Here is a 54,225-nt window from a genome sequence, read left to right as displayed (position 1 = left end):
GCCCACCTGGTGGCAGGCCTGGCATTGGCGGAACACGCTTTCCCCGTCCTCGGCGAGGGCCATGTCGATCTCCATCGCGGCGGTCTCTGCCTCCGGTGCGGTCTCGGTCATGTCCCCAGTGTCCTCGGCGACGGCCGCCGTGTCCACTGTTTCTTCACCCGAAGATCCCGTCCCGGTCTGGGCCGCGGCTTCCTCCTGCTCGGGATCCACGGGCGTCACGCCAAGATCCGTGGCCCGCAACGTGATCTCGACCTCGTCCTTGCAGTTTTCCATGCAAGGCTCGGTCCGCCAGATCGTGTATTCCGTCTCCGGCCTGTCATCGATGATGAACCCGTCTGCGTTGGGCATCTCGATCTCGGCGAAGTTCTCGTTCGTGAGCACGAAGTCGTCTTCCACGAGGAAGTTCGAGTAGAGCAGGTAGGCCGTGATCGCGTAGACCTCGTCGGTGCTGAGCGACTGGGCGTTGCCGTAGGGCATGGACCGATGGACGTAGTCCCACACGGTCGAGAGATACGGCCAGTAGCTGCCGATGGTCTTGACCGGATCCTCGCTCGCCAGCGTGCCCTCGCCACCCGAAAGCGGCGGCCAGTTGCCCAGCCCCTCGGCGAAATCGCCGTGGCAGGCCGCGCAATAGGTCAGGTAAGCCTCCTCGCCCTCCATGACCGAGCCGGAGCCCGGCGGAAGGCCCTGGCCGTCGGGACGCACGTCGACGTCCCATGCCGCCAGTTCCTCGGGCGCGGCGGGGCGCCCGATCCCGTACCTGCCGTCATGGGTCGCCTCGTCCGCCTGCGCGGCGGCAACCATGAAGCCAAGATCCGGATTCGACGGCCCGGCCGAAAGACGCGGCGCGTCGGTGGGTATCGGGCTCACGAACCGATCCGCGAAGTTGTGGGCCGCGATGAGCACGACCGCGGTGCCCGCGAGCGCCGTTCCGGTAAGCTTAAGAGACTTCGACATTTTCGGCCTCCCCGTTCGGCTTCACGTGCCAGGTCTGGATACAGTTGTTGTGGTAGATCGAGTTCAGCCCGCGCACCTCGCGCAGCTGCGCCTTGGTCGGCTGGACGTACCCCGTCTCGTCCATTGCGCGGGACTGGAGCAGCATCTCCTCGCCGTCCCAGTTGGTGTCGAGGTAGAAGCGGGTCAGCGCCTTCGGATCGCCCTGCTTGGCGAGCCGCGCGGTCTCCCACGTCTTGCCGCCATCCTTCGAGACGTCGACGCGGGTGATGCGGCCGTGACCCGACCACGCCATCCCGGTGATGACGAGCGGCCCGGCGCCGTGCGTGATCGGCATCTGCGGGCTCGGCGAGGTGATGACCGATTTCGCGTCCATCACCCAGGTCCACTTGCGCGCGGTCCCGTCCTCGAGAACGTCGGTGTATTTCGACGTCTCCTCGCGGCTTTCCACGGGGCCGTCCATGACCTCCACGCGGCGCAGCCACTTCACCCACATGTTGCCTTCCCAGCCCGGCACCACGAGGCGCACGGGGTAGCCGTGCTCCTTGCGCAGAGCCTCGCCGTTGGCCTTGAAGGCCACGAGAACGTCGTCCAGCGCCTTGTCCATCGGGATGGAGCGGCCGTTCGAGGAGGCGTCGGCGCCCTCGACGAAGACCCACTTGTCGGACAGATCGCCCGCGGCGTCGAGACCGGCCTCCTGCAGCAGCGTGCGCAGCGGCACGCCGGTGTATTCCATGTTGTGGATCATGCCGTGGGTGTACTGCGCACCGTTAAGCTGCGCGCCGGCCCACTCCATGCCCGTGTTGGCCGCGCATTCGCAGAAATAGACATGATTCTCGCGCGGGAAGCGCTCGAGATCCTCGTAGGAGAAGACAAGCGGCGTATCCACGAGGCCGTTGATCATCAGCCGGTAATCCGGCTTGGCCAGCTCGATCGCGCCCGAATGGTGCCGCTCGAACGCACAGCCCTGCGGCGTGATCGTCCCCTCGAGCGCGTGGATCGGCGTGAAGTTGATCGAGCTGATCGTGTCGGCGGTCAGCCACTCCACGTTGCGGCGGATCACGTGATCCTCGAACTTGATCGGCATCCCGTAGGGCGTGGCGTCCACCGGATCGCCCCAGCCCGAGGCCCAGGGCTGCACGTCGGTGATGAGCGGGTTGGGGCTGGCGGCATGTCCGGCCTTCGCCGCCACGGCCCCTGCCCCGGCCGCCGCGGCGCCGGTCAGGAACTGCCGGCGCGATGGCTTCGGTCCCTTGAAGCTGGTCGTCATCTCTCCATTGCTCCTCTCAGATCATCGAATTCGCTTTTGTGAATTCGACAGGCAAACTCTTGTACCGTCGACGGGCCGGCACCGTCAGGTGCCGGTCACCGTGACGGAGGTGTTGGGCTCTACCTTCACGGTCCCCTTCTGGCGAACGTGATCTTCCACGACATCCCAGATCGGCGGGCCCTCTGTCCCCTCGTTGACGCTCGCCCAGCCCGCGACGACATAGGACCGCGCCGGATCGATCGGCTCGCCGGTCTTGAGCAGCGTCATCTCGGAGATGCGCTCGCCCTGCGGCTTGGAGACGTCGATGCGGTAGCCGAGGCCGCCGAGGCGCACCATGTCCCCGCCCTGCTGGTAGTAGGGGTCGGGGTTGAAAAGGTTGTCGCCCACGTCCTCCAGCACGACCTTGAGGAATTCGCCGGTCATCTCGGTGCGGTAGGCGTTCGGGTAGGTCATCGAGGTCACGTTCCAGATATCCTCGCGGGTGATATCCTGGCCCGGGATCAGCGACGGCCCCCAGCGCACGCCGGGCGACATGGCGATCTCCGCGTCGCGCTGTTCGAGCAGCGCCTCGCAGATCAGGTCGTCCCAGGTGCCGTTGAAGTTGCCGCGGCGGTAGAGCAGGCTTTCGGTCTGGCCGATCACCTCGGAGAGCTGCGTCTCGAAGGGCGCGCGCTGTTCGTCCACCAGCGCGGTCATCTCCGGGTCGGGCTGGATCACGTCGGAGAAGATGGGAATGAGCTTGTGGCGGAAACCCATCATCTGCCCGTCGCGCACGTCGAGATCGACCCGGCTGACGAACTTCCCGTTGGAGCCGGAGGCGATCAGGATCGTGTCGCCCACGAGCACGGGCTCGGGCAGCGCATCATGCGTGTGGCCGGTCAGGATCACGTCGATGCCTGACACCTGGCCGGCCATCTTCTTGTCCACGTCGAAGCCATTGTGGCTGAGAACCACGACGAGCTCCGCCCCCTGGGCGCGGACCTCGTCCACCATCTCCTGCATGTGCTGGTCGCGGATGCCGAAACTGTAGTCGGGGAACATCCAGCCCGGGTTGGCGATCGGCATGTAGGGGAACGCCTGGCCGATCACCGCGATGTTCACGCCGCCGCGCTCGAACATCTGGTAGGGCGCGAACTCCGCCGCCGGCTCGTCCCACATCGCGTCGAAGATGTTCTGGCCGAGCGCCGCGAAGGGCAGCCCCTCGACCAGGTCGCGCACGCGCTCCTGGCCGAGCGTGAACTCCCAGTGGAAGGTCATCGCGTCGGGCCGCAGCGCGTTCATCACGTTGACCATGTCCTGGCCTTCGGTGTGATAGCAGGTGTAGCTGCCATGCCAGGTGTCGCCGCCGTCGAGCAGAAGCGCCTCCGGCCGGTCGCCCCGGATCGCGTTCACCACCGTGGACACGCGGTCCATGCCGCCCATCCGGCCATAGCTGCGCGCGAGCGAAACGAAATCGTCGTAGGTCAGCGCGTAGTGCGACGGGCTGCCATCCTCGATGCCGTAAAGCCTGCGGAACTCGGCGCCGGTGATGTGCGGCACCTCTCCCTTGTTGGGGCCAACGCCGATGTTGACCTCCGGTTCGCGGAAATAGATCGGCTTGAGCTGGGCGTGGATGTCGGTGACGTGGATCAGCGTCACGTTTCCGAACGTGTCGAAGTCCAGCAACTGGTCCTGCGTCAGCGCCTGCTGCGCGGCGAGCCTGGACCAGTTGCCGAAACCGGACGCGCCGACAAGGGCCGAGGCGGCCATGCTGGCCTGCAGGAAGTCGCGGCGGGAAATCATCTGGGTGGCGCTCCGTTGGTGTTCTCGGGGATAAAGGGTGACATGCCCCCTCCCGCGCACGGGAGGGGATATGCGTTTTTCAAGCCTTGCCGCTTACGCTTAGTTGCGGACCGACGGTCCCTCGACCGAAAGGCCGTTGCCGCGCGAGGCGACGTAGAGCTGCAGTGCGACGAAATCGTCGCTGCCCACGTCGTAGGGCACGCCGCGCGTGTCGCGGATGCAGCCATTGAAACGGTTGTGCTGCGACACGAGGTTGGCCTGCTTCAGCCGGTAGACCGGGAAGCCGTTGGTCTGTCCCTGGCTCAGGTGGTCGGCGCGGATGTAGTTGTCGTAGTTGTCCTCGTGGCAGTTCGCGCAAGCAAGCTCGAGCTGGCCGTAGCGGGTGTAGTAGATCTCCTTGCCACGCTCCCACGTGTCCTCGACGGGCCCGTCGATGGCAACGTCGACCGTCATGCCGCGGGACACCGACGCGATCAGCGCCGTCATGTTCTTCATCGGCTGACTGTCCCAACCCCAGGCCTCAGCGCCCATGCGCTCGGTCCGGCAGTCGTTGATGTACATCTCGGCCGTGTAGACCTTGCCCTTTTCCTCGTTCCATTTCGGCAACGATGCGCGAAGCCCGCGGAGCGATTCCGGCTCTTCGTGGCAGCTGGCGCAGGACTGGCCCGCGTCGCCTTCGACGGCGTTCCACGAGTCACGTCCCTGGTCTACGAAGATCATCCCCGGGTTGTCGAAATCGTCCATCTGGAGCGCCTGGGTCTCTTCCGTCCGGAATGTCCAGCCCGAGCGGATCGAGCGCAGATGACCCTTCAGATGGTCCGGCGCGGCCGTCTCGGTGACCATTTCAATCTCGCCGTTGATGATCAGGTTCGCGTCGGGATCGGCCGCCCCCAGCGTGGGAAACGCGATCGCGAGTGCCGCCGCAGCCGTCAGTGCCTTGTATCTCATCCCTGTTCCTCCCTTGGGTTCCGCCCCGCGCCGCGCGCGGGGCAGCCTTTCGCACTTCGGCTTCAGCTGACCTCGACGGACTGCACGTCCTCGTAGACGGAGCCGTCGTCGTCGTACCATGTGAAGGTGAACTCGCCCGTCTCCGGGATCGTCGCCTCGAACTCGAAATAGGGGTTGGTCGAGATCGCGGGCTCCATGGTGACGTCGATCACGTTCTGGCCGTTGAAGTCGCACGTGAAGCGATTGATGATCGAGCGCGGGATCGTGTTGCCCTCGCTGTCCTTGCGCTGGCCCGACTCCATCTTGTGGCTGATGAGAGTCTTGATGGTGGCCACTTCGCCGGCCGAAGCCGAGCGCGGGACGCGGACACGCGGTTTGACGTTTTCTGCCATCTGTCTTGTCTCCTGATCTCTCAGCCGCCGCAGCCGCCGATGGTGACTTTCACTTCCTTCGAGGTGCGGGCGAAGGAACCGTCAGCCATCTTGGCCACCGCAACGACGTCCTGGGTGCCCGCAAGGCGGATCCGCGTGCTCGCGCGGCTCGCGCCGGCCAGCGGGCCGAAATGGAAGGTGGCGACGGGCGGGGTCGGGTTGCCCGCGGCCAGCACCATGATCGATGCCGCACCGTCGGCCGCGACCTCGATCGGAACCGTGTTGCCGTTCTCGGCGATCTCGGGGGCGTTCAGCGTCACGCCGCCGTCGGCGACATCCGCGCCGCCGGTGAACTCCGCGATGAGCTCGTCCACGGTCGCCGCGAAGGCGCTGGCCGGCAGCACGGTGAGGGCCGCGGCCCCCGCCCCGAGCGCCAGGGTTTCACGTCTGGTGAAGTCCATCCTAATTCTCCTCTGATGGTTCCCGGTCGCCCCGATCACTCGTACTTGAGCGTCGACAGGAATGCGACCACGTCCTCGACTTCCTGCGCGCTCAGGAGCGGCGGAAGCGGTTCCTCGGCGGGCTTCTTGGTGAAGCCCTGGCCCGGACGGGTGAAGCCGGTCGTCTTGTAGTAGCCCGGCATGATCGTGCCCTCGTAGGTCTTCTTCGCATCCACGAGCAGGCCGCGCAGCTCCGCCGGCCCCCAGCGGTCGCCGACGCCGTCGAGCGGCGGGCCCACCTCGCCATGGAAGGGCGCTTCGTTCAGCGCCGTGACCATGTGGCAGGAGATGCAGTTGCCCTGCGACTTGGTGACCATAATCTCGGCACCACGCGCGGGGTCGCCCGGCGTGCCCGTCAGCGAAGTTTCCACCGCGCCGTATTCGCCGAAAGTCACTTCCCCGGGCGCAACGACGTCCGCCGCCGAGGCGGCCCCGGCAAGCGCGGCGAAAGCGACCCCAGCCATCAAGTTCTGCGTAAGTTTCATATTCCCTCCCATGGCTATCCCGTCAGCGTCACGCCGATAGCACTGTATACCGTAGGCCACCGCGACCCCGTGACGCAATATCAAATTCACAGAAGTGAATTATTCGGAACAATGTTCGCGGTCAGTCGGCGCTCCCGTCGTTGCGTTCCTGGATGCGGCGCGCGTGATAGCGTTGAAAATCTTCATCCCCGTCAAGCTCGTAGCGCTTCTCGTTGACCCATGTGAGCATGTCGAGCGTGGTTCCCGCCGCGAAGGCCCCCGGCATGGTGACGACCGCCGCTTCGGGGGCGGTGGCGCCCTCGGGAACCTCCTCGGGCAGGAACATCAGCGTGGGCGTGAAGAGAATCCCCCACTTGCGCGCCATCTCGCGCTCCGTCCGCGTCTCGCCGTCGAAGTCGGTCACCTCGACCGCGCCATGCAGGTTGAGCTGCACGACGAAGAAGTTCTCGTCGATGTACTCGGCGATCTCGGGACGCGGAAAGACGTCCTCGTGCATCTTGGTGCAGTAGATGCAGCCACGCTGCTCGAAGATGATCGCGAAGCGCTTGCCCTCGGCGTTGGCCTCCTCCAGATCCTCGCGCAGGTCCTTGAAGGTGTCGCGCATCCACGCCGTCTTGTGCAGCCCGTCGTCGCCGACATTGGCCGCCGCCGCCGGCAGCGCCAGCAGCACCCCCGCCAGCGCACCCATCGCCCGTGTCGCAAGTCCCGTCATCCGCATCTCCTCCCTGTCATCGTTGACGTCGCTGCGGACCTCACCCGAGGCTCGTGAAGCCGGGAAAGGCCTCGATCATCCAGTTCGCGATCCAGTTTACCGTGTTCGTGGCGATGAGTACCGCGAAAACGATCAGCATGCCGCCCATCGCCTTCTCGACATATTGCATCTTGTTCCTGTGCCGCTGAACCCAGGCGAGAAACGGCCGCGCGAAAAGCGCCGCGACGATGAAGGGCGCGGTCATGGCAAGGCCGTAGACCAGAAGCAGCAGCCCGCCGCGGAAGATGTCGCCCATGCCGCTCGCGATCATCAGGATCGAGGCGAGCGCCGGGCCCACGCAGGGCGTCCAGCCGAAGCCGAAGGCCAGACCCATCAGATAGGCGCCCAGCATGGTCGAGGGCTCCGCGCCACTTTCCAGGCGCGCCTCGCGATAGAGAAACCCGATTCGGATGACGCCGAGGAAATGCAGGCCGAACACCGCCAGGATCGCCGCCGCCACGTAGGAAAGCGGCTGGCGCCACTGCGCGAACGCCTCTCCCACCGCGGTGGCGCCCATGCCCAGCAGCACGAAGATGGTCGTGACGCCCAGCGCGAACATCACGGCGCTGAGGACGAGCCGCCGCTGCGCGCCCGGCGGGATCTCGTCGTTCCCGCGCAGTTCGGTCATGGAGATGCCCGCCATGTAACTCAGGTAGAACGGCACCATGGGCAGGATGCAGGGCGTGAAGAACGAAAGCAGACCGGCGAGCGCAGCGCCTGCAAAGGAAATCTCGAGCATCACCGCTCCTTGATCCATTCACATATTCAGAATACGTTGACTGACAGCTTGGCGTCAATCTACGGTATACATGCGCGTACAGCGATTTCTCATTGCGGCGGCCCTCGCCGGCCTTCCCGGCTTCGACGGCGGCCGCGCGGCAGAGCTTGTCATGGTCGAACAGCCGGGATGCAGCTATTGCGAGGCGTGGCATGACCAGGTCGCGCCGGAATATCCCAAGACCGCCGAGGGCCGTTTTGCGCCCCTGGTGCGCGTGCAATTGCGCGAGGGCGCGCCGGAGGGCGTGACGTTCGACCGGCCCGCCGTCTTCACCCCTACCTTCATCCTGGTGGAAGACGGCGAGGAGCTCGCCCGGATCGAGGGCTATCCGGGAGAGGATTTCTTCTGGGGGCTTCTCGGCCGGATGCTGGAAGATCACACGGATTTCAACGAGGGAGGAGACAGACAATGAAAAGAACGGTATGCGCGCTCGCGCTCGCCGCGGGGACGGGGCTGCCCGCCGCCGCGCAGGATGCATTCGTCGAATTCCGCGCGATCACGCCCGAACTCGCCATGCGCATGGCGACGGCCGCGCTGGAACACTGCCGCGCGGAAGGGTTCCAGGTCGGCGTCACCGTGACCGACCGCTTCGGCGTGCCCCAGGTCTTCGTGCGCGACCGGTTCGCCGGCGCCCACGTGCACGAGACATCCTACCGCAAGGCATGGACGGCGGCGAGTTTCGGGACGCCCACGACGGAGCTGTCCGAAGTGACCCAGCCCGGCGAGGCCACCTTCGGCATCCGCCAGCTGAGCGAGGCGCTCGCCCTCGGGGGCGGGCTGACGGTGGTCGCGGGCGAAGGTGACATGGTGGCCGCCATCGGCGTGTCCGGCGCTCCGACGCCCGCGCTCGACGACGAATGCGCCGAAGCCGGGATTGCGGCCATCGAGATGGACATCGCTTTCTGACAAAGCGCCACGCGCCGACCGCGCCTGCGCTCGAGGAGGTCCCGTTGTCTCTTCCGGTTCTCAAGCCCGACATGTCCGATGCCGAGCTCGACCGCATCGTCGAGAAGGCGGAGACGGCCTCGACGTTTCTCAAGGCGATCAGCCATGAGGGCCGCCTGATGATCCTGTGCCATCTGGTCACCGGCGAGAAGTCGGTGACCGAGCTGGAGGCATTGCTGTCGGCGCGGCAGGCGGCCGTGTCGCAGCAGCTGTCGCGCCTGCGCCTCGAAGGCCTGGTCGTTCCGCGGCGGGAGGGAAAGGCGATCTACTACCGTCTCGCCGACGACCGTCCCCGCAAGATGCTGGAGACGGTCTACGATCTCTTCTGCGCCGACGGCGACTGACCCGGCGCGCCGGGCCGGCCGCCGGACCGTTGCGCGCCGGTCTTCACGCCTGCATACTGCCCCGACGGGAGGATGCGGATGCTTGAGATGATCCCCGAAAGCTGGGCGGTCGCGCTGATCGGCGCGGGCGGCGGGATACTCCTGGGCCTCGCGGCGCGACTTGGACGCTTCTGCACGCTGGGCGCGATCGAGGATCTGCTCTACGGCGGCAGCGCGCGACGCATGCACATGTGGCTTCTCGCCATCGGCGTGGCCGTGACCGGCACTTTCGCGCTGACGGCGGCGGGCATCGTGCGCCCCGAGCTCAGCTTCTACTACGCGATCGAATGGATGCCGCTCGCCTCCATCCTGGGCGGCCTTGCCTTCGGCTATGGCATGGCACTCGCCGGGAATTGCGGCTACGGCGCCATCGCGCGGCTGGGCGGCGGCGACCTTCGCAGCTTCGTCATCGTGCTGGTGATGGGCGTCTCGGCCTATGCGGTGCTGATGGGCCCTCTCGCACCGTTGCGCGACCTGCTCTTCCCGCAACGCGACGTGACAGGCGTCGCGCCCGCGCTCCCCGCGCTTGCCGAGGCATGGACGGGCGTGCCGGCCGTGGCGGTCGGACTTGCCGCGGGGCTCGCGCTTTGCGCCCTGGCGCTTGCCTCGCGGGAGTTGCGCGGCGACGCCTCTTCGGTCTTCTGGGCCGGGATGGTGGGCGTGGCGGTGGTCGCGGGCTGGGCGGGCACGACCTGGGTGGCCACCACGGGCTTCGAGGCGCTGCCGGTCCAGTCGCATTCCTTCTCCGCGCCGGTCGGCGAATCGATCCTCTTCGCCATGACCGGCAGCGCGCGGCCGGTCAGCTTCGCGGTTGGTTCCATCGCCGGGGTGTGGGCCGGCGCCTTCATCGGCTCCCTCGTCAAGGGACATTTCCGCTGGGAAGCCTGCGAGGATCCGCGTGAGCTTCGCCGCCAGATCTTCGGGGCGATGCTGATGGGCGGAGGCGCCGTGGTCGCCATGGGCTGCTCTGTCGGTCAGGGCCTCTCGGCGTTTTCGGTTCTCGCGGTCAGCGCGCCCGTGACGCTGCTTTCGATCCTGGCCGGCGCGGCGCTCGGGCTGCGCCAACTCATCGAGGGCTTCCAGCCGGCCGAGTGAGCCCCCGGCTGCGTCCACAACGCCCCCTGCGACAGAATATCGTATTCCGTTTTTATTATATATCTTTACCGTCGGGACTGGAAACGCGCTTCAACGTCCCGAAAGGACCCTCATGCTCAAGACAGTCTTGAAGGCCGCCACCGCGGCCGCTTTCATCGCCGGCCCCGCAGTGGCCGAGATGGAAGAGAAACTCGTCACCGTCGTCACCTCGGAGAACCCGCAGACCCAGCTGATGAGCATGGTGCTGACCATGCAGGCGCTGCAAAAGGGTGCGGAGGTGCGCATCCTGCTTTGCGGGCCGGGCGGCGACATCGCGCTCGACGAGGCGCCCGAAACCGCGACCGCCGGCCAGCCGCCGAAAGACATGAGCCCGCAGGGCCTGCTGAAGGCCGCGATCTCGAACGGCGCCACCGCAGAGGTGTGCGCGATCTACCTGCCGGGTCGCGGCGAAGGCCCCGAGGTGCTGATGGACGGCGTCGGCGTGGCGCAGCCCCCGGCGATGGCCGATGCGCTTCTGGACGACGGCGCCGCCGTCTGGTCCTTCTGAAGCATCAAGCGGCGGCCGGGCGCGCACGCGCGACCCGGCCCCGCGCCCCGAAGACAAGCCAGAGCGCGAGCGCAAGTTCGGCCACCAGCGGCACCATGTAGGCCGGGGCGAAACCCGCCGAGAGGCCCGGCGCGAGGAAGCGCAGCGCGCTCCCCGACAGATAGACGATCCCCGCCGCGCCGATCCCCCAGCCGAGCGCCGCCGGAAAGGCGGGATGCCGCAGGAGCAGTACGCCCGTCGCAAGGCAACTCCCCCCGAAGAAGACAAGCCCCATGTCGTAGGCATGGGCATGGAGCGAAAGAAGGAAGGGCGCGAGGCCGGCCGCCGCGCCCCCGTCGAGCGCAAGCGCCGCACCATGATGCAGCACGAGCCCCGCGCCCAGAACTGCCGCCTGCACGAGGCGCAGGCTGAACGCCATGAGCGCGAGCGCCTCGCCCGCCGGGCGCAGGATCACGAGAAGAAGCGCGCCCAGCACCACGTCCGAAAGCGCCATCAGCGTGTCGAGGAGAAGCGCGGCGCGCAACGCGGCCACCGCCCCATCCGCGCCGCCCGGCAGCGCCGAGAGGTCGGCGAGCCCGGAGAGCGGTGCACGGAACACGGCCTCGGAGGAGAGGCCCGCCGCGATCAGGACGAGGTAGACGACGCCCGCGATACGGTAGGGCGCGGCAGAAGCTCTGGGCGTCATGGACGGTCTCCGGCATCGACGCGACGCCGCTAGGCTACACCGCCGCGACCCGCGGCGCTACGGCAAGGGCGCCCTACCCCGCCTCGGCCAGTCGCGCGACATAGCGCGCCAGCATGTCGACCTCGAGGTTCACCAGATCGCCCACCCGCACATCGCCCCAGGTGGTGACCTCCTTGGTGTGGGGAATGAAGTTGATGCCGAACTCGGCCCCCTCCACCTCGTTCACGGTCAGCGATGTCCCGTTGAGGGCGACCGATCCCTTCGGCGCGATGAAACGGGCCAGCGTCTCTGGCGCGCGCAGGCGCACCCGGGTGCTGTCGCCTTCGTCGGACACCGCGACCACCTCGGCCACGCCGTCCACATGGCCCGACACGATGTGCCCGCCAAGCTCGTCGCCCACGCAGAGCGCGCGCTCCAGGTTGACGCGGCGCCCCGGCGCCCAGTTCCCCAGACCGGTCTTCGACACGGTTTCGGCGCTCACATCGACCTCGAACCAGTCCTCGCCCAGCGACACGACGGTCAGGCAGACCCCGTCGCAGGCGATCGAGGCGCCGATCTCGATGCCGGAGGCGTCGTATCCCGTGGCGATCCGCGCGCGCAGATCGCCGCGCCGCTCCAGCGCGCGCAGCGTGCCCACATCCGTGACGATCCCCGTAAACATCGCGCATCTCCTTCTGCCGCGACGGACCTTATTTCCGTCCCAAAGCTGGTGTAGCCTGCCATCGATCTAGCGGGCTCGAGGCCGGATGACCACCATCGCGACACCGCCATCCTCGCGCGTGTTCCTCTTCTTGCAGGGACCGCACGGGCCGTTCTTCGACGCGCTCGGCGCGATGCTGCGCCAGGCGGGGGGCATCGTCTGGCGCGTCGGCTTCAACGCGGGCGACCGGGCGTTCTGGCGCGACCGCGCCTCCTACATCCCGTTCCGGTCTCCCGTCGAGGCATGGCCCGCGGCGCTCGAACGTCTCGTGGCCGAAAAGGGGATCAGCGACATCGTGCTCTACGGCGACACGCGACCCGTCCACGCCGTCGCGGTGGCGCAGGCGCGGGAGCGGGGGCTGCGCGTCCATGTCTTCGAGGAGGGCTATCTTCGCCCCTACTGGGTGACCTACGAGCGCGGAGGGTCGAACGGCAACTCGCGGCTGATGGACATGACGGTCGCCCGGATGCGGGCGGCGCTCGCGCATGGCGAGCTGGAGCAACCGCAGGCACCCGCGCGCTGGGGCGACATGCGCCAGCACATCTTCTACGGCGCGCTCTACCATGCCCACGTCATGCTTCGGAACGGCGGCTACCGCCATTTCCGGCCCCACCGCGATCTTCCGGTGACGCGGGAATTCCGTCTCTATCTCCGGCGGCTTCTCTGGATGCCGGCCCACGCGCTGGAACGTGCGCTGGCGACATGGCGGATTCGCCGCGGCGCGTTCCCCTATCACCTCGTGCTGCTTCAGCTCGAGCATGACAGCTCCTTCCGGGCGCATTCGCCCTTCGCCAGCATGACCGAGTTCGTGGAGCTCTGCGTGCGCGATTTCGCGCGGGGCGCCCCGCGCCACCATCACCTGGTGGTCAAGGCGCACCCGCTCGAAGACGGCCGCGCGGCCGTTCGCGCCGCGCTCGCGCGCGCGGCCGCGGCGCATGGCGTGGCCGACCGGGTGCACTATGTCCGCGGCGGCAAGCTTGCCCGGCTCCTGGCCGAGGCGCGCAGCGCCGTCACCGTCAATTCCACCGCCGGACAGCAGGCGCTCTGGCGCGGCGTTCCGGTGAAAGCCTTCGGGCGGGCGGTCTACGCAAAGCCCGAATTCGTGTCGGATCAGCCGCTCGCCGCCTTCTTCGCGTCAGCCCGCCGGCCCGACACGCGCGCCTACCGGGAGTATCGCCGCTACCTTCTGGAAACGAGCCAGGTGCCGGGCGGCTTCTATGCCTCGGCGAGCCGACGGCAGCTCCTGCGGCATGTCGTGGACATGATGCTCGCGGCAGAGGATCCCTACGACGCGCTGGAACGCGGCACCGCGGCCCCGAGGCAACAGTTGCGCGCGGTGATCTGATCCCGCCCGAGGGCAGGCTGGCCGTTTCGCCCGGTTGCCGGTAGCTTCGCGGGACAAGCAGAAGGCAAAAGAACCGGAGACGAGGCAGTGACATCGACATCGTTCCGCTGGGCGCGCGCCATCGCCCTGCTTCTCGTCGTGTCGCTGGCGGCGGGCTGCGGATTGCCGCGCTCCGGCCCCAGCAAGAACGAGATATTCGCCGGCTCCGAACAGCGGCAGGGCGACGCCTTCGTGATCGAAGTGAACGACCGCGTGACGCGCGCGACCTCTGTAATGCCCGCGCTGGCCTTCCAGCAAGGGTTCGTGAACGCGGGCGTCATCGGCTCGGACGTGATCCGGCCCGGCGACACGCTCGGCCTGACCGTCTGGGAGATCGCGGACAACGGCCTGTTGTCCGGCCCGGCCGGAAATTCCACGGTGCTCGAGCAAGTGCAGGTGGATGCCGAAGGATTCATCTTCGTGCCCTATGCCGGGCGGATCCGGGCCGCCGGAAACACGCCCGAGGCCGTGCGCCGGATCATCACCCGCCAGCTGGCCGACCAGACGCCCGACCCGCAGGTGCAGGTGCGCCGCCTTGCTGGTGACGGGGCGACGGTCTCGCTTGCCGGGGCCGTCGGCGCGCAGGGCATCTACCCGATCGAGCGGCCAACGCGCACCCTCTCGGCGATGATCTCGGCGGCGGGCGGGATCGCGATCCCGCCCGAGGTCGCGCTGATCAGCGTGATCCGCGGCGGGCACCGCGGAACCGTCTGGTTCGAGGATCTCTACGATACCCCCGAGTTCGACATCGCCCTGCGCGACGGCGACCGCATCCTCGTGGAACGGGACACGCGGTCCTTCAGCGTGCTCGGAGCCTCCGGCTCGCAGGCGCGCGTGACGTTCGAGAGCGAAACGCTCTCGGCGCTCGAGGCGCTCGCCCGGGTCGGCGGGCTGGCCACCAACTCGGCTGATCCCACGGGCGTCTTCGTGTTCCGAAACGAGCCGGCCGAGATCGCGAACGCCGTGCTGGGCCGCGACGACCTCGTCGGCGCGCAGCGCTTCGTCTACGTCCTCGACCTGGCGGAACCCAACGGCATCTTCGAGGCGCGCGACTTCCTGATCCGCGACGGCGATACGCTCTACGTCACGGAAGCTCCCTTCACCCAGTGGAGCAAGGTGATCTCCGCGATCACCGGATCGCTGGGCGTGGTGAACACGGTGGACACCGCCGCGTCGACCTTCTCCGGAAATTGACGGGCGACATGCCGCAGGCGCACACGCCCGGCGCCGGGGAGACCGCTCCCCGGCGCCTTTTCGTTTATAACGGCGGCTTCCTGCGCCGGCCCGCGCTCCGGCGCATCCTGGCGGCGGCCGGGTACCGCGTCACCACGGGCCTTCCCGGGCCGGACGATCTGGTGGCCGTCTGGGGGCAAAGCCCCACCGCGCGGCGCGGCGAGGCCGTGGCGCGGCGGCGGGGCGCGGGGCTTCTTCGGATCGAGGACGCGTTCCTGCGCTCGCTCCATCCGGGGCGCTCGGGCGGCGAGGCGCCGCTGGGGCTGCTGCTCGACCGTTCGGGCGTGCATTTCGACCCGTCCGTGCCGTCCGACCTCGAGACGCTGCTCGCCACGCATCCGCTGGACGACGCGGCGCTGCTTTCACGAGCCCGCGACATCGTGGCCCGCCTGCGCGGCGCGCATCTCACGAAATATGCCGCCGTCGATCCCGGCATCGCGCCACCCCCGCCAGGCTACGTGCTCGTCGTGGACCAGCTTGCCGGCGACGCGTCCGTGCGGGCAAGCGGGGCCGACCGCAGGCGGTTCCTCGAGATGCTCGCCTTCGCGCAGGAAGAGCACCCAGGCGCGCGGGTGATCGTCAAGACCCATCCCGAAACGCGGGAGGGACGACGGCTGGGCCACTTCTTCGACGAGGATGCGCGCGGGCGCGTGACGCTTCACGACGAACCGATCTCGACCTGGGTCCTTCTGGAGGGCGCGGTCGGGGTCTACACGGTCTCCTCGCAGCTGGGGTTCGAGGCGATCTTCGCCGGCCACCGCCCGCGCGTCTTCGGACAGCCCTTCTACGCGGGCTGGGGCCTGACCGAGGACGACCGTCCGGTGCCCCGCCGGGAGCGCAGGCTCACCCGCGCCCAACTCGCCGCGGCGGCGCTCGTTCTCTACCCGGTCTGGTTCGATCCCTTCCGCGACCGCCGCGCGACGCCCGAAGAGGCGCTCGACGCGTTCGAGGCGGCGGCGCGCGCGTGGCGCGAGGACCGCAGGGGCTGGGTCGCCTCGGGCATCCGCCTTTGGAAACGTCCCGCGGTGAACGCCTTCTTCGGCGGGCCGCGCGGCGTCGTCTTCGAGGACGACCCGGGCCGCGCCGCGCCGCGGGCCCGACAGGACGGCCGCCGCCTCATGGTGTGGGCGAGCCGGGCGGACGTGCTTCCCGAAGATGCGGTACAGGTGGAAGACGGGTTCCTGCGCTCGCGCGGGCTCGGGGCCGAGCTGGTGCCGCCGCTGTCGCTCGTCACCGACGATCTGGGGATCTACTACGATCCCGGCCGCGAAAGCCGGCTCGAACGGCTGATCGCGGCCTCGGCCGATCTTCGCCCCGACGAGCTTGCCCGGGCCGAGCGCTTGCGCAGGCGGCTGGTGGCCGCGGGCCTTTCGAAATACAATCTCGGCGAGGCGCGCCCCGCACTGCCGGACGGCCGGCGCATCCTCGTGCCCGGGCAGGTCGAGGACGACGCCTCCGTCAGGGCCGGGGCCGGAGCGCTGTGCACCAACCTCGAGCTGCTTCGCGCCACGCGGGAGGCGAACCCGGACGCGGTCCTGCTCTACAAGCCGCACCCGGACGTGGAGGCGGGCCTTCGGCCGGGCGAGCTGGCGCCGGAGGCGGCGCACGAGATCGCCGACGCGGTGCTGGAGCACGCCGACCCCGCCGCGCTTCTGGCCGGGGTGGACGAGGTCTGGACGCTCACCTCCGGCCTGGGATTCGAGGCGCTGCTGCGGGGCGTGCCTGTCGTGACGCTGGGCGCGCCGTTCTACGCGGGCTGGGGGCTGACCCGCGATCTCGGCCCCGTGCCGCCGCGGCGGCGTGCGCGCGTGTCCCTCGACGGGCTGGTGCACGCCGCGCTCATCGCCTACCCGCGATACCACGATCCCGTCACCGGACGGCCCTGCCCGCCGGAGGTGGCGCTCGACCGCCTGTCTGGGGGGCCCGGTCCGCGTTCCGGCCCCGCCCTGCGGACCCTCTCGAAGCTGCAGGGGCTCTTCGCGGGGCAGGCCCGCCTCTGGCGCGGTTAGCCAGGCGGGCCGACGGCGGCGGCGGCGTCGGGCTCAGGGTTTCTGCCAGACATGCAGGACATCGGCGCCGAGGGCGCGCGTCTCCATGAGGCGAAAGCGCGGCGCGTCCTCCAGCCGCTCCACGCCCAGTGCGCCGAAGACCGGCTGACCCTCCGCGCCGAGCGCGACGCCCGCTGTCACCCCGGCCAGCACGTCCACCAGATCGGCCGCGAGCAGCGAGGCCGCGAGCGCGCCGCCGCCTTCGCAGAAGACGCGCGTGATCCCCTCGCGCCCCAGGGCCTGCAGCACGGCATGGGGATCGAGCTGCCCGCCCGACACCGCGCAAGGCAGCAGCCGCGCGCCCAACCCGCCCCAGGCGCGCACGAGCTGGGCGTCCGCATCCGCGCCATGACAGACCCAGACCGGCACGTCCCGCGCGGTCTGCGCAAGCTGGCCCATGAGCGGCAGATCGAGCCGGCGCGACACCACGACCCGCACCGGCTCATGGGCGACGCCAAGCCCCCGGACCGTCAGCGCGGGATCGTCGGCCCGCGCCGTGCCCGCCCCCACCATCACCGCGTCGTGGCGGGCGCGCATCCCGTGCACCCAGCGCCGCGCAGCGGCACCGGTGATCCAGCGGCTCTCGCCCGTCGCGGTGGCGATGCGCCCGTCGAAGGACGCGGCGAGTTTCAGCGTGACGAGGGGGCGCCCCTGCTCCACCCGGCGGAAGAAACCCGCATGATCGGCGCCCGCGGCCTCGGCCAGGACACCCGTCGTGACCTCCACGCCGCGGCGGCGCAACGCCTCGAACCCCTGCCCCGCGACGCGCGGATCGGGATCCGTCAGAGGCGCGACCACGCGCGCCACCCCCGCGTCGGCAAGGGCAAGCGCGCAAGGCGGCGTGCGGCCCTCATGGGCGCAAGGCTCCAGCGTGACGTAGGCCGTGGCACCCTGCGCCGCGGCCCCGGCCTCTGCCAGCGCCTCGGTCTCGGCATGGGGGCGGCCGCCGGGCCGGGTCCAGCCGCGCCCCACCACACGGCCGTCCCGGACGATGATGCACCCCACCGCCGGGTTCGGCCACACGTGCCCCTGGCCGCGCCGCCCGAGCGTGAGCGCCACGCGCATCCAGCGGGCGTCGCCCCCGGTCATGACTTGTCTTCGACCTCCGCGCCCATCTTCGGACGCAGCTCGGACATGAAGTCCTCGAAGTCCTCGACCGCCTGGAAGTTCTTGTAGACGGAAGCGAAGCGCACATAGGCCACGGTGTCGATCCGCGCCAGCGTTTCCATCACGATCTCACCGATCACCTTGGAGGGGATGTCCGTCTCGCCCATGCTCTCCAGGCGGCGGACGATCCCGCTGATCATCTGGTCCACGCGCTCGGGATCGATCGGGCGTTTCTGCAGGGCGATGCGGATCGAGCGTTCGAGCTTGTCGCGGTCGAAATCCTCGCGCCGCCCGTTCGACTTGATGACCACCAGGTCGCGAAGCTGCACCCGCTCATAGGTGGTGAACCGACCCCCGCAGGCCGGGCAGAACCGTCGCCGCCGGATCGAGACGTGATCCTCTGCGGGCCGCGAGTCCTTCACCTGCGTGTCGATGTTTCCACAAAACGGGCAGCGCATGGGCCATCCCCCTCGGTTGTCTCTGCCTCTGCCTCTGGGGTGTTTCCTCCAGTTCGACACTATCACTATAGGCAGGCCGCCAGATCGCGGGTAGCCCAAAACAGGACGCGCCATATCTCCTTTCCGGGCCGTTGCAATCGCGCCCCTCCGGCGCGGGGCCGACGTCGCGCGCGACCTTTCCCGGCGGCGTCCCGCCATGAGCCCGCGAGCGCGCGATCGCGCGCCGGACGCCCCTCGGCATCGAGGCGTCGCCGCCCGGCAGACCTTCGACGATTTGGCGGAACTCGGCCGCGCGAGGCCCCGCCCGCGGCCCCGTCGTCGATCTGGCGCGCGCAAGAAAACAAGGCCCGGCCCGAAATTGGCGGGCCCGCCTGCCCGGGGAACTCCTTGTCGAAGACATCAAAGGACGGTGCGCCACCCGCAGCAAGGAGGCGCGCCGTGCGCGGATCACCGACACGCGACACGCTCAGACGAGGCGGCGCGGGCCGGTCTCAGCTGTCGAAGATGCGCATGCCCTGCTGGTCGATCAGCATCCGGGCCTTGCGAAGCGAGGCGTCGCGCGCGGTGTCCTCGTTCTCGATGGTGTCGGCCCGGATCATCCGGTGCACCTTCACCTCGCCGTCCACCTCTCTCTCGATGCGCGCGCCGACGCGCCACCCGGCGTCGTCGCGCACGGGCTCCGCGAAGATGCGGAAGCCGTCATGCTCCACCGGCTCGGGCCCGACTTCGGGCCGGGGCTCGGGCGCGCCGCCGCCGAAGAGACGCGACAGGATGAACATGCTACTGATCCAGGAACGAGCGCAGCTTGCGCGAGCGGCTCGGATGCTTGAGCTTGCGCAGCGCCTTGGCCTCGATCTGGCGGATGCGCTCTCGGGTGACCGAGAACTGCTGGCCGACCTCCTCGAGCGTGTGGTCGGTGTTCATCCCGATGCCGAAGCGCATGCGCAGCACCCGTTCCTCGCGCGGGGTGAGCGAGGACAGCACCCGCGTCGTCGTCTCGCGCAGGTTGTCCTGGATCGCGGCGTCGAGGGGCAGGACCGCGTTCTTGTCCTCGATGAAATCGCCGAGCTGGCTGTCCTCCTCGTCGCCGATGGGCGTTTCGAGGGAGATCGGCTCCTTGGCGATCTTCATCACCTTGCGGACCTTCTCGAGCGGCATCTGGAGCTTTTCCGCCAGCTCCTCCGGCGTGGGCTCGCGGCCGATCTCGTGCAGCATCTGGCGCGAGGTGCGCACCAGCTTGTTGATCGTCTCGATCATGTGCACGGGGATGCGGATGGTGCGTGCCTGGTCCGCGATCGAGCGGGTGATCGCCTGGCGTATCCACCAGGTCGCGTAGGTCGAGAACTTGTAGCCGCGGCGATACTCGAACTTGTCCACGGCCTTCATCAGGCCGATGTTGCCTTCCTGGATCAGGTCGAGGAACTGCAAGCCGCGGTTGGTGTATTTCTTGGCGATGGAGATCACGAGGCGCAGGTTCGCCTCCACCATCTCCTTCTTGGCCTGCCGGGCCTCCTTCTCGCCTTTCTGGACCTGCGCCACGATGCGGCGGAATTCCGAGATGTCGAGGCCGACATACTGGCCCACCTGCGCCATGTCGGCGCGCAACTCGGCCGCCTTGTCGGCGGAGCGCTCCAGGAAGGATTGCCAGCCACGGCCGGGTTTCTGCGAGATACGCTCGAGCCAGGTGGGATCGAGTTCGTAGCCGCGATAGGCGTCGATGAAGTCGCGCCGGTTGATCCGCGCCTGGTCGGCGAGCTTCACCATCGCGCTGTCGATGGACATGATCCGGCGGTTGATGCCGTAAAGCTGGTCGACCAGCGCCTCGATGCGGTTGTTGTGCAGGTGCAGCGAGTTGACCAGCTGCACGATCTCGGCGCGAAGGGTCTGATAGGCGGTCTCTTCGGTGTCGCTGAAGGCGCCGTCCTCGTTCAGCGTCGCCGAGATGCGCGCGTCCTGCATGTGACGCAGCTTCTCGAAATCCTCGGCGATACGGTCGAGCGTCTCGAGCACGCGCGGCTTCAGCGCCGCCTCCATCGCGGCCAGCGACATGTTGGCCTGCTCTTCCTCGTCGTCCTCGTCCTCGCGCGCGATCGGGTTGCCGTCGGCGTCGAGTTCGGGCTGCTCCTCGGATTGCGCGCGCTGCGCCTGGGGTTGAGGCTGGGCCGCCACGGTCCCGCTGTCGACCACGGGGGCGTCCGCCTCCTCGTCACCGAGCTGGTTTCCGAAGGTCGTCTCGAGGTCGATGACGTCACGAAGCAGAATGTCCTCGGACAGAAGTTCGTCCCGCCAGATCGTGATGGCCTGGAAGGTCAGCGGGCTCTCGCACAGCCCCGCGATCATCGTGTTGCGGCCGGCCTCGATCCGCTTGGCGATGGCGATCTCGCCCTCGCGCGACAGCAGTTCGACCGACCCCATCTCGCGCAGATACATGCGCACCGGGTCGTCGGTGCGATCGAGCTTCTCGCTATCGGACCCGGCCACGGCCACGTCCTTGGAGGTCGACGCCTGCACCAGATCGGTCGAACCCTTGTCGTCGTCCTCCTCGACCTCTTCCTCCTCGATGATGTTGATTCCCATCTCAGAGAGCATCGACATCACGTCCTCGATCTGCTCGGACGAGACCTGGTCGGGCGGCAGAACCTGGTTGAGCTGGTCGTAAGTGATGTAGCCGCGCTCGCGCGCCTCGCCGATCATCTTCTTGACCGCTGCCTGGCTCATGTCGAGCGTCAGGGCGGCCTCCTGATCCTGGTCCTCGGGCTTGCGGTCGTCGGTATCCTTGGCGGCCATTCAGATCTCCCGGCTGACAGGGTCGATTCGGTTAACGCGAATCAATAGCGCGGCGCGGCGATTCGGACACCCCGCGCAGGTCGGTTTTTCGCGGGCTGTCGTGGCCCGACCTCACTTGCGGCCCTTGCTGTCCGCAATGCTGTCGAGCAGCGCCCGAAGCGTGTCTCGTTCGGCTCGGCTGACGCGGGCGCCGTTTGGGCCAGTTTCATACTCGACCTTGTCCTCATGTCCAATGCGCGTGGCGCGGTGGTTGGCTTCCGCCGCCTGGCCAAGCCGCCATGTCAGCGTCTCGTCGGCCACCTGCGCCAGATCCTCTTCCGCTTCCCGGATCTCCATCTGCAGCCCGCGAATCGCATCGAGCTTTGCGAACTCCTCCGACAGTGTCTGGCGCGCCAGCTCCACATCCCCCGGCCGGCGCAGACACGGCGTTACCGCCACATGGTCCGTGGCGGCCAGCCTTTCAAGGGGCTCTGTCCCGAGCGTCGCCTCGATCGCCGCGCGCAACTCCGCCGCGTCGGCATCAGGGCGGGCAAGCAGCGCCGTGCGCAGCGCGTCGTGATCGGGGTCTCGGCACTCCAGCGCCTCGAGCGGTGCGGCCACCTCCTCGATCAGCGCGGGATGGGCCAGCAGCGTGGCCAGAATCACCGCCTCGCGCAGATGCCCCGTCACCTCGTCCCCGGCCGAGACCAGCAGCGACTGCCGCGTGCTGGACATCGGCGACAGGGATCGCTGGCCGCTGCCAGGGCGTACGCGCCCGCCGAATCCTTGCCGCGCCGGGCGGAAAAGCTCCCAACGCAGGGACCGGAAGGCCTCGCCGTAATGCGTGCGGATCGACGGATCCCGGATGCGGCCCACCGCGGCGCGCAGCGCCTTGTCGAGCGCGGCCCTGCGCTCGGGGCTGTCGAGCGAGCGGCCCTCGGTCTCGCGCCGCCAGAGCAGGCGCACCATCGGCAGCGCCTCGTCGAGGAGCTTGCGCAGCGCGGCCGGCCCCTGCGCGCGCAGCAGATCGTCCGGATCCTGCCCCGGCGGCATCAACGCGAAGCGCAGCCCCTTGCCCGCCTCCAGAAGCGGCAGCGCGAGATCGATCAGGCGATAGGCGGCCTGAAGCCCGGCGCGGTCGCCGTCGAGCGCGACCACCGGTTCGTCCGCGATCCGCCACAAAAGCCCCAGCTGGGTTTCCGTGATCGCCGTTCCGAGCGGCGCCACCGCCGCCTCGAACCCGTGGGTGACGAGTGCGATCACGTCCATGTAGCCCTCGGCCACGACGAGCGGCTGCCCCTTGCCCGCCGCCTCGCGCGCGGGGGCGTGGTTGTAGAGGTTGCGCGACTTGTCGAAGAGGGGCGTCGCGGGAGAGTTGAGGTATTTCGCGCGGGCTTGCGGGGACATCGCCCGCCCGCCCAGGGCGATGGCACGTCCCCGCGGATCGCGGATCGGAAAGACGATGCGGTCGCGGAAGCGATCGTAGGGCGCGCCGCCATCGTCGGGCCTGGCGCAAAGCCCGGCTTCCACGATCAGGTCGTCCGCCACCCCCTTGTCCCGGAGATGACGGTAAAGCCCTTGGCGCGCGTCCGGCGCGAAGCCGATCTCGAAACGCGACAGCGCCGCGTCGTCGAGGCCGCGGCGGGCGAGATAGGCCCGCGCCTCGGCCGCCGCGCCGGTGGAGAGCTGGAGCCGGAAATGCCGCACCGCCTGCTCCATCACGTCGGCGAGCTCGGCGTTGCGGTCGGCCTTCTCCTTCGCCTTCGGGTCACGGGCGGGCATCGGCAAGCCCGCCTCGCGGGCGAGGATCTCGACGGCCTCCATGAAATCGACGTTTTCCGTCTCGCGGACGAAGGAGATGGCATCGCCCTTCGCGTGACAGCCGAAGCAATAGTAGAAGCCCTTGCGGTCGTCGACGTGGAAACTGGCCGTCTTTTCCTGGTGGAACGGGCACGGCGCCCACATGTCGCCCTTGGCCTGGTTCGATTTCCGGTTGTCCCACAGAACCTTGCGGCCCACGACCTGCGCGAGGCTGGTGCGGGTGCGCAATTCGTCGAGGAATCCGGGGGGCAGGCTCATGGCCCGAATATCGGCCGCACGGGCGCCTCTGTCCAGCGTCGCCCGTGAAAGGATCAGGCAGCGCCGCGGCCGTTCGGGGTCACTGGTTCCGGCAGGCGGCCTCGTAGGTGTCGGCCACGTCGGCGCCGAGCTGCCCCTCGGGAAGCGACCAGACCCATTCCACGATGAGCGGCACCGCCTCTGCATAGGCCTCGGCCCGGCCTTCGAGCGCGCCGGCCACGGCCTGCGTGGCGGCCTCGGGCGCCTCTCCCGCGCTTCGCTGCTCCACCGCCGCGGCGACGATGCTCGCCTGTGCGGCACAGTCCTCCGGACCGGTTTGCGCGGCGGCGGCCAGGGGGGTGAAAAGCGCGGCGGCGACAGTCAGGGTCAGGCGGGTCATGGAACCTCCTCGGGATGCGTCCCGTCAGGACATAACGCGCGGGCCCCCGCCTGTCACCCGGCGCGGCGGGCCGCGATGCCTTCCATCGCCTGGCGAAGCTCGTGAACGAGCGTCCGCGCCATGGAGCGGAACGCCATGATCCGGATCGCCTCGGGCCCGGTCCGCACGAGGCTCACGTTCATGTGGCCGAGAAGCGTGCGCGCGGCAAAGCCCTCCGGGAAGGCGGAGGGCCGCAGGTCGACCGGCACGAGCCGCGCGAGCGCCTCCGGCCCGTCCGCCCCGGAAAGTGTCACCACAGCCCAGGCGTCGGACTGGTCGGTGAGCGCGGCGTGCTCGGCAAGCGACGCGTCGGGCACAGGGCCCATGAGCATCGCCTGGTCGTGGCCCGTCCAGACCACGGCGGCGTCCGCCCCCAGAACGGCGCGGCCCGGATCGGGCCAGCCGAGACCATGCGCCGTCTCGAGCGCTTTGCCCAGCGCCGCCGCGCCGCCAGGCCCGGGCATGAGCGAGGTGATGTGCCCCGGCGTCACCTCGGTCAGGCGCAGGCGGCCCGTTTCCACCGGCAGAAGCCCGTCGCAGGGCGTGAGGGGAGGCAATTCAGCCACGGATCCGCTCTCCTTCAGGGTCGAACTGGACGGGGTCCTGCACCCGGCAGGCCACGCGCCGCCCGCGCAGGTGGTCCACCATCATCACCGTCTCGCCATGCCGCGCGCGGCCGTTGCGCAGGAAGCCGAGCCCCAGCCAGCAGCCGAAGGTGGGCGACGGCCCCACGGAGGTGACATAGCCCTGGGAATTCTCGCGCACGGGCGCCGCGCCCTCCTCGAAAAGATGCGCACCGGCCCCGAGCGGGCGCGCCGCATCGAGCGGGCGCAGCCCGACGAGTTGTTCGCGGTGATCGCCGACGAGGCCCGGCCGCTCGGAGGCGGCCTTGCCCACGCAGTCCTTCTTCGCGCTCACCATCCGCGCCATGCCGATGTCGAAGGCGGTGGTGCGCCCGTGGATCTCGGCATGGGTGATGAAGCCCTTCTCGATCCGGAGCACGTTGAGCGCCTCCATCCCGTAGGGCCCGCCGCCCAGCGCCTCTGCACGGGCCACCAGCGTGCGGAAGAGCGCGTCGCCGTATCGCGCGGGCACCGCGACCTCGTAGCCCTGCTCGCCCGAGAAGGAGATGCGGAAGAGCCGCCCCGCCACGCCCAGCACGGAGACCGGCCCGCATCCCATGAAGGGGAAGGCGTCGCTGTCGAGGCCGCCATCGACGATCCCGTCGAGGAGTTCCGCCGCCCGCGGGCCGGCCACGGCGAACTGCGCCCACTGCTCCGTCACCGAGACGAAGCGCACGTCGAGCTCGGGCCGCAGACCCTGGTGCACGAATTCGAGGTGGCGCATCACCTCCCCCGCCGCCGCGGTGGTGGTGGTCATCAGGTAGTGCGTCTCACCGAGCCGCGCGGTGGTGCCGTCGTCCATGACGTGGCCGTCCTCGCGCAGCATGAGCCCGTAGCGGACCCGCCCCTCCTTCAGCGTCGAGAAGGTGTTGGCGTAGACGAAGTCGAGGAAGGCCGCGGCGTCGGACCCCTGGATGTCGATCTTGCCCAGGGTGGAGACGTCCGCCACGCCCACCGCCTCGCGCACCATCGTCACCTCGCGCGCACAGGCGGGATGCCAGCCGGTCTCGCCCGGCTGCGGGAAGTAGCTCGGCCGGTACCAGAGCCCCGCCTCGATCATTGGCGCGCCCCGCTCGAGGCTCGCGCGGTGGCTCGTGGTGAAACGCTCGGGCGCGAAGCCCTTGTCCTGCGCGCCCGCGCCCATCGCGGCGATGGAGACGGGCACGAAGGGCGGGCGGAAGGTCGTGGTGCCGGTCTCGGGGATGCCGCGCCCGGTCGCGTCGGCAAGGACGGCCAGCGCGGCGACGTTGGAGTTCTTGCCCTGGTCGGGCGCCATGCCCTGGGTGGTGTAGCGCTTCATGTGCTCGACGGAGCGGTAGTTCTCCTGCGCCGCGAGCTTCACGTCCTTCACCGTCACGTCGTTCTGGAAATCGAGCCAGGCGCGCCCCTTGCCCGGCACCGCCCAGAGCGGCCGCAGCCGGTACGGCGCGTCCTCGGCCTCGGGCAGCGGGATGTCGGGAAGCTGCCATCCGAGATCGGCAAGCGCGCCGGCCGCAGTCCGCAGCCCGCCCGCGAGACAGCCGTGGGTGGAGAAATCGCCCGCGCAGGCGCCTGCGGGGACGAGCCCCGGCACCGCGCCCTCGGCCGGCACGAAGGCGGCGATGTCGTCGCGCCAGACCGGGTGGCCGTTCATGTGGCAGGTCAGGTGAACCGACGGGTTCCAGCCCCCCGACATGGCCAGGCACTGCGTCCGGATGCGCTCGATGCGGCCGTTCTCCAGCCGGATCGTGACGGACTCGAGGCCATCCCTGTCGCCGTCGGTGCCGCAGACCGTCGCGCCGCGAAAGACGCGCACGCCCTCGGGGCCGCGCGCGTCGGTGCGGCTGTCCACCAGCGCGGCCACGTGCACACCCGCGGCCTGCAGGTCGCGCACGGTTCGGTGGGCGTCATCGTTGTTGCCGAAGACGACGACGGAGCGGCCCGCCGCGACGCCCCAGCGGTTGAGGTAGGCGCGCACCGCCGAGGCGGTCATGATGCCGGGGCGGTCGTTGTTCGCGAAGGCGACCGGACGTTCGAGCGCGCCCGCCGCGAGGATCGCGCGCTTTGCCACGATCCGCCAGAAACACTCCTGCGGCAGCGTTGCGGGCGGGTCGGCGCGGTGGCTCGCCAGCCGTTCGAGCGCGCCGTAGGTGCCCTGGTCGTAGGCGCCCGTCACGGTGGTGCGCGGCATCAGCCGCACATTGTCCATCGCGGCAAGCTCGGCCAGGACCTCGCGCGCCCAGCCGTGGGCCGGCTGGCCGCCAACCTCCTCCGTCTCGGCGAGAAGGCGGCCGCCCATCTCTGCGTTCTCGTCGGCGAGGATCACGTCCGCGCCCGCGCGCCCCGCGGCAAGCGCCGCCATCAGCCCTGCCGGCCCCGCCCCGATCACCAGCAGATCGCAGAACGCGAAGGCCTTCTCGTAGCGGTCGGGATTGTGCGCGCGCGAGAGCGCGCCGAGTCCGGCCGCGCGGCGGATCGCGGGCTCGTAAAGATTCTCCCAGAAGCTCCGGGGCCACATGAAAGTCTTGTAGTAGAAGCCCGCGCCCAGGAAGGGCGCGAAGAGGTCGTTGACGCTCAGCAGATCCCACGAAAGCGACGGCCAGCGGTTCTGGCTGCGCGCCTCGAGCCCCTCGTAGAGCTCCTGCATGGTGGCGCGGATGTTGGGCTCCGCCGCGGCGCCCCGGCCGATCGTCACCAGCGCGTTGGGCTCCTCCGAGCCGGCGGTCAGCACGCCGCGCGGGCGGTGATACTTGAAGCTGCGCCCGATCAGGCGGATCCCGTTCCCGAGCAGCGCGGCCGACAGCGGCTCGCCCGCGCGGCCGCGATAGTCCACCCCGTCGAAGCGGAAGGAGACCGCGGGCGCCTCCGCGTTGCGTCCTGCCCCGGCGACCCTCATGCCGCGCCCTCCCCGGCTGTCACGTCGCGGGCGAGCGCGGCGGAGAAAACCTCGTGCGTGCGCGTGTCCCGCTCGACCACGAGCCACGCGGCGCAGCCCGCCTCGTGATACCAGAGGTCGCGGGTGCGCCCGGCCGGGTTCTCGCGGTTGTGCAGGTAGTCGTCCCATGCCTCCGCGCCCGCGTCCGGCGCGGGCCGGTCAAGCGCCACCGCCGCGCCCTTGTAGGTGAACTCGCGCAGGTCGCGCGCGCCGCAGAGGGGGCAGTCTATGCGCATCGGCCCGTCATCCCTTCGCCGTTCGCGGGCCGCACCGCCGTCCGCCCGCCCGTCACCGCAACTCTCGCGCCCGAAGCATGCCGCATCGTCCGCCCCTCAGTGCAGATTGTGCTGAGAGCCCGTGCCCTCTTCGTCCATCAGCCCCTGCCCGGTCCGGAACCGGTCGAGGCGGTAGCCCGCCGCCGGCGCGTGGTGCCGGTCGGTGGCCATCAGGTGCGCGAAGGAGAAGCCCGAGCCCGGCACCGCCTTGAAGCCGCCGTAGCACCAGCCGCAATTGAGGTAGAGCCCCTCCACCGGCGCCTTGTCGATGATCGGCGAGCCGTCGGGCGTCATGTCCATGATGCCGCCCCAGCTGCGCAGAACCCGCGCCTTGCCGATCATCGGCATCAGCGTCATGCCCGCCTCCATCACGTGCTCCACCATGGGCAGGTTCCCCCGCGCCGCGTAGGAGGCGTAGAAGTCGAGGTCGCCGCCGAACACCAGCCCGCCCTTGTCGGACTGGCTGATGTAGAAGTGCCCCATGCCGAAGCTCACGACGTGGTCGATCACGGGCTTCAGCCCCTCGGTGACGAAGGCCTGCAGGATGTGGCTTTCGATCGGCAGGCGCAGCCCGGCCATCGCGGCGACCTGGCTCGAGCGTCCGGCGACGACGATGCCCAGCTTCTTGGCGCGGATCGCCCCACGGGTGGTCTGAACGCCGGTCACGCGGCCGCCCTCGATGTCGATGCCCGTCACCTCGCAGTTCTGGATCAGGTCCACGCCGCGCCGGTCCGCGCCGCGGGCGTAGCCCCACGCCACGGCGTCGTGACGCGCGGTGCCGCCGCGCGGGTGCAGCAGGCCGCCGTAGATCGGAAAGCGGGTGTTGTCGAAATCAAGGTAGGGCAGGTGTTTGCGCACGCCTTCGCGGTCGAGCAGGATCGCGTCGTCGCCCTGGTTGATCATCGCGTTGCCGCGGCGGGCGAAGGCGTCGCGCTGGCCGTCCGAGTGGAAGAGATTGATGAGCCCGCGCTGCGAGTGCATCACGTTGTAGTTCAACTCGTCCTCCAGCCCTTCCCAGAGCTTGAGGGAATGCGAGTAGAATTCCGAGTTTCCCGGCAGGAAGTAGTTGGCGCGCACGATGGTCGTGTTCCGGCCCACGTTCCCGCCGCCGATGTAGCCCTTCTCGAGCACCGCCACGTTGGTCAGGCCATGCTCCTTGGCCAGGTAGTACGCGGTGGCCAGGCCATGGCCGCCACCGCCGACGATGACGATATCGTACTCCGGCTTCGGCTCGGGGTCGCGCCAGTGCGGCGCCCAGCCCCGATTGCCTGCAAGGCCCTCCCGGAAAACCCGGAACCCCGAAAACCGCATCATCCGCTCCTTCGCGCGCCGCACCGCCGGCCCGCCCGACTGAACCAACTCGGCCCCTTGATAGCAATGGGGCAACAGGTCTGCCCAATCGCTTTTCGACAAATCGGGGCCGATCCGCGACTGCGCGTTGCGCGACATCAATGCACACGCCGTCTCGTGCCTGCATTCTGGGCAGGATCGCAACCGGGACGGGGGGATCATGGGCGGTATCGTCGTGTGCTACTCGCTGGGCGGGAAGACGCGGAAGGTCTGCGAGCGGATCGCGGAGCTCACCGGCGCGCCGCTGCACCAGCTTGCGGCGCCGGGACCGGGGCCCGGCCCGCTGGCCTTCGTGGTCTGGAGCATGCGCACCGTCTTCGGAACGGCCACGCCCGTGGAAGCGCCCGACGCGCTCGACCCCGGCAGCGCGGACTGGGCCGTGCTGGCGGCCCCGCTCTGGGTCGGAAAGCCCGCGCTGCCGATGTCGCGATGGCTCGACACGCGGCCCGCCCTGCCCGACCGGATCGGCCTCGTGATCACCAGCGGTGCTGCGAAGCGCCCCGATGGCGCCTTCAGTCAGATGGCGGCCGAGGCCCGGCGGCGGCCGGCCGCGACGCTTCACCTTCCCGAGGGCCGCGTCGGAAAGAATTCCGCAGCCACCGAGATCGCCACGTTCTGCGACACCATGACCGGCTGACGCGCCGCCGGCCTAGAGCCCCTTGGCGCGATAGCTCGCGGCCACGCGGTCGATCGACACCAGGTAGGCGGCGGTCCGCAGGTCCTGCACGTCCTCGCGGGCGTGCCAGACCTCGCGCATCTTCTGGTAGGCGGTGCGCATCGTGTCGTCGAGCCCCGAGCGGACGAGTTCCTGCTCGTCGGCACCGCGCAGATACCGTTTCTTGAAATCGGGCGACAGGTTCCAGGCGTCGCCCAGCATGTGGTCGAGCCGCTCGAGCTCGCGCACGATGAGTTCGTGACGCGCCTCTTCCTGCCTGCGCTGCATCCGGCCGAAGCGGATGTGGCTGAGGTTCTTGACCCACTCGAAATAGCTGACCGTGACGCCGCCGGCATTGGCGTACATGTCGGGGATGATGACGCAGCCCTTCTGGCGCAGGATGTCGTCCGCGCCCGCTGTCACCGGACCGTTCGCCGCCTCGATGATGAGCGGTGCCTTGATCCGCTCGGCGTTGCCCATGTTGATCACGCCCTCGAGCGCCGCGGGGATCAGGATGTCGCACTCCGTCTCGAGCAGCGTCGCGCCCTCGGCGGTGTGCGTGGCATCGGGGAACCCCGTGACGCCGCCATGCTTGAGGATCCACGCCCGCACCGCATCCACGTCGAGCCCGGCGGGATTGTAGAGCGCGCCGTCCCGCTCGACGATCCCGGTGATGCGGCAGCCGTCCTCGCCGGACAGGAAGCTGGCGGCGTGGTAGCCAACGTTGCCGAGGCCCTGCACGATCACGCGCTTGCCGTCCAGCCCGCCCTCGAGCCCGGCCTTGGCGACGTCCTCGGGATGGCGGAAGAACTCGCGCAGCGCGTATTGCACGCCGCGTCCGGTGGCCTCCACCCGGCCGGCGATTCCCCCGCCGTCGAGCGGCTTGCCGGTGACGCAGGCGCGCGCGTTGATGTCGGTGGTGTTCATCCGGTTGTACTGGTCCGCGATCCAGGACATCTCGCGCTCGCTGGTGCCCATGTCGGGTGCCGGCACGTTCTGCGCGGGGTTGATCAGGTCGCGCTTGATGAGTTCGTAGGCGAAGCGGCGGGTGATCCGCTCCAGCTCGTCCTCCTCGTATTCGCGCGGATCGATGCAGAGCCCGCCCTTGGAGCCGCCGAACGGCGCCTCCACCAGCGCGCATTTGTAGGTCATCAGCGCGGCCAGCGCCTCGACCTCGTCCTGGTTCACCGCGAGGGAATAGCGGATGCCGCCCTTCACGGGCTCCATGTGCTCCGAATGCACCGACCGGTACCCGGTGAAGGTCTGGATCTGCCCGCGCAGGCGCACGCCAAAGCGCACGGTATAGGTGGCGTTGCAGACGCGGATCTTCTCCTCGAGACCGGGCGGCAGGTCCATGAGCGCCACCGCCCGGTTGAACATCAGGTCCACGCTCTCGCGGAAGCTCGGTTCGCGAATCGGCGCCGTCATTTTCACTGTCCTCCCCTGGCGGTTCATGGCAGTCCCCGCGCATCGCGCCCGAGTCGTGCCGCTCTTTTCCGCCGACCGTAGGATGCCCGCGCGTCCGGATGCGAGGGATTTTTTGCCGGCCTTTGCCGCGCGGACTTGCAGAAACGATTCGGGTGTCGCCCGGCGGGATCGTTTCCGCACCCCGGAGTTTCCAGCGGGAACGCCGGATTTGTTAACCTTTGCAGCGCAATTGCAGCGCAATGACGCCCGAAGTGGCGCGGTGTCGTCCAATTTCTGCCACTTTTCAGAGTAATAAGGAAGTCTGCGCGCTGGGCTGGGGGCTTGGCAAGGGTAGCGATCATGGTGGAATTGGCACGAGGGCAGCGTTTCCTGGACGCGTGCCGCAAGGCGTCGTCCAGGAGTGAAACAGCGATCGCGCGGTGCTTCGGCCGCTTCGGCCGGGACGAACGCGGCGGGATGGCGATCTGGTCGATCTACATGTTCCTCATGATGCTCATGGTCGCGGGGATCGGCGTCGACTTCATGCTCAACGAGATGAAGCGCACGCGCCTTCAGGCCACGCTCGACCGGGCCGTGCTGGCCGCGGCCGACCTCGATCAGACGCTCTCGCCCAAGGGCGTCGTGCAAAGCTATTTCGACAAGTCCGGAATGGGGGACTTCCTCGCCGAGACTGCGGTGACGGATGGCCTGAATTTCCGCTCCGTATCGGCAGACGCGTCGAGCCAGACCAGGACGCTCTTCATCGACATGCTCGGCATCGACTACCTCAGCGCCCCGGCCGTCGGCACCGCGGAGGAGGAGATCCCCAACATCGAGATCTCGCTCATTCTCGATATCTCGGGCTCCATGCGCTACAACAATCGCATGGACAACCTCAAGCCGGCGGCGGAGGAGTTCATCAGCACGGTGCTGCGCGGTAACGCGGCGGACACGACCTCGGTCAACGTCGTTCCCTATGCCGGGCAGACGAACCCCGGCCCGGTGATGTTCGATTACCTGAACGGCGTCCGTTACCACGAAACCGGGGCGGACCACTTCCCGGAATGGGCGCAGGACATCTCGAACGTCGTGTTCTACTACGACACGGAAGAGCCGTTCGGAACGGTCGACGAGGACGACTTCGCGGTGAAGATCGACGGTTTCCCGGACAGCGGCACCGGAACGCATATCAGCAACGACCTCGACGATTTCTTCCACCTCGCGCGGTCCTACATCGCCTCGCAGGCGCCGGACCTGGATCAAAGCCGCATGACCGTCGGCGTTTCTATCAAGGGCGGACGTCAGGCCACCGAGTACTACGCCTACGAGGAGGGCGGCACGGCCGCGCCCGACAGCGGCCCGACCGATTTCCGCGACGTCGACCTAGAACTCAGCTACTCGGACTTCTTCGCCAACCAGTTCCCGAACGTCTCCTCCTGCCTGGAACTTGAATCGGCGGACTTTACGCATTCGGGCCTGCCGCAGACCGGCCTGGGCCAGGTGCCGCACTTCATGTACTGGGACATCGCCGCGAACGTGATGGACTGGGGCTGGTGCCCCGAGGACGATACCCGCATCCAGTATGCGCAGAACGACGAGAGTTCGCTGCGTGGCTTCATCCGGGACATCCGGATGCATGACGGCACGGGGACCCACTATGCGTTGAAGTGGGGTCTCTCGCTGCTCGACCCGGCCACGCGCCCGGCCTTCACGCATCTCGCGGGCCACGGGCAGGTGCCGGCCGACTTCACGGATCGTCCGTCCGACTGGAACGCGGAAGGCTGGCGCAAGGTGATCGTCCTCATGACCGACGGTCAGATCACCGACCAGTACCGCCCGACCGAGCCGATGAACCCCGACAATGCCACCGTCGAACTTCAGAACCAGTCCAGTTCCAAGCGCGAACAACTGTCCTCGCGCTCGACGAACCTCTCGCGGTTCTACGCGCTCTGCAACTTCGCCAAGGACAACGGCGTGACGGTCTACACGATCTCGTTCGAGGCGCCGAGCAACGCCCGAACGGAGATGCGGAACTGCGCCTCCTCGCCCAGCCACTACTTCGACGTCGACGGCCTTGAAATCTCCGACGCCTTCGTCGCGATCGCGAGCCAGATCAACCAGCTGAGGCTTACCCAATGAGACGCGGCAAGTCCCGGCTGGCGCGATGGCTCGGGCGCGAGGATGGGTTCATGACCATCGAGTTCGCGATCTGGATGCCGCTGTTCATGATGATCCTCTACGCGACGATCGAGCTGGGGATCATCACGATGCGCCACGCCATGCTCGAGCGCGGTCTCGACATGGCGGTGCGCGATCTGCGGCTGAGCACCGGTGCGCCGCCGCAATACTCGGATCTTCGGCAGAGCATCTGCGACAACGCGGCGATCATTCCGGACTGCACCAACGCGCTGAAGCTCGAGATGGTGCCCAACGACATGCGCGCCTGGCAATCCCTGCCCGACAAGCCGGACTGCGTGGACCGGTCGGAAGAGGTGAACCCGCTGCGCGAGTGGACGCCGGGCAAGTCGAACGAACTGATGCTGCTGCGCGCCTGCCTGAAATTCGCGCCGCTCACGCCCGCAAGCTGGCTCGGCCAGAACATGGCGTCCGACGCATCGGGCGACGTCGCGCTCGTCGTGAGCTCTGCCTTCGTGCAGGAACCCTGAGGAGTATGGCGGGATGATGACACTTTGGCGCGATCGCCTTCGCTGCTTCCTCGACGAGACGCGAGGCAGCCTGACCGTGGAAGCGGTGATCCTGATGCCCATCATTCTCTGGGCATTCTCGGCCACCTACGTCTTCTTCGACATGTTCCGGCAGAACAGCGTCACCCACAAGGCCGCCTTCACGATCGGCGACATGCTCTCGCGCGAGACGCTGGAGATCACGCCGACCTACCTCGACAACACGCTGACGCTTTTCGACATGCTGACCGACGGGGAGCTCGAAAACCCGGGCGTCCGCGTCTCGGTCGTGCGCTGGGACGAGGACACCCAAAGCTACGACCTGCGCTGGTCCCAATCGCGCGGCGGGGCCGGCGAACTGACGCCGGATCAGGTCGCGGATTGGGACGGCGTCCTGCCGTCGATGGTCGATGAAGAACAGATCATCCTGGTGCAGACCTGGGCCGACTACAATCCGCTCTTCAGGGTCGGTATCGGCCAGCAGCAGTTCGAGACCTTCGTCTTCACGCGCCCGCGTTTCGCGCCGCAACTCGTTTGGTCGGACAGCTGAGCAGGCTCAGCGATCCCGCTTTGCCAGCCTGAGCGAAATGAGGTCCGCCATCGCGCGGGCCTCTGCGCGTGAGGTCATGCCGCCCACGCCGACCCGGCGGCCGGTGCGCCACCACAGGCCCGGGCGCCAGACCCGGGGGCTTCGCGGCGCGGCAAGGCGCAGAAGAAAGCCACCGGACGGCTTGAAGGCGAACATCCCGCGATCCAGTCCCTCGATCTCGTCCAGGCGGGCGATCAGCGTGCCGTCCGTATCACGCAACCCCTGGGCGGTCAGTTCCACCGCGCCCGACGTCGCGCGGCGCATCTTCTCGCCGGTCCAGAGCGCGGCTCCCGCCGCGAAGACGAGAAAGACCTGCCAGGCCGGCGCGGGCGGCGCCGCGAGCGCGAGGTAAAGCAGAAGCGCGCCGAGAGCGTAGGTCACGCCCAGCCCGAACCACCGCCGCCCCGGCGAGGGCGCAAGCCGCACCTCCACACTGTCGTGCCGCTCATCCCGCTCGCTCATGCCTGCCCCGTCCGCTGGTTCGACGCGTGGTCTAGCGCGGGCACGCGGCGATGGCGAGGGGCCGGCGACTGTGCGGTGCCGCACACCGGCCCTCTCGCCCCCCGCGTTGCTCGCGGACGCGACGCCCCTTATCTGCCGTGATGTCACATCAATCCGGAGAGAGCGCCATGTCACTCAGACCGACCGTCGAGACCCGCCGCGCGCAGCCGACGCTTGAAGGCGCGGGCGTGCACCTGCACCGCGCCTTCGGTTTCCAGGATCCATCGGAGCTCGACCCGTTCCTGCTTTTCGACGACTTCCGCAACGATGTGCCCGAGCACTATCAGCGCGGCTTTCCCTGGCACCCGCACCGCGGCATCGAGACGATCACCTATGTGCTCGAGGGCACGGTCGATCACGGCGACAGCCTCGGCAATGTCGGCTCGCTCGGCGCGGGCGACGTGCAGTGGATGACCGCCGGGTCGGGCATCCTGCACCAGGAGATGCCGAAGGGAAACGCGGCGGGTCAGATGCACGGCTTCCAGCTCTGGGCGAACCTGCCGTCGTCGCTGAAGATGACCGCGCCCCGCTATCAGGACGTGAAAGGCACCGACATTCCCGAGGTGATCGACGATGACGGCACGCGCGTGAAGGTGATCGTGGGCGAGTTCTGGGGCAGGACCGGCCCGGTGGACGGCATCGCGGCGGAGCCGCAATATCTCGACATCTTCGTGCCCGCGGGCGTGAAGAAGACGTTCCGCATCGACACCTACCGCCGCGCCTTCGCCTACGTGTTTCACGGCGCGGGCGTCTTCGCCGACGCGAGCCAGCCCGCGGGCGTGCTGCTCGAGAAGGAGATCGCCGGCCAGGAAGTGAACATCCGCGACCTGTCGGGCGACCGCACTCTCGTGCGCTTCGGCACCGGCGACGAGGTGACGGTGCAGGCCGGGCCGGAGGGCATCCGCTTCCTGCTGATCTCGGGCGCGCCGATCCGCGAACCCGTCGCCTGGCATGGGCCGATCGTGATGAACACCCGCGAGGAGATCCTGCAGGCCGTGACCGAGTTGCGGAACGGCACCTTCATCCGGGCCGACTGACCGCGCGCCGGGATCGGGCCAGGGCGCGGCCCGGCCCCGGATCGGTCAGGCCGCCGCGACCGCCTTGCGCACCATGTCCCAGTGGATCGCCTCCACCTCGGCAAGCGAGAGCCGGCCGTCCGCGCGATACCAGGTGTTCACGCCGTTCAGCATGGCGATGAGGGCGAGCGCGGCGATCTTGGTGTCGGGCACCGCGAAAACGCCCTCGGCATCGCCATCGCGCAGAATGGTTTCCAGAAAGGTCTCGTAATCCCGCCGTAGCCCCTCGATCACGGCGAAATTCTCCGGCTCCAGATTGCGAAGCTCCATGTAGGAGATGAAGACCGCCTCGGGGCGCTCGAGGTGGAACCGGATGTGAAACCGGGTGAACGCCTCGAGCCGCGCGAGCGCGGGGCCCGAGGCGGGCAGCGCCATGCGCGCCGCCAGCAACTCTTCCATGTGATTTTCGAGAAGCGAGAAGAGCAGCGTCTGCTTGTCGGGCGTGTAGCTGTAGAGCGCCCCGGCCTGAACACCCACCTCGGCGGCGATCCGGCGCATCGAGACCGCCGCGTAGCCGTGGCGCGCGAAAAGCTTCAACGCGGCCGCGCGCATCCTCGGGCCGGTCACCCCCGCATGCGATCCTGCCGTGCGTGCCATGGGTGGCAGGATTTACTGAACGCCCGTTCAGATCAACCGCCGCGCTTGCCAGCCCCGCGCGCCCTGAGGCAAGAGGGTGACAGACCCAGCCGGAAAGCCGCCCGATGCGCCCTCGCCTCTTCATGCTCGCCCTGACCGCGCTCGCCGCCTGCACGCAGTTCCCGGACCTTGACGCGGCGGTCGCGCCGGACGTGGCGAACGCGCCCTACCCCCGGCTTCTGCCCATCGAGGAGGTGCTCGGCCCGGACCGCCCGCCCCGCGCCACGCCGGAGGCGGCGGAGCGTCTGTCGCTGCAGGCGGCGGCGTTGCAGGCCCGGGCGCGCACCGACACGGGCAGCGAGGCCGCGGCGCTCTCGGCGCGGGCGGACACGCTGCGCCTGCGGGCCGACGCGCTTCGCGCGGAGTAGGCGTAAGCGCCGCGCGGCGGCTTGGCGTTGCACGCCCGCGGCGATCGGGATAGATCGCGCCGGAAGCGTACCAGGAACGTCCCCACCCGAAAGGAGCCAGCCCATGTCCGATCCCCTGCGTCTCGGCATCGCCGGTCTCGGCACGGTGGGCGCCGGCGTCGTCAAGATCGTGCGCCGCAAGGCCGAACTGCTGGAGGCGCGCACCGGGCGGCCGGTGACGATCTCCGCCGTCTCCGCGCGCACCCGCGACAAGGACCGCGGCGTGAGCCTTGCCGACTACAGCTGGGAGGACGATCCCGTCGCGCTGGCCACGCGCGACGACGTGGACGTGTTCGTGGAGCTGATGGGCGGCTCGGACGGCCCCGCCAAGGCCGCGACCGAGGCCGCGCTCGCCGCGGGCAAGGACGTGGTCACCGCCAACAAGGCGATGCTCGCCATCCACGGCCAGGCGCTTGCCGAGGCGGCCGAGGCCGCGGGGCGCGTGCTGCGCTTCGAGGCGGCGGTGGCCGGCGGCATCCCGGTCATCAAGTCGCTGACCGAGGGGCTGGCCGGCAACGACCTCACCCGCGTGATGGGCGTGATGAACGGCACCTGCAACTACATCCTGACCCGGATGGAAAGCGCCGGTCTGTCCTACGACACGGTCTTCGACGAGGCGAACCAGCTTGGCTACCTGGAGGCCGACCCCACCCTCGACGTGGGCGGCATCGACGCGGCCCACAAGCTCGCGCTGCTGGCCGCGATCGCCTTCGGCACGCGGGTGGATTTCGACGGGGTCGAGATCGAGGGGATCGAGCGCATCTCCATCGACGACATCCGCCGGGCGCGCGACCTCGGCTTCCGCATCAAGCTTCTGGGCGTGGCGCAGATGACGGGGCGGGGGCTGGAAACCCGCATGTCGCCCTGCCTCGTGCCGGCAAGCTCGCCCATAGGCCAGCTCGAGGGCCCCACGAACATGTGCGTCCTGGAAGGCGACGCGGTGGGCCAGATCGTGCTGCGGGGCGCGGGGGCCGGCGAGGGCCCGACGGCCAGCGCGGTGATGTCCGACGTGCTCGACATCGCGCGGGGCACGCGCGTCTCCACCTTCGGGGTGCCCGCCGCAAGGCTGGCCCACGCCACGCCCGCGCGCACGGCGACGCCCGCGCCCTACTACCTGCGCATGGAACTGAAGGATCGCCCCGGGGCGCTCGCGCAGATCGCCACCGTTCTGGGCGAGGCCGGTATCTCCATCGACCGGATGCGCCAGTACAAGCACGCCGCCGACACCGCCCCGGTGCTGATCGTGACCCACAAGACGGCGCGCGACGCGCTCGATGCGGCGCTGGAGGCCATGCCGGGCACCGGCGTTCTGGCCGGCGAGGTGGTGGCGCTTCGGATCGAAAGCGTCTGACGCCGCGGGGCTCAGCCGCCGCCGACGTCGCCCGGCGCCACCGACACCGCCTTGACCACCGCGACCACCTGCTGCCCCTCGGCAAGCGCCAACGCCTTGGCCGAGCGGCGGGTGATTCGTGCCAGGATCTCCCCTGCCCCGAGATCGATCCGCACCAGCAGGCCCGGCCCCTCGCCCGGACGGAGCGCGGCGATCCGGCCCTCCAGAAGGTTCAGTGCCGAAAGGCCGTCGGGACGCGTCGTGGAAATCATCACGTCCTGAGCCGACACGCGCACGCGCAGCGGTGCGCCCTCCGACGCGGCGACGCGCGGCAGGAAAAGCCGCCCGCCCGGCGCGGCGAGTTCGGTCAGGCCGTCGGGGTGATGGGCGACGACGCGGGCGGTGATCACGCTGCCCGCCGCGCGCGGCCCGAAGGCGGGCACAGCCGCCGGGTCCGACATGACCTCGGCCGCAGGCCCCGCGCGCAGCACGCGGCCCTCCTTCAGCGCGACCACCGTAGTGGCGAGCCGCGCCACCTCCGCGACCGAGTGGCTGACGTAGAGGACGGGCGTTTCCGTTTCGTCGCGGAGACGCTCGAGATAGGGCAGGATCTCGGCCTTGCGCGCCTCGTCGAGCGCGGCGAGCGGCTCGTCCATCAGGATGAGGCGCGGCGCGGCGAGAAGCGCGCGCCCGACCGCGACGCGCTGCTTTTCGCCGCCCGACAGGCCCCCCGGGCGGCGCGGCAGGAGCGGCTCCAATCCAAGCATCCCAACGATCCGGTCGAAGGCCGCCGCATCCCGAGCGGCACGCGCCATCCATCGGCCGTAAAGCAGGTTCTGCCGCACCGTGAGATGGGGAAAGAGCCGCCCCTCCTGGAACACGTAGCCGACCCGTCGGCGGTGGGGCGGCGTCCAGAGCCCGGCCTCGATATCGAAAAGCGCCTCCCCGTTGACCGCGACCCGGCCCTTGTCCGGGCGCAGAAGCCCCGCCACCGCATTCACCACGGTGGTCTTTCCCGACCCGGAGCGCCCGAAAAGAGCGGTGACACCCGGCGGCGCCTCGAAGCGTGCATCGAGTTCGAAGCCCGGGAACGCGTGGCTGACCTCGACCTCGAGCATCAGGCGCCGCCGACGCGCGCGGCGACGCGGCGCCCCACGACTTCCGACAATAAGAGCGCCCCCATCGCCACGACCACCGAGACGATCACCAGCTTCATCGCCGGGCCTTCGCCGCCGGGGATCTGCAGGAACGCGTAGATCGCGGACGGGATCGTGCGTGTCTCACCGGGGATGTTCGACACAAACGTGATCGTCGCGCCGAACTCGCCCATCGCCTTGGCAAAGGCGAGGATGGCGCCCGCCACGATGCCCGGCAGTGCCATCGGCAACGTCACCGTCAGGAAGACCCAGAGCGGCGGCGCGCCGAGCGTCGCGCTCGCCTGCTCGAGCTTCGGGTCCACCGCCTCGATCGACAGGCGGATCGCGCGCACCATCAGCGGAAAGGCCATGACGCCCGCCGCGAGCGCCGCGCCTGTCCAGCGAAAGGCGAGGACGATGCCCCAATCGGCCAGGACGCTGCCGACAGGCCCGCGCGTGCCGAACGTCAGCAACAACAGGTAGCCCGTCACCACCGGCGGCAGGATGAGCGGCAGGTGCACGATGCCGTTCAGAAGCTGCTTGCCGGGAAAGGACCAGCGGGCCAGCGCATAAGCCGTGAGGATACCCAGCGGCAAGCTGACCAGCGTCGCCCAGAGGGAGACGCGCAGCGACAACGCCACCGCCCGCCATTCATCAGGGCCGAGCCAGTCCAACATGCGCTATTCGGCGAGGACCACGAAGCCCTGACGCTCGAACGCCTTGCGCGAGTCCGGGCTGCGGAGGAAGTCGAGGAAGGTCCGGCTCAGGGCGCTCTGGGTCTCGGCGAGGGCGGCGGCCGGATAGACGATGGGCGGATGGGTCGCGGCGGGAAAGGTGCCGGCGACCGTGACATCATCCTCGGCCACCGCATCGGTGGCGTAGACGATGCCGTAAGGCGCCTCGCCCGTCGCCACGAAGGCGAGCGCGGCGCGGACGTTGTCGGCCTGCGCCACTTGCGCCGCGACCTTGTCCCACTGCCCGAGGCTTTCCAGCGCCGCCTTGCCGTAGATGCCCGCGGGCACCGCGTCGACGAGCGCCATGGCCAGCCGCCCGTCGCCCAGGAGGCCCGCGAGGTCCATTCCGGGACCGATCTCGACCGGCGCGGCGGCGCCACCCGCCGCGACCAGCACGAGGGAATTCGCAAGAAGATCGAAGCGCGTGGCCGCTTCGACAAGGCCGTCGGCCTCGAGCATGTCCATCCAGCCCGGGTTGGCGGAGATGAAGACATCCGCCGGCGCGCCCTGCTGGATCTGGCGGGCGAGCGCGGAGGATCCGGCGAGGGAGACAACGACGTCGTGGCCGGTGGCGGCCTCGAAACCCTGCTCGATCTCCGCCATCGCGTCGCTCATGCTGGCCGCGGCGAACACCGTGATCCGGTCCGCGCTGGCCGGCACGGGGGCGCACATGGCGATGACCAGCGCAGCCGCTGTCGTGCGGGCGGCCGCTCGAATGCAAGCTGGCTTGAACACCGGGGCGTCTCTCTCCTGTTGATATGTTTCACGAAACATATCGCCCGGCAACCCCGCCAATGGCAAGCGTTATTTCCCGCCGGACATGTCGGACGCGCCCGCCTCCGCGAGCAGGGCGCGCAGCGCAGCGATCTCCGCCTCTCCGGCGTCGGTCGCCCGCCGTTCGAGCGCGCGGTAATGCGCCAGCACCGTCGCTCCCGTCTCGGTCAGATGCGCGCCACCGCCACGGGCGCCGCCTCGGCTGCGCGCCACGAGCGGTGCCCGGAACGCGGCGTTCATTTCCTCCACGAGGCTCCAGGCGCGCTTGTAGCTCATCCGCATGGCGCGGCCCGCCGCCGCGATGGACCCGGTCTGCTCGATCAGTTCGAGCAGGTCCGCCTTGCCGGGGCCCAGCATGGCATCGGCGCCGAACACGACGCGCAGGCGAAGGCGTGGAGGGTGCTCGGTCAGGGCCGCGGCCTCCTCGGTCGGTCTGGCGGTCCCGGAAGGACTCGAACCCTCAGCCTGCCGATTAGAAGTCGGCTGCTCTATCCAGTTGAGCTACGGGACCGCTCGCGCCGTTTTCGGCCATCGGGCGGAAATGCGCAAGCGCGTCAGTGCGTCCAGGAGCCGCGCCGGTCGGTCGCGAAATTCTCGCCGTAGCCGCGCGCGCGGATGTTGGTGCGGCGCTTGTGGGGCTCGAACACGATCGCCTCGATCCCGTGTTCGCGGGCGTAGGCCAGCGCGGCTTTCTTGGTGGGAAAGCGCAGACGGACTTGCGATTCCATGTCTGCCGAGGAGGTCCAGCCCATCAGCGGATCGATCTCCCGCGGGCTCGCCGGCGCGTATTCGAGCACCCATTGCCGGGTCTTCGCGGTGCCAGACGAGGTCGCGGATCGGGACGGTTTGTAGATGCGCGCGCGCATGACTTCCTCCGTGTCTTGAGACGGTTATGAAGGATGCCGCAGCCGGCGACAAGATCCCTCGCGGACCGCGGTGCAGGCAGACCTTGACCATCCGGACTTTCGCGGGGAGCGAGGGGTGGGTATGTGCGATCGGCCGAAAGGCCAAGGCGCTGCTTGCCGGTAAATGATATGTCACGAATGTCCCTTTTCGCAATCACAATCGGCGGGCGGCGCGATCGTCCGCCGGGGTTGAACCCGGGCGGGGAAGCGCGATCTTGAAGGGGAAGGAGACGCCTCATGCCCTACGCCCATTCCGACAAGTCCCCGCCCGAAAACTCCGCCACGATCCTGCACGCCGCGGCGGCGGACGTGCGCGCGCGCCCGAAGCTCGAGGGCGGCAGGCCGTTCGAGATGAAGTCAGACTTCGCGGCCGCGGGCGACCAGCCCACCGCCATCGCCGAACTCAGCGAAGGCGTGTTGTCGGGCGAGCGCGACCAGGTGCTGCTTGGCGCCACGGGCACGGGCAAGACCTTCACCATGGCCAAGGTGATCGAACGCACCCAGCGCCCGGCGATCATCCTCGCGCCCAACAAGACGCTGGCCGCCCAGCTTTACGGAGAATTCAAGGGCTTCTTCCCGGACAACGCGGTAGAGTATTTCGTCAGCTACTACGATTACTACCAGCCCGAGGCCTATGTGCCCCGCTCGGACACCTATATAGAGAAGGAAAGCCAGATCAACGAACAGATCGACCGGATGCGCCACTCGGCCACCCGGGCGCTTCTGGAACGCGACGATGTCATCATCATCGCCTCGGTGTCCTGCATCTACGGCATCGGCTCGGTCGAGACCTACGGCGCGATGACCCAGGATCTGCAAGCCGGCGAAAGCTACGATCAGCGCGCCGTGATCGCGGACCTCGTCGCGCAGCAGTACCGCCGCAACGATCAGGCCTTCCAGCGCGGCGCGTTCCGGGTGCGCGGCGACGTCCTGGAAGTCTGGCCCGCGCACCTGGAGGACCGGGCCTGGCGGCTGTCCTTCTTCGGCGAGGAGCTCGAAGGCATCACCGAGTTCGACCCCCTGACCGGCGCGCGCACGGGCAGCTTCGAGCGGGTGCGGATCTATGCCAACTCGCACTACGTCACCCCGAAGCCCACGCTTCAGCAGGCGATCCAGAGCATCCGCAAGGAGTTGCGCCAGCGGCTCGACCAGCTGGTGAACGAGGGCAAGCTGCTGGAGGCGCAGCGGCTCGAGCAGCGCACCAATTTCGATCTCGAGATGCTGGAGGCCACGGGCGTGTGCAACGGGATCGAGAACTACTCGCGCTACCTGACCGGGCGCGCGCCGGGCGAGCCGCCCCCCACCCTCTTCGAGTTCATCCCCGACAACGCCATCGTCTTCGCCGACGAAAGCCACGTCTCCGTGCCCCAGATCGGGGGCATGTATCGCGGCGACTACCGGCGCAAGTTCACGCTGGCCGAGCACGGCTTCCGCCTGCCCTCCTGCATGGACAACCGCCCGCTCAAGTTCGAGGAATGGGACGCCATGCGCCCCCAGTCGGTCTTCGTGAGCGCCACGCCCGGGCCGTGGGAGCTGGAGCAGACCGGCGGCATCTTCACCGAACAGGTGATCCGGCCCACCGGCCTTCTGGACCCGCAGATCGAGATCCGCCCCGTCGAGATGCAGGTGGACGATCTTCTGGACGAGGTGCGCAAGGTGGCGGCGAAGGGCTACCGGACGCTCTGCACCACGCTCACCAAGCGCATGGCCGAGGACCTCACCGAATACCTGCACGAGCAGGGCATCCGCGTGCGCTACATGCATTCCGACATCGACACGATCGAGCGGATCGAGATCCTGCGCGACCTGCGGCTGGGGGCGTTTGATGTCCTTGTGGGCATCAACCTGCTGCGCGAGGGCCTCGACATTCCCGAATGCGGGCTGGTGGCGATCCTCGACGCCGACAAGGAGGGCTTTTTGCGCTCGGAGACCTCGCTCATCCAGACCGTCGGGCGCGCGGCGCGCAACGTCGACGGGCGCGTCATCATGTATGCCGACCGCATGACCGGCAGCATGGAGCGCGCCATGGCCGAGACCGAGCGCCGCCGCGCCAAGCAGATCGCCTACAACGAGGAACACGGCATCACCCCCGCCACGGTGAAGAAGAATGTGGAGGACATCCTCGCCGGCCTCTACCAGGGCGACGTGGACATGAACCGGGTCACGGCGACCGTGGAAAAGCCGATGGCGGGCGCGAACCTCCAGGCCCATCTCGACGGGCTGCGCGAGGACATGCGCAAGGCGGCCGAGAACCTCGAGTTCGAGGAAGCCGCGCGCCTGCGCGACGAGGTCAAGCGGCTGGAAGCGGTGGACCTCGCCGTCCACGACGACCCGCTGGCCCGCCAGCAGGCCGTGGAGAAGGCGAGCGAGGAGGCCGCGGGAAAAAGAGGCCGCTCCACAGGGGGACGTGCGGGGCAGCGTGGGGGGAATGTAAAGAGAAAGAGAGGGTAAGAAGTGCCGATGAAAAAGGACTACGATCGCGGCTTGGAACTCATTTGCCCCACTTGTGCATCGCCTCAACTGACGGCCCCAGAAGAAGGCGACACATATGAGCCTATTTACATATGTAAATCATGTGAAGAGACTTTCCGCCTCCACGAGCTAAAGGACGGAAATTCCTCGAGAATTAATGCAGTAGCGGAAGAGATAAAGGACGAGGTTATCGAGGATTTTAAAAAGGACCTTGCTCGAGCGATTAAGAGGATAAATAAGTGAATATTTCAGATGCTGCTTCACTAATTGCGCTTGCCCTTTCAGCGGTTGCGATATTTCAGACTTACAGAGCTAACAAAGACCAAAGCAGGCTAACGGATCGAGAGGTCGAGCTAGTGCGCCGGCAGCTTGACCAGTTGGAACGCGATGACAGGGCATCTAAAACGGCTGATATTTCTGCAAGGATATACAAGGAGAGTAAAAACAACTGGAAGCTACGCATCGCGAACAAGGGTCCAGCAGTTGCCGAAAATGTTTATTTGAACATCTTGGCCGCTGACCGGAGTATGTTCAAAGAGAATTTTATTTCTGACAAATTGCCAATGAAAAGAATGGAGAAGGGTGATAGCGTAGATATTACGGCCATCATCACGTCTGGCACAAATATCAAAGAAGAAGTTGAGCTTTGCTGGGACGACCCTTCTGAAGTTGGCAAAAAGAAAAAGGTAGAAGTTTCGATCTAAAGAAAGAATAGCCCGCGTAGGGTGCGTGCTCGCCACGCACCGATCCCTCGCCGCCACGGCGCGTGAGATCACGCGCCCTACACGCCCGGCGCAGCCGAACAGCGCCCGACCTCCCCCCGAAGCCCCCACGCCTACCGCAAGGGCAGCGTGGGGGCTTCGGGGCGTGCATGCCAGCAGCGCCGCGCTGCGCCCTCCGGGTCCAGCGCATCCCGGCTGCGCCTCGCCGGATCGCGGCATGTCTCTGTCCGATTGACCGCCACGGGTGCGTGCGATCACGCACCCTACGCTCGGCCCTATGGCCGGGGCGCACACCTGTCCTATCTCTGCGCTATGCGCCTCGCCCTCGCTCTCTGCCTCCTCGCCGGCCCGCTCCATGCATGGAAGTTCTCGGCCGATCCGCTCTGCACCCTCTCCCACTCGACGGGGGAGGCGGCGGTGGTCGTGACCCACGATCCAGCCATCCCGGAATACGCGATCACCATCACCCGGGCGGGCGCGCCCTGGCCCGGGGGGCCGGTTTTCGCCATCCGCTTCGAGGGGCCCCGCGGGCTCACGATCTCGACCACGCGCCACGGCCTGGGCGAGGCGGGCCGCGCGCTCACCGTAACCGATCGCGGCTTCGGCAATGTCCTCGACGGGCTTCAGTTCAACGACACCGCCACCGCGCGTCTCGGCGACACGGCGGTGGCGTTCCCGCTCGACGGCGCGGCGGAGCCGGTCGAACGGTTCCGCGCCTGCGTCGCCGCGCCCGTCGCCTGAGCGCCCTGCCCCTCGTGACATTCCCGCCGATCCCGCTAGGCTTCCCTCACGCGGCGGGAGAGTGACCATGCGGAAACGAAGCCTCGCGGTGCTGGTGGCCGCCAGCCTCTGGGCGCTCCCCGTGTTCGCCCAGCCTGACGGCTTCGGCGGGCAATGCCTCGCCGCACCCCACGACGCGCCGGTGACGGCGCGCGAGCAGGAGGTCGCGGATCTCGTGGACAGCCTCCGCCCCGCCCTCGCCCGGTTCGAGAGCCTCGCGCGCGCGCTGGCCGAGGGCGCCCCCGAGATCTGCCTCGTGGACGCGCTTCTCGACGCGCAGGGCTATCTCGGCGTGGAGGAGAACCGCATCGTCCTGCGCGCCGCCCTCGCCCCGCCCATGCGGCAGGCGGTGCTGATCCACGAGCTGCGCCACCTGCACCAGGCGCGCACCGGCGCCTGCCCGGGTCCGGCGCTGTCGATGGGCGAAACCGCGCGTGCCACGCTCTCCCTCGAGGCGGACGCCACGGCCGTCACGCTCCACGTCGCCTGGGCGCTCCGCGCCGAGGGCGCACCCGCCGTCTGGGACGCGCTTGCCGCCTGGCCGGGGCAGCAGGACATCGCCGCCGCGTTCGCCGGTGCGATGGCCGAAACAAGCGATCCGGTCCGTGCCGCCGCGCGCGCCTTCGCGCAGTGGTACGTCTCGGACTGGCGGCGGGAAACCTACCGGATCGCGGCCTGCGCCGACTACCTCGACCGTCAGGACCGCAGCCACGCCCTGCCCGCCTACGGGGCGCTTCCGCAGGGCTTCCTGTCGGCGCTTTGCACGCTGCCCGACGGGCGCGCCTACCCCTGCACGCCGCCCGCCAGCGAATGAGCGCGCCGGCCGCGCCCCCCCGGGACCCCGGCGTTTCTCCCCGCCGGTGACCCGGCGCGGAGGTCAGTCGTCGGCGTCGTCGACCTGCAGGATCATCCGGAACGTGCCGAGCGCCACCCCGCTTTCCGCCTCGTCGTCGAAGTTCACCACGATCCCGTTCTCGGCCGTCGGCGCGAAAAGCGTGCAGGAGCCGCGGGCAAGCACGCTTCGCTCGCCGCCCACCGCGACGACGACGCGGCCCACATTCCCGGCATCGAAGCAGATGAGGTAGTTGCCGAGCGCCCCGCGTCCGGCCAGCACATACGCGTTCTCGGGTATGTCGCGTTCAAGCGCCCAGGTGCCCGAAACCGAACTGTCGATTTCTGCCGCGGCGGCCAGCGGCGCGGCGAGGAAGCCTATCGCTAGGGCGAGGAGGCGGTAGCTGCTCAACATTTTATGGCCTCACCTATATGTAGTGAGAACACTAACATAACCGCGCCCGGCGGCGCCAGCGTTTGTCGAATCACTCGTCACTTTCACGCCGCCGGCGCGCAAGGCCGGTGCGCGGCGACAGTGTGCAGCCGATGCGTTAACAGGATACGGACGGCGATTTCGCCGTCAGCGCACCGTCTCCACCGCGACGCCTTCCGCGCTGCGGGACAGGCGTTGGGTCACCTCGCCGACCTCCCGCCCGCTGTCGCGCAGAATGGTCAGGAGCACGTACTCCCCCTCGGGCAACTCCGAAAGGTCGAGCGTGGCGCCGAAGCTCCGGGCCGCGAGCGGCATCAGCGGCCCGGCCGCCTCGCTGGCGAGATCTCCCCGGCGCAGCTCCGCGCCGTCGGCGGCAAGAAGGGTGTAGCGCGCCTCGGGGCGCAGCAGAACGTTGCCCGTGTTGACCGCCCGCAGCGCGAGCGCGTAGTGGCCCGCTTCCTCGAGGCTGGAGACGCGCAAGGGCTCGAGCTCGGCACGGGCCACGTCCTCGCCCTCGGGGCGCGTCACCTCGACGAGGGCGGTGGCCGACCCCGCGCGCTGACCGTCGCCGTAGCGCGCGTCGAGCCGGAGTTCGGCGTAGTAGTTCCGGTGCGCCGCGTCGGTGCCGGGAAACCGCGCGAGCAGCCGCAGGTTCCGCGACTGGCCCGGTCGCAGGGTGAACCGCGCGGGCGCCACGTCGATCCAGCCGGCCGCCGACAGGTCCTCTCCGCGCAGCTCGGCGCTCGCGCGCCCGCCCATCCCTTCGGGCAGCGCGACCTCCACCGTCACGTCGACGGGATCGATCGAGGGGTTCTCGACCGTCACGCTGCCGGTGCGCCGCGCGCCGGCGCGGTAGTCGTACTCGAACACCTCGGGGCTGAGCCCGAGTTCGATGTCGGTCACCAGGTCCTTGATGTCGGGATGCCCCTCGAAGGCGATCTCGCGGCGCAGGGGCACCGTGCGCCGCCCGTCCACGTAAAGCTCTCCGCGCACGCGGTAGTCGCCCGCGGGCAGAAGCCGCCCGAGGTCCACCGGCACCATGAGCGTCGTTTCGGGAAGAAGGCGCCGCTCCTCGATGGGCACGCGGCGGATCTGCCGCCAGGTATCGCTGGCATCCTTGTAGTCCACCCAGATGTCGCCGCCGAAGCGGGAGTAGGTGCCACCGCGGTTCTCCACCCGCGCGGTCACCACCGTCGTCTCGGGAAACGGCGCGGCGGCGGCGCCCTCTGCGCCCGTGACGTCCGGCAGGCGGTAGGACAGCGTCGCATCGGCAAGGCGCACGTCCTGCCGGGCGGGACGCCCCTCCGTGCCCAGAATGATCGGAACCAGAAGGCGCAGGGTCAGGCGCAGCCCCTCGGCATCCTCGGGCGGGCGCGCCGTCAGCAGAAGGCCGGCGACATGGCTGCCCTGCGCGGAAGCGGGCACGCGCATCAGAACCTCGAGGATCGTCGTCTGGCGCGCGTCCACCTGCACCTCGGAGGGCGCGGTGATCCACGGCGCGGCCGAGCGCGGCAGCACCTGGCCGCCCTCCTCGTAGGGCACGATGGTGAAGGCGCCATCGGGCGTCTGGGCCAGCTGGACCACGTCCACCTCCAGAAGCCGCCCCTCGAGCTGCGAGGTTCCGGTGATCTCGATCGGAATGTCCACGGTGGTGCCGGGCGGCACCTCGCCTTCCACGGTGAGCGGGCGCACCTGAAAGCCCTGCGCCGCGGCGCCGGGCGCCATCGCGCCGAGGGTCAGAAGGGCGAGGAGGACAAGCAAGGCTGCGCGCACGGGGACGGCCCTTTCGCTGGGATGTCGCGCCGCGGGTCGGTGCGGCCACGCATTCGCTACGACAGGCCGCGGCGGTTTTCAACGCTCAGCGCGGCTGAAGCGTGATCTCCACCTCCAGGCTGTAGATGCCGGGTGCGGGCAGCCCGGTGGGGTTGTCGGTGAAGCGCGGGCCCAGATCGGCCCCGACGCCCCAGAGCGCGGCGCCGCGCGCCCCCTCGGCGGCGAGCCGGCCATCGGCGTCCTGGTAGATGCGGGCCTCCCCGCCACCATTGCCGCCGCCCCCCGGCCCGCCGGGGCGTCCCGGACGGCCGGGATCGTCCAGCCAGTCGGGCGGGCCGGTCTCGCCCAGCCAGTCCGGGCGCCCCGGCGGGCCGAGCCAGTCCGGCCGGCCCCTGCCACCCTCCGCGCGGTCGCGGTCGAGGTAGACCCGCCCGCCGATCCGGTGGGCGCCGTCCGAAAAGGCCGGCTGGCGGTAGTTCGCGGGCGCGGGCGGGGCCGGTTGCCATGTCGGAAAGCCGATCGTGACGGTGTAGGGCACGGTGGACAGCACGCGGAACCGCGCCGTGTCTTCGGTGGTCTCGAAGCCCGGCGCACCCAGCAGATCGGCCACGACGTAGTCCACCTGCCGGTCGAGCACCTGCACCAGCAGCGCATCCCGCCCGCCCGGCCGCGGCACGATCTGTCCGCCTTGCTGCGCCACGGCGGGCACGGCAAGGCCGGCGGCGAGGAGAAGCGGAATTAGGGTGCGAAAGGGTCTCGTCATGCGCGGTCAGCTAATCCGAGCGGGGCGTCGAAGGCAACACAGCCGCGCGCCCGGGTGCGGGCCGCGCGGCTGTGACGCGATGGCGGAGGGGCGGTACGGGCCCCTCCGCGTGTAGCTCGACGCCGGATCAGGAAGCGGCAGCGACTGTGATATCCACGTCCAATGAATAGTCGCCGGGCGCGGCGACGCCACCCGTGCAGTCCGTAAGATTGGGCGACGCCTCGATGCCGATCCCGTACTGTTTGTTCGCGCCGGGCGTGAAGTAAGACGCCGCGAAGGTGTCGTTCACGGTCCACGGGCTCGCGCCACTCGGCGGCGTGGACGTATTGTTCGAGTTCGTGGCCGGGTCGACATCGAAGGTGATCGTGCCGCCGATGGCGCAGCCCTCCGCACCGTTCACGTAGTAGGCTTGGCTAAAGGTTGTGGCACTCGGCCAGTCACTCGGCTGGCCCGGGCCCTCGTTGTCCCAGGTCGCCCACTCCAGCGTGAGATCGAAATCGACGTTCGCCGTGACCTCGATGAGCGACTTGTCGGTGAACGAGCCGTTCCGGTTGTTGTTGCCCGGCACCCCGCTGTCCCCCGCAGGATCGACAACGGTAATAGCCGAGTCAAGAGCTTGAGTGATGGCAATATACTCGCCGACGCTGGCTGTCAGCGTGACTTGGGCGGTGTCTTCGACGGACTGGGCGTAGGCGCCCGTGCCGAGAAGGGCGAGGGCGCTCGCCGTGGCTGCAAGTTTCTTCATGTCTGTCCTCCAGTGTTCGAGGCAATGCTCAAAAAGGGTCGCGCCGCGGGGTTTCGGGTCGCGGCCCGGGCCCTCAGAGGGTTAATGAGAGAGATTGTCGAAAAATTGAGCGGCCCGGGGCCGAATTGAGGCCGAGAAGGCGACAATGCGCGCGCCCTGCCCTGCGGCACTGCCTATACCACTGATACAATTCAAGTATCGCGCAAAAGTTGTTGAATAATTATTAAATATCTTTAAGGTTGCGCCTCGTCCCGGCGGCCGCCCCGTTCCGATCAATGGGGCGCTTCGCCGTGAACCTCCGGCATGGGCGCGGCGGCGCAGCACCCTCCTCGCGATGGCTCCCGCCGCAAGAGACCCGGACCCGATGCGGCGGCGCCCACCCGGCCGCACGGAACAGGTCACGCCGCGCCGGCCAGGACATCCCCAGCGCGCCCCGGCAGGGTGGCAATTTGACGACACTTCCCCCGGCCCGGACAAATTTGACTGTTTTCAAAATCTTCCGCATGGTAGCTAAACTGAAAATAGAATGTGCCGCGAAAAACGATCCACAGAGCAGCGCGGTGCGGCAAGGACAGGCCGGATCTACCGGCGACCTTTCGAGGCAGGAAAATGCAGGTGAGACCGAGAACCGGCAGGCTTTTTGCGTGCGTCCTGTGCGCGCTCGCATTCGCTTTCGCCACCGTCGCGCAGGCCCAGGGCCGCGCCATCGTCGACAACGTCTTCTTCCAGACCGATCTTCGCACCGCGCTCGAGGATATCGCGGCGCAGACGGGGGCCAACATCGTGGCCGACCCCGGCGTGCAGGGCATCGTGACGGTCACCATCGAGGATGCCACGATCGAGGACGCGCTCGACCTGGTGCTGGCCGGCACCGGCTATCGCGTCGTGCGCCGGCCCGACTACTTCCTCGTCTACAATCCGGATCCCCGCGCCGACCTCTTCGCGGAAGTGTCGGACACGGAAGTCATCGCCCTGCGCAATCTCGAAGCCTCCGCCGCGCGCGACCTGCTGGTGGAGCCGCTGCGCAAATACGTGCGCGCCGACAGCGCGAACCGGCGGCTCGTCATCTCGGCGCCGCCGGAACTTCTGCAGGTCATCCTGCAGGACGTCGAGACGATCGACCGCCCGAACTCCGACCAGACCGTCTTCGCCGCGCTCACCTACATCGAGGCGGCCAGCGCGCGGGAGCTTCTGCCCGAGCGGCTGCAGGGTTACGTGCGCGCCGACCAGGTCCGCAACAGCCTGTCGATCAGCGGCCCCGCCTCCGTCCGGCAGGAGGCATTGCAACTCGTCCAGCGCCTCGACCGTCCGCTTCCACCCAAGAACGTCGATGCGCGCGACGTCTACGATACCGGCCTGATAAAGCTAGACCACGTGACGGCGGAGGTGGTGACGAACCTGCTGCCCGAGAACCTCGCCACCCATGTGCGCGCCGACGCGGTGTCGAACACGCTGTCGGTCAACGCGCCGCCCGCCATCGCGCGCCAGATCCACGCCGACATCGCCAAGATCGACCAGCCGCGCAAGCACATCATGCTGGAGGCGCGTGTGGTCGTGCTCGACACCACCGCCTTTCTCGATCTCGGCACCCAGTTCCAGCCGCCCGGCCTGACCGCCGGCGCGAACCGGACCGACGGCACCACCGACATTTCCGAGATCGCGCTCGGCTACACCAGCGACCGGATTTTCACGAACGCGCTCGGCCTCACGCTGAACCTGCTGTCCGAGAACAACCAGGCCGCCATCGTGGCAAGCCCGCAGGTTCTTGCGCAGGACGGGATCGAATCCGTGATCCGCGTGACCACCGCCGAGTTCTTCCAGATCCTGACCGAGAACGACAGCTTCATCCGCAGCGACCTCGAGGAGATCGAGACCGGCACGATCCTGCGCATCACACCGCAGGTGGGCCGCGACAGGACGCTCACGCTCGACATGGAGCTCGAGGTCTCCGACGTGGTGGCGCGGGGCGAGCAGAACCTGCCCGTTGTCAACCGTCGCACGGTGCAGAACACCGTGCAGCTTCAGAACGGCGGGACCGCGGCCGTGGCGGGGCTTTCCGATCTTCGCAGCCAGCAAGGCCGCAGCGGGATACCGGGGCTTCGCAACCTTCCGTTTCTGGGCCGCAACGACACCTCGCGCAGCCGGACGCAGCAGGTGGCGATCTTCGTGACGGCAACGCTGGTGGAACCCGAGGACCGCCGCTTTCGCAGCGGCAACCCGGGGGCGGTTCCGCTCGGCCAGGTGGACGAGACGGCCTTCCGCTCCGAGCTTGCCGCCGCCATGGACCGGCTGGGCTACCGGTGAGGGAGGGCGTGAGCTTGAAGAAGACGCTAATCTTCCTGGTCGTGTCGGTACTGGCGTCCTGCGCCGACGTGAACGTCTCCAACTCCCTTTCGGGGGTCGTGCCGATCTCGGGCGGTCAGACGGCGCGCGTGTCCGCCGACGATCTCGTGATCGCAATGGGGCGCAGCGGCTTTTCGCGTGAGGAGATCCTCGAACACGGACCCGCGATCCGGAACGCGCTGTCGAACCGGGGCGGTGCGGAAGTACGCCGCGGCGGGCGCGTCACCGCCATTCTTTCGGTGATGGACGGCTCGCTTTACGTGGTCAGCCAGCGCGGCGGCACCTACGTGCACGAACTTGGCGCCTGATCCCAGCGCGCGCGCCGAGAGCCGCACCTCACGTCACTCGCGCGACTGCGCCAGGTAGGCGGCGATCGCGGCCACATCCTCCCGGGCGAGCGCGATCCGCGGCATCATGCCGATGCCGGCCTGCGTGGCGTGCTGCAGAACGCGCGCGGGCAATCCGCGAATGTCGCCCACCTCGCCCTCGGCCCCGGTCGGACCATGGCATTCACGGCAGTTGGCGATGTAGAGCGCCTCTCCGCGCGCGATCTCGGCGGTGCGATCCGCGATCGCCTGCCCCGTCAGCAGGGGCGAAAGGATACAGATGATCGCGGCACTGCGGTATCCCGTCACGGGGGCGGCCTCCCTTGCGCGCGGCGCGTTGCCTTCGGTCCCGGGCATCGCGTGGAAAGGGCGCGAAACCGCGCCCTTCCCGTCTTTCTAAGTCCGGCGTCAGGTGCCGATGAAGCCGCCATCGTCCTTCGTGATGACGACGGTGGCCGAACGCGGCACGGTGCCGTCGTAGTCGGGAAAGCCCGACCCGAAGTCGCCTTGGGCGAACTGCTCGGCCGAGGCGTGGGCGCCCGGATGCTGGAAGTTGACGAACATGGTCTTTCCGTCCGGCGTGCTGACGACGCCGGTGCACTCCTGCCCCCAGGGTCCTGTCATGAAACGCTTGATCTCTCCGGTGGCCGGATCGGCCGCCAGCAGCATGTTCATGCCGAACTCCTTGAGCGGGCCTTCGTAATCGGGACCGGTATCGCCCATGTCGGTCTGGATCCACAGCCGCGAGTCGTTGTCGCACCACAGCCCGTCCGGGCAGGCGAAGATGCTGTCGTCGCCCAGCGCGCCGCCCGTGGCCAGCGCCGAGTTGCGCGCGTTGCCCGCGATCACGAACAGATCCCACTGGAACGTCGCCTTGGTGTGATCGACGTTCTCGTAGTTCCAGCGCACGATCTGGCCGAAGTTGTTTTCTGCGCGCGGGTTGACGGCGTCGGTCTGGGCCTGGGTGCGGCGGGAGTTGTTGGTGAGCGCGAAGTAGAGCGTGCCGTCGTTGGGATCGACGGTGCCCCATTCCGGGCGATCCATCTTCGTCGCGCCCACATGGTCCGCGGCGAGGCGGGTGTTCACGAGGATGTCGGCCAGATCGGCGAAGCCGTTGGCCGGCGTCAGCCCGTTGCGTCCCGGCGCCAGAGCCAGCCATTCGCCGGTGCCGTCGTCGTTGAACTTGGCCACGTAAAGCGTGCCGCTGTCGAGGATCGAGCCATCCGTCTCTCCCGGCACCCAGACTCCGTCGGAGACGAACTTGTAGATGTACTCGAACCGGGCGTCGTCGCCCGAGTAGCACACCACCGGAGCCCCCTCGACGACGGGGGCGAACACGACGCCCTCATGCGCG

The 54,225-nt window shown here is 68.7% G+C and carries 57 protein-coding genes and 1 tRNA gene (2 of these 58 only partly in view); 22 read left to right on the top strand and 36 right to left on the bottom strand.

The features are described from left to right. The 9 genes from AB6A69_RS05355 to AB6A69_RS05315 all read right to left on the bottom strand — a co-directional run. Positions 1-957, bottom strand: partial view of a c-type cytochrome gene (locus AB6A69_RS05355; RefSeq protein WP_371060006.1) — the 5' portion only. It extends 261 nt beyond the left edge of the window; the window shows 957 of its 1,218 coding nt (coding positions 1-957); it begins with the start codon at positions 955-957; its stop codon lies beyond the left edge, outside the window. Next, positions 941-2,224: a sulfite dehydrogenase gene (gene soxC, locus AB6A69_RS05350; protein ID WP_371055703.1), complete on the bottom strand. Its 1,284-nt coding sequence runs from the start codon at positions 2,222-2,224 to the stop codon at positions 941-943. The genes AB6A69_RS05355 and soxC overlap by 17 nt, the downstream gene beginning before the upstream one ends. 84 nt (positions 2,225-2,308) lie before the next feature. Then, entirely contained in the window at positions 2,309-4,006 is a 1,698-nt protein-coding gene (gene soxB / locus AB6A69_RS05345) for a thiosulfohydrolase SoxB (protein WP_371060005.1), read from the bottom strand. Between the two features lie 99 nt (positions 4,007-4,105). Next, a complete protein-coding gene (soxA, locus tag AB6A69_RS05340; RefSeq protein ID WP_371039179.1) occupies positions 4,106-4,954 on the bottom strand; it encodes a sulfur oxidation c-type cytochrome SoxA in 849 nt (282 codons plus the stop codon). A gap of 62 nt (positions 4,955-5,016) precedes the next feature. After that, on the bottom strand, positions 5,017-5,346 hold the full coding sequence (gene soxZ / locus AB6A69_RS05335; protein ID WP_371039180.1) for a thiosulfate oxidation carrier complex protein SoxZ: 330 nt from the start codon (positions 5,344-5,346) through the stop codon (positions 5,017-5,019). 20 nt (positions 5,347-5,366) lie between these two features. Further along, a complete protein-coding gene (gene soxY / locus AB6A69_RS05330; RefSeq protein ID WP_371039181.1) occupies positions 5,367-5,786 on the bottom strand; it encodes a thiosulfate oxidation carrier protein SoxY in 420 nt (139 codons plus the stop codon). Positions 5,787-5,821: 35 nt separating this feature from the next. Further along, complete coding sequence (soxX, locus tag AB6A69_RS05325; RefSeq protein WP_371060004.1) at positions 5,822-6,310, bottom strand: sulfur oxidation c-type cytochrome SoxX; 489 nt, start codon at positions 6,308-6,310, stop codon at positions 5,822-5,824. A 121-nt stretch (positions 6,311-6,431) separates the two neighbouring features. Next, positions 6,432-6,998 carry a thioredoxin family protein gene (locus AB6A69_RS05320; protein WP_371060046.1) on the bottom strand — a complete coding sequence of 189 codons (567 nt, stop codon included), beginning with the start codon at positions 6,996-6,998 and terminating at the stop codon, positions 6,432-6,434. Positions 6,999-7,062: 64 nt separating this feature from the next. Next, a complete protein-coding gene (locus AB6A69_RS05315) occupies positions 7,063-7,800 on the bottom strand; it encodes a cytochrome c biogenesis CcdA family protein (protein ID WP_371039183.1) in 738 nt (245 codons plus the stop codon). 70 nt (positions 7,801-7,870) lie between these two features. On the opposite strand from AB6A69_RS05315, the gene AB6A69_RS05310 reads away from it, so the two are divergent. From AB6A69_RS05310 to AB6A69_RS05290, 5 genes are all read left to right on the top strand, one after another. Further along, positions 7,871-8,251, top strand: coding sequence for a thioredoxin family protein (locus AB6A69_RS05310; RefSeq protein WP_371060003.1), 381 nt, complete (start codon positions 7,871-7,873; stop codon positions 8,249-8,251). Next, positions 8,248-8,745 (top strand): heme-binding protein, encoded by a 498-nt coding sequence (locus AB6A69_RS05305; RefSeq protein ID WP_371039185.1) that lies wholly within the window; start codon positions 8,248-8,250, stop codon positions 8,743-8,745. The genes AB6A69_RS05310 and AB6A69_RS05305 overlap by 4 nt, the downstream gene beginning before the upstream one ends. 71 nt (positions 8,746-8,816) lie before the next feature. Continuing rightward, complete coding sequence (locus AB6A69_RS05300; protein WP_371060045.1) at positions 8,817-9,128, top strand: ArsR/SmtB family transcription factor; 312 nt, start codon at positions 8,817-8,819, stop codon at positions 9,126-9,128. Between the two features lie 78 nt (positions 9,129-9,206). Further along, positions 9,207-10,262, top strand: coding sequence for a YeeE/YedE family protein (locus AB6A69_RS05295; protein WP_371060002.1), 1,056 nt, complete (start codon positions 9,207-9,209; stop codon positions 10,260-10,262). A gap of 112 nt (positions 10,263-10,374) precedes the next feature. Beyond that, complete coding sequence (locus AB6A69_RS05290) at positions 10,375-10,809, top strand: hypothetical protein (protein WP_371060001.1); 435 nt, start codon at positions 10,375-10,377, stop codon at positions 10,807-10,809. 4 nt (positions 10,810-10,813) lie between these two features. Here the strand turns inward: AB6A69_RS05290 and AB6A69_RS05285 are convergent, their stop codons facing one another. Continuing rightward, on the bottom strand, positions 10,814-11,494 hold the full coding sequence (locus AB6A69_RS05285) for a DUF4386 domain-containing protein (RefSeq protein ID WP_371039188.1): 681 nt from the start codon (positions 11,492-11,494) through the stop codon (positions 10,814-10,816). Between the two features lie 73 nt (positions 11,495-11,567). Continuing rightward, entirely contained in the window at positions 11,568-12,155 is a 588-nt protein-coding gene (locus AB6A69_RS05280) for a riboflavin synthase (protein ID WP_371060000.1), read from the bottom strand. 85 nt (positions 12,156-12,240) lie between these two features. Between AB6A69_RS05280 and AB6A69_RS05275 the strand changes: the two genes are divergently transcribed. From AB6A69_RS05275 to AB6A69_RS05265, 3 genes are all read left to right on the top strand, one after another. Further along, positions 12,241-13,539: a capsule biosynthesis protein gene (locus AB6A69_RS05275; RefSeq protein WP_371059999.1), complete on the top strand. Its 1,299-nt coding sequence runs from the start codon at positions 12,241-12,243 to the stop codon at positions 13,537-13,539. Positions 13,540-13,626: 87 nt separating this feature from the next. Then, the gene (locus tag AB6A69_RS05270) at positions 13,627-14,772 is read left to right on the top strand and encodes a polysaccharide biosynthesis/export family protein (RefSeq protein ID WP_371059998.1); all 1,146 of its coding nucleotides are present in this window, start codon (positions 13,627-13,629) and stop codon (positions 14,770-14,772) included. Between the two features lie 8 nt (positions 14,773-14,780). Then, positions 14,781-16,820, top strand: a complete 2,040-nt coding sequence (locus AB6A69_RS05265; protein ID WP_371059997.1) for a capsular polysaccharide biosynthesis protein — start codon at positions 14,781-14,783, stop codon at positions 16,818-16,820. A gap of 33 nt (positions 16,821-16,853) precedes the next feature. On the opposite strand, the gene ribD is transcribed toward AB6A69_RS05265, so the two are convergent. The 10 genes from ribD to AB6A69_RS05215 form a co-directional block, all read right to left on the bottom strand. Further along, entirely contained in the window at positions 16,854-17,948 is a 1,095-nt protein-coding gene (ribD, locus tag AB6A69_RS05260; protein ID WP_371059996.1) for a bifunctional diaminohydroxyphosphoribosylaminopyrimidine deaminase/5-amino-6-(5-phosphoribosylamino)uracil reductase RibD, read from the bottom strand. Then, on the bottom strand, positions 17,945-18,424 hold the full coding sequence (gene nrdR / locus AB6A69_RS05255; protein WP_371039194.1) for a transcriptional regulator NrdR: 480 nt from the start codon (positions 18,422-18,424) through the stop codon (positions 17,945-17,947). Before nrdR ends, ribD begins: the two co-directional genes overlap by 4 nt. A 491-nt stretch (positions 18,425-18,915) precedes the next feature. Next, a complete protein-coding gene (locus AB6A69_RS05250) occupies positions 18,916-19,203 on the bottom strand; it encodes an HlyU family transcriptional regulator (protein WP_371059995.1) in 288 nt (95 codons plus the stop codon). Position 19,204: 1 nt separating this feature from the next. After that, entirely contained in the window at positions 19,205-21,211 is a 2,007-nt protein-coding gene (gene rpoD, locus AB6A69_RS05245) for an RNA polymerase sigma factor RpoD (RefSeq protein ID WP_371059994.1), read from the bottom strand. Between the two features lie 111 nt (positions 21,212-21,322). Further along, positions 21,323-23,269 carry a DNA primase gene (gene dnaG, locus AB6A69_RS05240; RefSeq protein WP_371059993.1) on the bottom strand — a complete coding sequence of 649 codons (1,947 nt, stop codon included), beginning with the start codon at positions 23,267-23,269 and terminating at the stop codon, positions 21,323-21,325. A 79-nt stretch (positions 23,270-23,348) separates the two neighbouring features. After that, positions 23,349-23,648 (bottom strand): hypothetical protein, encoded by a 300-nt coding sequence (locus AB6A69_RS05235; RefSeq protein ID WP_371055718.1) that lies wholly within the window; start codon positions 23,646-23,648, stop codon positions 23,349-23,351. 53 nt (positions 23,649-23,701) lie between these two features. Beyond that, positions 23,702-24,253 carry a sarcosine oxidase subunit gamma gene (locus AB6A69_RS05230; protein WP_371059992.1) on the bottom strand — a complete coding sequence of 184 codons (552 nt, stop codon included), beginning with the start codon at positions 24,251-24,253 and terminating at the stop codon, positions 23,702-23,704. Beyond that, positions 24,246-27,185 (bottom strand): sarcosine oxidase subunit alpha family protein, encoded by a 2,940-nt coding sequence (locus AB6A69_RS05225; RefSeq protein ID WP_371059991.1) that lies wholly within the window; start codon positions 27,183-27,185, stop codon positions 24,246-24,248. The genes AB6A69_RS05230 and AB6A69_RS05225 overlap by 8 nt, the downstream gene beginning before the upstream one ends. Beyond that, positions 27,182-27,460 (bottom strand): sarcosine oxidase subunit delta, encoded by a 279-nt coding sequence (locus AB6A69_RS05220; RefSeq protein ID WP_371039201.1) that lies wholly within the window; start codon positions 27,458-27,460, stop codon positions 27,182-27,184. Before AB6A69_RS05220 ends, AB6A69_RS05225 begins: the two co-directional genes overlap by 4 nt. A 96-nt stretch (positions 27,461-27,556) precedes the next feature. Further along, complete coding sequence (locus tag AB6A69_RS05215) at positions 27,557-28,810, bottom strand: sarcosine oxidase subunit beta family protein (protein WP_371055721.1); 1,254 nt, start codon at positions 28,808-28,810, stop codon at positions 27,557-27,559. 199 nt (positions 28,811-29,009) lie between these two features. Here AB6A69_RS05215 and AB6A69_RS05210 point away from each other — a divergent pair, with 199 nt between their 5' ends. Beyond that, positions 29,010-29,486, top strand: coding sequence for a hypothetical protein (locus AB6A69_RS05210; RefSeq protein WP_371059990.1), 477 nt, complete (start codon positions 29,010-29,012; stop codon positions 29,484-29,486). Positions 29,487-29,498: 12 nt separating this feature from the next. On the opposite strand, the gene AB6A69_RS05205 is transcribed toward AB6A69_RS05210, so the two are convergent. Beyond that, entirely contained in the window at positions 29,499-30,932 is a 1,434-nt protein-coding gene (locus AB6A69_RS05205; protein ID WP_371059989.1) for a Glu/Leu/Phe/Val dehydrogenase, read from the bottom strand. A 456-nt stretch (positions 30,933-31,388) separates the two neighbouring features. Here AB6A69_RS05205 and AB6A69_RS05200 point away from each other — a divergent pair, with 456 nt between their 5' ends. Genes AB6A69_RS05200 through AB6A69_RS05190 form a run of 3 tightly spaced genes read left to right on the top strand, consistent with a single transcriptional unit; the run spans position 31,389 to position 34,145 of the window. Beyond that, positions 31,389-33,050, top strand: coding sequence for a pilus assembly protein TadG-related protein (locus AB6A69_RS05200; RefSeq protein WP_371059988.1), 1,662 nt, complete (start codon positions 31,389-31,391; stop codon positions 33,048-33,050). Positions 33,051-33,100: 50 nt separating this feature from the next. Beyond that, entirely contained in the window at positions 33,101-33,577 is a 477-nt protein-coding gene (locus AB6A69_RS05195; RefSeq protein WP_371039206.1) for a TadE/TadG family type IV pilus assembly protein, read from the top strand. Positions 33,578-33,590: 13 nt separating this feature from the next. After that, positions 33,591-34,145 (top strand): TadE/TadG family type IV pilus assembly protein, encoded by a 555-nt coding sequence (locus tag AB6A69_RS05190; RefSeq protein ID WP_371059987.1) that lies wholly within the window; start codon positions 33,591-33,593, stop codon positions 34,143-34,145. Between the two features lie 6 nt (positions 34,146-34,151). On the opposite strand, the gene AB6A69_RS05185 is transcribed toward AB6A69_RS05190, so the two are convergent. Next, entirely contained in the window at positions 34,152-34,646 is a 495-nt protein-coding gene (locus AB6A69_RS05185; RefSeq protein ID WP_371059986.1) for a hypothetical protein, read from the bottom strand. Between the two features lie 167 nt (positions 34,647-34,813). Here AB6A69_RS05185 and AB6A69_RS05180 point away from each other — a divergent pair, with 167 nt between their 5' ends. Next, complete coding sequence (locus tag AB6A69_RS05180) at positions 34,814-35,722, top strand: pirin family protein (protein WP_371039209.1); 909 nt, start codon at positions 34,814-34,816, stop codon at positions 35,720-35,722. A 45-nt stretch (positions 35,723-35,767) separates the two neighbouring features. Here AB6A69_RS05180 and AB6A69_RS05175 read toward each other — a convergent pair whose 3' ends face one another. Beyond that, positions 35,768-36,358, bottom strand: a complete 591-nt coding sequence (locus AB6A69_RS05175; protein ID WP_371059985.1) for a TetR/AcrR family transcriptional regulator — start codon at positions 36,356-36,358, stop codon at positions 35,768-35,770. Positions 36,359-36,462: 104 nt separating this feature from the next. On the opposite strand from AB6A69_RS05175, the gene AB6A69_RS05170 reads away from it, so the two are divergent. After that, positions 36,463-36,765, top strand: coding sequence for a hypothetical protein (locus AB6A69_RS05170; RefSeq protein WP_371055727.1), 303 nt, complete (start codon positions 36,463-36,465; stop codon positions 36,763-36,765). A gap of 103 nt (positions 36,766-36,868) precedes the next feature. Then, positions 36,869-38,155: a homoserine dehydrogenase gene (locus AB6A69_RS05165; RefSeq protein WP_371055728.1), complete on the top strand. Its 1,287-nt coding sequence runs from the start codon at positions 36,869-36,871 to the stop codon at positions 38,153-38,155. Positions 38,156-38,166: 11 nt separating this feature from the next. On the opposite strand, the gene modC is transcribed toward AB6A69_RS05165, so the two are convergent. The 6 genes from modC to AB6A69_RS05135 form a co-directional block, all read right to left on the bottom strand. Beyond that, positions 38,167-39,252 (bottom strand): molybdenum ABC transporter ATP-binding protein, encoded by a 1,086-nt coding sequence (modC, locus tag AB6A69_RS05160; RefSeq protein ID WP_371039213.1) that lies wholly within the window; start codon positions 39,250-39,252, stop codon positions 38,167-38,169. Next, complete coding sequence (modB, locus tag AB6A69_RS05155; protein WP_371059984.1) at positions 39,252-39,947, bottom strand: molybdate ABC transporter permease subunit; 696 nt, start codon at positions 39,945-39,947, stop codon at positions 39,252-39,254. The genes modC and modB overlap by 1 nt, the downstream gene beginning before the upstream one ends. A gap of 3 nt (positions 39,948-39,950) precedes the next feature. Then, the gene (gene modA, locus AB6A69_RS05150) at positions 39,951-40,676 is read right to left on the bottom strand and encodes a molybdate ABC transporter substrate-binding protein (protein ID WP_371059983.1); all 726 of its coding nucleotides are present in this window, start codon (positions 40,674-40,676) and stop codon (positions 39,951-39,953) included. Between the two features lie 132 nt (positions 40,677-40,808). Next, positions 40,809-41,135 carry a winged helix-turn-helix domain-containing protein gene (locus tag AB6A69_RS05145; RefSeq protein ID WP_371060044.1) on the bottom strand — a complete coding sequence of 109 codons (327 nt, stop codon included), beginning with the start codon at positions 41,133-41,135 and terminating at the stop codon, positions 40,809-40,811. 77 nt (positions 41,136-41,212) lie between these two features. Next, positions 41,213-41,289: transfer RNA gene (locus AB6A69_RS05140), tRNA-Arg, on the bottom strand. Positions 41,290-41,332: 43 nt separating this feature from the next. Beyond that, on the bottom strand, positions 41,333-41,644 hold the full coding sequence (locus tag AB6A69_RS05135) for an ETC complex I subunit (protein ID WP_371039218.1): 312 nt from the start codon (positions 41,642-41,644) through the stop codon (positions 41,333-41,335). 276 nt (positions 41,645-41,920) lie between these two features. On the opposite strand from AB6A69_RS05135, the gene uvrB reads away from it, so the two are divergent. The 5 genes from uvrB (at position 41,921) to AB6A69_RS05110 (ending at position 46,471) form a co-directional block, all read left to right on the top strand. Next, the gene (uvrB, locus tag AB6A69_RS05130; RefSeq protein ID WP_371059982.1) at positions 41,921-44,134 is read left to right on the top strand and encodes an excinuclease ABC subunit UvrB; all 2,214 of its coding nucleotides are present in this window, start codon (positions 41,921-41,923) and stop codon (positions 44,132-44,134) included. 9 nt (positions 44,135-44,143) lie between these two features. After that, complete coding sequence (locus AB6A69_RS05125) at positions 44,144-44,398, top strand: hypothetical protein (protein WP_371059981.1); 255 nt, start codon at positions 44,144-44,146, stop codon at positions 44,396-44,398. Then, a complete protein-coding gene (locus AB6A69_RS05120; protein WP_371059980.1) occupies positions 44,395-44,859 on the top strand; it encodes a hypothetical protein in 465 nt (154 codons plus the stop codon). The genes AB6A69_RS05125 and AB6A69_RS05120 overlap by 4 nt, the downstream gene beginning before the upstream one ends. Positions 44,860-45,189: 330 nt before the next feature. After that, positions 45,190-45,618: a hypothetical protein gene (locus AB6A69_RS05115; protein WP_371059979.1), complete on the top strand. Its 429-nt coding sequence runs from the start codon at positions 45,190-45,192 to the stop codon at positions 45,616-45,618. 67 nt (positions 45,619-45,685) lie between these two features. Then, complete coding sequence (locus AB6A69_RS05110) at positions 45,686-46,471, top strand: DUF6782 family putative metallopeptidase (protein ID WP_371059978.1); 786 nt, start codon at positions 45,686-45,688, stop codon at positions 46,469-46,471. 63 nt (positions 46,472-46,534) lie between these two features. Here AB6A69_RS05110 and AB6A69_RS05105 read toward each other — a convergent pair whose 3' ends face one another. The 4 genes from AB6A69_RS05105 to AB6A69_RS05090 form a co-directional block, all read right to left on the bottom strand. Continuing rightward, a complete protein-coding gene (locus AB6A69_RS05105; protein ID WP_371059977.1) occupies positions 46,535-46,903 on the bottom strand; it encodes a hypothetical protein in 369 nt (122 codons plus the stop codon). Positions 46,904-47,068: 165 nt separating this feature from the next. Next, complete coding sequence (locus AB6A69_RS05100; protein WP_371059976.1) at positions 47,069-48,694, bottom strand: hypothetical protein; 1,626 nt, start codon at positions 48,692-48,694, stop codon at positions 47,069-47,071. A gap of 85 nt (positions 48,695-48,779) precedes the next feature. Then, on the bottom strand, positions 48,780-49,457 hold the full coding sequence (locus tag AB6A69_RS05095) for a hypothetical protein (RefSeq protein WP_371059975.1): 678 nt from the start codon (positions 49,455-49,457) through the stop codon (positions 48,780-48,782). A gap of 127 nt (positions 49,458-49,584) precedes the next feature. Continuing rightward, a complete protein-coding gene (locus AB6A69_RS05090) occupies positions 49,585-50,202 on the bottom strand; it encodes a hypothetical protein (RefSeq protein WP_371059974.1) in 618 nt (205 codons plus the stop codon). Between the two features lie 615 nt (positions 50,203-50,817). Between AB6A69_RS05090 and AB6A69_RS05085 the strand changes: the two genes are divergently transcribed. Next, a complete protein-coding gene (locus AB6A69_RS05085) occupies positions 50,818-52,506 on the top strand; it encodes a secretin and TonB N-terminal domain-containing protein (protein ID WP_371059973.1) in 1,689 nt (562 codons plus the stop codon). A gap of 14 nt (positions 52,507-52,520) precedes the next feature. Next, positions 52,521-52,853, top strand: a complete 333-nt coding sequence (locus tag AB6A69_RS05080; protein WP_371059972.1) for a hypothetical protein — start codon at positions 52,521-52,523, stop codon at positions 52,851-52,853. Between the two features lie 33 nt (positions 52,854-52,886). Here AB6A69_RS05080 and AB6A69_RS05075 read toward each other — a convergent pair whose 3' ends face one another. After that, positions 52,887-53,180: a cytochrome c gene (locus tag AB6A69_RS05075; RefSeq protein WP_371059971.1), complete on the bottom strand. Its 294-nt coding sequence runs from the start codon at positions 53,178-53,180 to the stop codon at positions 52,887-52,889. Between the two features lie 99 nt (positions 53,181-53,279). Next, a protein-coding gene (locus AB6A69_RS05070; RefSeq protein WP_371059970.1) for a PhoX family phosphatase crosses the window boundary here: on the bottom strand, positions 53,280-54,225 show its final stretch. Its footprint extends 1,115 nt past the window's final position; 946 of the gene's 2,061 nt are visible here — the last part of the coding sequence; its start codon lies beyond the right edge, outside the window; its stop codon occupies positions 53,280-53,282.

The sequence above is a fragment of the Rhodosalinus sp. 5P4 genome, assembly GCF_041365695.1.
Classification (GTDB): Bacteria; Pseudomonadota; Alphaproteobacteria; order Rhodobacterales; family Rhodobacteraceae; genus Rhodosalinus.
The sequence above is the reverse complement of the archived record's forward strand: the minus strand, read 5'-3'. Positions and strand labels throughout refer to the sequence as shown.

Bases quoted from the DNA above. Each gene is read 5' to 3' on its own strand.
- soxC (WP_371055703.1), bottom strand. From the start codon at position 2,224: ATGACGACCAGCTTCAAGGGACCGAAGCCATCGCGCCGGCAGTTCCTG.
- soxB (WP_371060005.1), bottom strand. From the start codon at position 4,006: ATGATTTCCCGCCGCGACTTCCTGCAGGCCAGCATGGCCGCCTCGGCC.
- soxA (WP_371039179.1), bottom strand. From the start codon at position 4,954: ATGAGATACAAGGCACTGACGGCTGCGGCGGCACTCGCGATCGCGTTT.
- soxZ (WP_371039180.1), bottom strand. From the start codon at position 5,346: ATGGCAGAAAACGTCAAACCGCGTGTCCGCGTCCCGCGCTCGGCTTCG.
- soxY (WP_371039181.1), bottom strand. From the start codon at position 5,786: ATGGACTTCACCAGACGTGAAACCCTGGCGCTCGGGGCGGGGGCCGCG.
- soxX (WP_371060004.1), bottom strand. From the start codon at position 6,310: ATGAAACTTACGCAGAACTTGATGGCTGGGGTCGCTTTCGCCGCGCTT.
- AB6A69_RS05320 (WP_371060046.1), bottom strand. From the start codon at position 6,998: ATGGGTGCGCTGGCGGGGGTGCTGCTGGCGCTGCCGGCGGCGGCGGCC.
- AB6A69_RS05315 (WP_371039183.1), bottom strand. From the start codon at position 7,800: ATGCTCGAGATTTCCTTTGCAGGCGCTGCGCTCGCCGGTCTGCTTTCG.
- AB6A69_RS05310 (WP_371060003.1), top strand. From the start codon at position 7,871: ATGCGCGTACAGCGATTTCTCATTGCGGCGGCCCTCGCCGGCCTTCCC.
- AB6A69_RS05305 (WP_371039185.1), top strand. From the start codon at position 8,248: ATGAAAAGAACGGTATGCGCGCTCGCGCTCGCCGCGGGGACGGGGCTG.
- AB6A69_RS05300 (WP_371060045.1), top strand. From the start codon at position 8,817: ATGTCCGATGCCGAGCTCGACCGCATCGTCGAGAAGGCGGAGACGGCC.
- AB6A69_RS05295 (WP_371060002.1), top strand. From the start codon at position 9,207: ATGCTTGAGATGATCCCCGAAAGCTGGGCGGTCGCGCTGATCGGCGCG.
- AB6A69_RS05290 (WP_371060001.1), top strand. From the start codon at position 10,375: ATGCTCAAGACAGTCTTGAAGGCCGCCACCGCGGCCGCTTTCATCGCC.
- AB6A69_RS05285 (WP_371039188.1), bottom strand. From the start codon at position 11,494: ATGACGCCCAGAGCTTCTGCCGCGCCCTACCGTATCGCGGGCGTCGTC.
- AB6A69_RS05280 (WP_371060000.1), bottom strand. From the start codon at position 12,155: ATGTTTACGGGGATCGTCACGGATGTGGGCACGCTGCGCGCGCTGGAG.
- AB6A69_RS05275 (WP_371059999.1), top strand. From the start codon at position 12,241: ATGACCACCATCGCGACACCGCCATCCTCGCGCGTGTTCCTCTTCTTG.
- AB6A69_RS05265 (WP_371059997.1), top strand. From the start codon at position 14,781: ATGCCGCAGGCGCACACGCCCGGCGCCGGGGAGACCGCTCCCCGGCGC.
- ribD (WP_371059996.1), bottom strand. From the start codon at position 17,948: ATGACCGGGGGCGACGCCCGCTGGATGCGCGTGGCGCTCACGCTCGGG.
- nrdR (WP_371039194.1), bottom strand. From the start codon at position 18,424: ATGCGCTGCCCGTTTTGTGGAAACATCGACACGCAGGTGAAGGACTCG.
- AB6A69_RS05250 (WP_371059995.1), bottom strand. From the start codon at position 19,203: ATGTTCATCCTGTCGCGTCTCTTCGGCGGCGGCGCGCCCGAGCCCCGG.
- rpoD (WP_371059994.1), bottom strand. From the start codon at position 21,211: ATGGCCGCCAAGGATACCGACGACCGCAAGCCCGAGGACCAGGATCAG.
- dnaG (WP_371059993.1), bottom strand. From the start codon at position 23,269: ATGAGCCTGCCCCCCGGATTCCTCGACGAATTGCGCACCCGCACCAGC.
- AB6A69_RS05235 (WP_371055718.1), bottom strand. From the start codon at position 23,648: ATGACCCGCCTGACCCTGACTGTCGCCGCCGCGCTTTTCACCCCCCTG.
- AB6A69_RS05225 (WP_371059991.1), bottom strand. From the start codon at position 27,185: ATGAGGGTCGCCGGGGCAGGACGCAACGCGGAGGCGCCCGCGGTCTCC.
- AB6A69_RS05220 (WP_371039201.1), bottom strand. From the start codon at position 27,460: ATGCGCATAGACTGCCCCCTCTGCGGCGCGCGCGACCTGCGCGAGTTC.
- AB6A69_RS05215 (WP_371055721.1), bottom strand. From the start codon at position 28,810: ATGCGGTTTTCGGGGTTCCGGGTTTTCCGGGAGGGCCTTGCAGGCAAT.
- AB6A69_RS05210 (WP_371059990.1), top strand. From the start codon at position 29,010: ATGGGCGGTATCGTCGTGTGCTACTCGCTGGGCGGGAAGACGCGGAAG.
- AB6A69_RS05205 (WP_371059989.1), bottom strand. From the start codon at position 30,932: ATGACGGCGCCGATTCGCGAACCGAGCTTCCGCGAGAGCGTGGACCTG.
- AB6A69_RS05200 (WP_371059988.1), top strand. From the start codon at position 31,389: ATGGCGATCTGGTCGATCTACATGTTCCTCATGATGCTCATGGTCGCG.
- AB6A69_RS05195 (WP_371039206.1), top strand. From the start codon at position 33,101: ATGACCATCGAGTTCGCGATCTGGATGCCGCTGTTCATGATGATCCTC.
- AB6A69_RS05190 (WP_371059987.1), top strand. From the start codon at position 33,591: ATGATGACACTTTGGCGCGATCGCCTTCGCTGCTTCCTCGACGAGACG.
- AB6A69_RS05185 (WP_371059986.1), bottom strand. From the start codon at position 34,646: ATGAGCGAGCGGGATGAGCGGCACGACAGTGTGGAGGTGCGGCTTGCG.
- AB6A69_RS05180 (WP_371039209.1), top strand. From the start codon at position 34,814: ATGTCACTCAGACCGACCGTCGAGACCCGCCGCGCGCAGCCGACGCTT.
- AB6A69_RS05175 (WP_371059985.1), bottom strand. From the start codon at position 36,358: ATGGCACGCACGGCAGGATCGCATGCGGGGGTGACCGGCCCGAGGATG.
- AB6A69_RS05170 (WP_371055727.1), top strand. From the start codon at position 36,463: ATGCGCCCTCGCCTCTTCATGCTCGCCCTGACCGCGCTCGCCGCCTGC.
- AB6A69_RS05165 (WP_371055728.1), top strand. From the start codon at position 36,869: ATGTCCGATCCCCTGCGTCTCGGCATCGCCGGTCTCGGCACGGTGGGC.
- modC (WP_371039213.1), bottom strand. From the start codon at position 39,252: ATGCTCGAGGTCGAGGTCAGCCACGCGTTCCCGGGCTTCGAACTCGAT.
- modB (WP_371059984.1), bottom strand. From the start codon at position 39,947: ATGTTGGACTGGCTCGGCCCTGATGAATGGCGGGCGGTGGCGTTGTCG.
- modA (WP_371059983.1), bottom strand. From the start codon at position 40,676: ATGTGCGCCCCCGTGCCGGCCAGCGCGGACCGGATCACGGTGTTCGCC.
- AB6A69_RS05145 (WP_371060044.1), bottom strand. From the start codon at position 41,135: ATGCTGGGCCCCGGCAAGGCGGACCTGCTCGAACTGATCGAGCAGACC.
- AB6A69_RS05135 (WP_371039218.1), bottom strand. From the start codon at position 41,644: ATGCGCGCGCGCATCTACAAACCGTCCCGATCCGCGACCTCGTCTGGC.
- uvrB (WP_371059982.1), top strand. From the start codon at position 41,921: ATGCCCTACGCCCATTCCGACAAGTCCCCGCCCGAAAACTCCGCCACG.
- AB6A69_RS05125 (WP_371059981.1), top strand. From the start codon at position 44,144: ATGAAAAAGGACTACGATCGCGGCTTGGAACTCATTTGCCCCACTTGT.
- AB6A69_RS05115 (WP_371059979.1), top strand. From the start codon at position 45,190: ATGCGCCTCGCCCTCGCTCTCTGCCTCCTCGCCGGCCCGCTCCATGCA.
- AB6A69_RS05110 (WP_371059978.1), top strand. From the start codon at position 45,686: ATGCGGAAACGAAGCCTCGCGGTGCTGGTGGCCGCCAGCCTCTGGGCG.
- AB6A69_RS05105 (WP_371059977.1), bottom strand. From the start codon at position 46,903: ATGTTGAGCAGCTACCGCCTCCTCGCCCTAGCGATAGGCTTCCTCGCC.
- AB6A69_RS05095 (WP_371059975.1), bottom strand. From the start codon at position 49,457: ATGACGAGACCCTTTCGCACCCTAATTCCGCTTCTCCTCGCCGCCGGC.
- AB6A69_RS05090 (WP_371059974.1), bottom strand. From the start codon at position 50,202: ATGAAGAAACTTGCAGCCACGGCGAGCGCCCTCGCCCTTCTCGGCACG.